54 protein-coding genes, 1 tRNA gene and 5 pseudogenes (1 of these 60 running past the window's edge) are annotated in these 57,671 nt (G+C 44.5%); 18 read left to right on the forward strand and 42 right to left on the reverse strand.

All coding sequences use genetic code 11. The annotated features are described in order from the left end of the window. Window positions 1-100: pseudogene (locus tag GCU85_RS10465) on the forward strand (IS481 family transposase); the annotation flags it as partial. Between the two features lie 73 nt (window positions 101-173). Then, window positions 174-482 (forward strand): methyl-accepting chemotaxis protein, encoded by a 309-nt coding sequence (locus tag GCU85_RS06505; protein WP_152810380.1) that lies wholly within the window; start codon window positions 174-176, stop codon window positions 480-482. 26 nt (window positions 483-508) lie between these two features. Here GCU85_RS06505 and GCU85_RS06510 read toward each other — a convergent pair whose 3' ends face one another. From GCU85_RS06510 to GCU85_RS06525, 4 genes and pseudogenes are all read right to left on the reverse strand, one after another. After that, entirely contained in the window at window positions 509-1,522 is a 1,014-nt protein-coding gene (locus GCU85_RS06510) for a FecCD family ABC transporter permease (RefSeq protein WP_152810381.1), read from the reverse strand. A 43-nt stretch (window positions 1,523-1,565) separates the two neighbouring features. Further along, entirely contained in the window at window positions 1,566-2,507 is a 942-nt protein-coding gene (locus GCU85_RS06515; RefSeq protein ID WP_152810382.1) for an ABC transporter substrate-binding protein, read from the reverse strand. Between the two features lie 27 nt (window positions 2,508-2,534). Next, window positions 2,535-3,317 (reverse strand): ABC transporter ATP-binding protein, encoded by a 783-nt coding sequence (locus tag GCU85_RS06520; RefSeq protein ID WP_152810383.1) that lies wholly within the window; start codon window positions 3,315-3,317, stop codon window positions 2,535-2,537. A gap of 60 nt (window positions 3,318-3,377) precedes the next feature. Continuing rightward, window positions 3,378-3,506, reverse strand: a pseudogene (locus GCU85_RS06525) (GTP-binding protein); the annotation flags it as partial. Between the two features lie 155 nt (window positions 3,507-3,661). On the opposite strand from GCU85_RS06525, the gene GCU85_RS06530 reads away from it, so the two are divergent. After that, window positions 3,662-3,862 (forward strand): DUF1289 domain-containing protein, encoded by a 201-nt coding sequence (locus tag GCU85_RS06530; protein WP_152810385.1) that lies wholly within the window; start codon window positions 3,662-3,664, stop codon window positions 3,860-3,862. A gap of 128 nt (window positions 3,863-3,990) precedes the next feature. Here GCU85_RS06530 and GCU85_RS06535 read toward each other — a convergent pair. Continuing rightward, window positions 3,991-4,371: pseudogene (locus GCU85_RS06535) on the reverse strand (biotin-dependent carboxyltransferase family protein); the annotation flags it as partial. 70 nt (window positions 4,372-4,441) lie between these two features. Here GCU85_RS06535 and GCU85_RS06540 point away from each other — a divergent pair. After that, a pseudogene (locus tag GCU85_RS06540) lies at window positions 4,442-4,876 on the forward strand (transposase); the annotation flags it as partial. 164 nt (window positions 4,877-5,040) lie between these two features. On the opposite strand, the gene GCU85_RS06545 reads toward GCU85_RS06540, so the two are convergent. The 9 genes from GCU85_RS06545 to rlmB form a co-directional block, all read right to left on the reverse strand. Beyond that, window positions 5,041-5,994 (reverse strand): nucleoside recognition domain-containing protein, encoded by a 954-nt coding sequence (locus GCU85_RS06545; RefSeq protein ID WP_152810387.1) that lies wholly within the window; start codon window positions 5,992-5,994, stop codon window positions 5,041-5,043. Between the two features lie 105 nt (window positions 5,995-6,099). Next, window positions 6,100-6,360 carry a helix-turn-helix domain-containing protein gene (locus GCU85_RS06550; RefSeq protein ID WP_152810388.1) on the reverse strand — a complete coding sequence of 87 codons (261 nt, stop codon included), beginning with the start codon at window positions 6,358-6,360 and terminating at the stop codon, window positions 6,100-6,102. A gap of 107 nt (window positions 6,361-6,467) precedes the next feature. Continuing rightward, window positions 6,468-7,487, reverse strand: a complete 1,020-nt coding sequence (gene dusB, locus GCU85_RS06555; RefSeq protein ID WP_152810389.1) for a tRNA dihydrouridine synthase DusB — start codon at window positions 7,485-7,487, stop codon at window positions 6,468-6,470. A 54-nt stretch (window positions 7,488-7,541) separates the two neighbouring features. Then, window positions 7,542-8,489 carry a 50S ribosomal protein L11 methyltransferase gene (prmA, locus tag GCU85_RS06560; RefSeq protein ID WP_152810390.1) on the reverse strand — a complete coding sequence of 316 codons (948 nt, stop codon included), beginning with the start codon at window positions 8,487-8,489 and terminating at the stop codon, window positions 7,542-7,544. Window positions 8,490-8,506: 17 nt separating this feature from the next. After that, the gene (gene accC, locus GCU85_RS06565) at window positions 8,507-9,850 is read right to left on the reverse strand and encodes an acetyl-CoA carboxylase biotin carboxylase subunit (protein ID WP_152810391.1); all 1,344 of its coding nucleotides are present in this window, start codon (window positions 9,848-9,850) and stop codon (window positions 8,507-8,509) included. 15 nt (window positions 9,851-9,865) lie between these two features. Then, entirely contained in the window at window positions 9,866-10,366 is a 501-nt protein-coding gene (accB, locus tag GCU85_RS06570) for an acetyl-CoA carboxylase biotin carboxyl carrier protein (protein ID WP_152810392.1), read from the reverse strand. A gap of 34 nt (window positions 10,367-10,400) precedes the next feature. Beyond that, on the reverse strand, window positions 10,401-10,847 hold the full coding sequence (aroQ, locus tag GCU85_RS06575; protein WP_152810393.1) for a type II 3-dehydroquinate dehydratase: 447 nt from the start codon (window positions 10,845-10,847) through the stop codon (window positions 10,401-10,403). Between the two features lie 467 nt (window positions 10,848-11,314). Beyond that, window positions 11,315-12,025 carry a flavin reductase family protein gene (locus tag GCU85_RS06580; RefSeq protein WP_152810394.1) on the reverse strand — a complete coding sequence of 237 codons (711 nt, stop codon included), beginning with the start codon at window positions 12,023-12,025 and terminating at the stop codon, window positions 11,315-11,317. Window positions 12,026-12,117: 92 nt separating this feature from the next. Next, on the reverse strand, window positions 12,118-12,876 hold the full coding sequence (gene rlmB, locus GCU85_RS06585) for a 23S rRNA (guanosine(2251)-2'-O)-methyltransferase RlmB (RefSeq protein ID WP_152810395.1): 759 nt from the start codon (window positions 12,874-12,876) through the stop codon (window positions 12,118-12,120). A 413-nt stretch (window positions 12,877-13,289) separates the two neighbouring features. Here rlmB and GCU85_RS06595 point away from each other — a divergent pair, with 413 nt between their 5' ends. The 4 genes from GCU85_RS06595 (at window position 13,290) to GCU85_RS06610 (ending at window position 16,774) form a co-directional block, all read left to right on the forward strand. Continuing rightward, the gene (locus GCU85_RS06595) at window positions 13,290-13,805 is read left to right on the forward strand and encodes a DUF2062 domain-containing protein (protein WP_152810396.1); all 516 of its coding nucleotides are present in this window, start codon (window positions 13,290-13,292) and stop codon (window positions 13,803-13,805) included. Window positions 13,806-14,070: 265 nt separating this feature from the next. Continuing rightward, on the forward strand, window positions 14,071-14,562 hold the full coding sequence (locus GCU85_RS06600) for a disulfide bond formation protein B (RefSeq protein ID WP_152810397.1): 492 nt from the start codon (window positions 14,071-14,073) through the stop codon (window positions 14,560-14,562). Further along, the gene (gene hemH, locus GCU85_RS06605; protein WP_218110583.1) at window positions 14,563-15,660 is read left to right on the forward strand and encodes a ferrochelatase; all 1,098 of its coding nucleotides are present in this window, start codon (window positions 14,563-14,565) and stop codon (window positions 15,658-15,660) included. Further along, complete coding sequence (locus GCU85_RS06610; RefSeq protein WP_218110584.1) at window positions 15,581-16,774, forward strand: SDR family NAD(P)-dependent oxidoreductase; 1,194 nt, start codon at window positions 15,581-15,583, stop codon at window positions 16,772-16,774. Before hemH ends, GCU85_RS06610 begins: the two co-directional genes overlap by 80 nt. Before the next feature lie 80 nt (window positions 16,775-16,854). Here the strand turns inward: GCU85_RS06610 and GCU85_RS06615 are convergent, their stop codons facing one another. The 5 genes from GCU85_RS06615 to GCU85_RS06635 form a co-directional block, all read right to left on the reverse strand. Then, window positions 16,855-18,825 carry a putative bifunctional diguanylate cyclase/phosphodiesterase gene (locus GCU85_RS06615; RefSeq protein WP_152810398.1) on the reverse strand — a complete coding sequence of 657 codons (1,971 nt, stop codon included), beginning with the start codon at window positions 18,823-18,825 and terminating at the stop codon, window positions 16,855-16,857. Window positions 18,826-18,912: 87 nt separating this feature from the next. Beyond that, window positions 18,913-19,530 (reverse strand): molybdopterin-dependent oxidoreductase, encoded by a 618-nt coding sequence (locus GCU85_RS06620; RefSeq protein WP_152810399.1) that lies wholly within the window; start codon window positions 19,528-19,530, stop codon window positions 18,913-18,915. Window positions 19,531-19,695: 165 nt separating this feature from the next. Further along, on the reverse strand, window positions 19,696-20,592 hold the full coding sequence (locus GCU85_RS06625) for a DMT family transporter (RefSeq protein WP_152810400.1): 897 nt from the start codon (window positions 20,590-20,592) through the stop codon (window positions 19,696-19,698). Between the two features lie 185 nt (window positions 20,593-20,777). Next, window positions 20,778-21,449, reverse strand: a complete 672-nt coding sequence (pdxH, locus tag GCU85_RS06630) for a pyridoxamine 5'-phosphate oxidase (RefSeq protein ID WP_152810401.1) — start codon at window positions 21,447-21,449, stop codon at window positions 20,778-20,780. An 11-nt stretch (window positions 21,450-21,460) separates the two neighbouring features. Further along, complete coding sequence (locus tag GCU85_RS06635) at window positions 21,461-22,297, reverse strand: autotransporter outer membrane beta-barrel domain-containing protein (protein WP_218110585.1); 837 nt, start codon at window positions 22,295-22,297, stop codon at window positions 21,461-21,463. A 493-nt stretch (window positions 22,298-22,790) separates the two neighbouring features. Between GCU85_RS06635 and tdh the strand changes: the two genes are divergently transcribed. The 3 genes from tdh (at window position 22,791) to GCU85_RS06650 (ending at window position 24,889) form a co-directional block, all read left to right on the forward strand. Next, complete coding sequence (gene tdh / locus GCU85_RS06640; RefSeq protein WP_152810403.1) at window positions 22,791-23,819, forward strand: L-threonine 3-dehydrogenase; 1,029 nt, start codon at window positions 22,791-22,793, stop codon at window positions 23,817-23,819. Between the two features lie 58 nt (window positions 23,820-23,877). Further along, window positions 23,878-24,366, forward strand: coding sequence for a 23S rRNA (pseudouridine(1915)-N(3))-methyltransferase RlmH (gene rlmH / locus GCU85_RS06645; RefSeq protein ID WP_152810404.1), 489 nt, complete (start codon window positions 23,878-23,880; stop codon window positions 24,364-24,366). 154 nt (window positions 24,367-24,520) lie between these two features. Continuing rightward, window positions 24,521-24,889: a YqcC family protein gene (locus GCU85_RS06650; RefSeq protein ID WP_152810405.1), complete on the forward strand. Its 369-nt coding sequence runs from the start codon at window positions 24,521-24,523 to the stop codon at window positions 24,887-24,889. A gap of 101 nt (window positions 24,890-24,990) precedes the next feature. Here GCU85_RS06650 and GCU85_RS10400 read toward each other — a convergent pair. Next, a pseudogene (locus GCU85_RS10400) lies at window positions 24,991-25,335 on the reverse strand (integrase core domain-containing protein); the annotation flags it as partial. Between GCU85_RS10400 and GCU85_RS10470 the strand changes: the two are divergent. Next, entirely contained in the window at window positions 25,219-27,186 is a 1,968-nt protein-coding gene (locus GCU85_RS10470) for a hypothetical protein (protein WP_328592805.1), read from the forward strand. The pseudogene GCU85_RS10400 and the gene GCU85_RS10470 sit on opposite strands and share 117 nt — an antisense overlap. 185 nt (window positions 27,187-27,371) lie before the next feature. On the opposite strand, the gene purB is transcribed toward GCU85_RS10470, so the two are convergent. Beyond that, window positions 27,372-28,775, reverse strand: coding sequence for an adenylosuccinate lyase (gene purB, locus GCU85_RS06665; RefSeq protein WP_235896246.1), 1,404 nt, complete (start codon window positions 28,773-28,775; stop codon window positions 27,372-27,374). A 318-nt stretch (window positions 28,776-29,093) separates the two neighbouring features. Here purB and GCU85_RS06670 point away from each other — a divergent pair. Beyond that, window positions 29,094-29,170 (forward strand) — tRNA-Val (locus GCU85_RS06670). 195 nt (window positions 29,171-29,365) lie between these two features. Here the strand turns inward: GCU85_RS06670 and GCU85_RS06675 are convergent. From GCU85_RS06675 to GCU85_RS06740, 15 genes are all read right to left on the reverse strand, one after another. After that, entirely contained in the window at window positions 29,366-30,592 is a 1,227-nt protein-coding gene (locus tag GCU85_RS06675; protein ID WP_152810407.1) for a hypothetical protein, read from the reverse strand. Window positions 30,593-31,264: 672 nt separating this feature from the next. Next, on the reverse strand, window positions 31,265-32,374 hold the full coding sequence (locus GCU85_RS06680; RefSeq protein ID WP_152810408.1) for a D-2-hydroxyacid dehydrogenase: 1,110 nt from the start codon (window positions 32,372-32,374) through the stop codon (window positions 31,265-31,267). 7 nt (window positions 32,375-32,381) lie between these two features. Beyond that, window positions 32,382-33,488 (reverse strand): hypothetical protein, encoded by a 1,107-nt coding sequence (locus GCU85_RS06685; RefSeq protein WP_152810409.1) that lies wholly within the window; start codon window positions 33,486-33,488, stop codon window positions 32,382-32,384. A 78-nt stretch (window positions 33,489-33,566) separates the two neighbouring features. Next, the gene (locus GCU85_RS06690; RefSeq protein ID WP_152810410.1) at window positions 33,567-34,643 is read right to left on the reverse strand and encodes an SPFH domain-containing protein; all 1,077 of its coding nucleotides are present in this window, start codon (window positions 34,641-34,643) and stop codon (window positions 33,567-33,569) included. A 96-nt stretch (window positions 34,644-34,739) separates the two neighbouring features. Continuing rightward, entirely contained in the window at window positions 34,740-35,966 is a 1,227-nt protein-coding gene (locus GCU85_RS06695; RefSeq protein ID WP_152810411.1) for a toxic anion resistance protein, read from the reverse strand. A gap of 79 nt (window positions 35,967-36,045) precedes the next feature. After that, entirely contained in the window at window positions 36,046-36,876 is an 831-nt protein-coding gene (locus tag GCU85_RS10190) for a 5-bromo-4-chloroindolyl phosphate hydrolysis family protein (protein WP_152810412.1), read from the reverse strand. A 1-nt stretch (window position 36,877) separates the two neighbouring features. Further along, window positions 36,878-37,003 (reverse strand): hypothetical protein, encoded by a 126-nt coding sequence (locus tag GCU85_RS10230; RefSeq protein ID WP_268965672.1) that lies wholly within the window; start codon window positions 37,001-37,003, stop codon window positions 36,878-36,880. A gap of 253 nt (window positions 37,004-37,256) precedes the next feature. Then, window positions 37,257-38,627 carry a glutathione-disulfide reductase gene (gorA, locus tag GCU85_RS06705; protein WP_152810413.1) on the reverse strand — a complete coding sequence of 457 codons (1,371 nt, stop codon included), beginning with the start codon at window positions 38,625-38,627 and terminating at the stop codon, window positions 37,257-37,259. Window positions 38,628-38,702: 75 nt separating this feature from the next. Further along, complete coding sequence (locus GCU85_RS06710) at window positions 38,703-39,332, reverse strand: septal ring lytic transglycosylase RlpA family protein (protein WP_152810414.1); 630 nt, start codon at window positions 39,330-39,332, stop codon at window positions 38,703-38,705. Window positions 39,333-39,355: 23 nt separating this feature from the next. Beyond that, a complete protein-coding gene (mltB, locus tag GCU85_RS06715; protein ID WP_152810415.1) occupies window positions 39,356-40,354 on the reverse strand; it encodes a lytic murein transglycosylase B in 999 nt (332 codons plus the stop codon). Then, a complete protein-coding gene (gene rodA, locus GCU85_RS06720) occupies window positions 40,351-41,538 on the reverse strand; it encodes a rod shape-determining protein RodA (RefSeq protein ID WP_152810416.1) in 1,188 nt (395 codons plus the stop codon). Before rodA ends, mltB begins: the two co-directional genes overlap by 4 nt. A 101-nt stretch (window positions 41,539-41,639) precedes the next feature. Continuing rightward, window positions 41,640-43,559: a penicillin-binding protein 2 gene (gene mrdA / locus GCU85_RS06725; protein WP_152810417.1), complete on the reverse strand. Its 1,920-nt coding sequence runs from the start codon at window positions 43,557-43,559 to the stop codon at window positions 41,640-41,642. After that, window positions 43,559-44,053 (reverse strand): rod shape-determining protein MreD, encoded by a 495-nt coding sequence (gene mreD, locus GCU85_RS06730; RefSeq protein ID WP_152810418.1) that lies wholly within the window; start codon window positions 44,051-44,053, stop codon window positions 43,559-43,561. Before mreD ends, mrdA begins: the two co-directional genes overlap by 1 nt. Beyond that, on the reverse strand, window positions 44,053-45,144 hold the full coding sequence (mreC, locus tag GCU85_RS06735) for a rod shape-determining protein MreC (RefSeq protein WP_152810419.1): 1,092 nt from the start codon (window positions 45,142-45,144) through the stop codon (window positions 44,053-44,055). The genes mreD and mreC overlap by 1 nt, the downstream gene beginning before the upstream one ends. Before the next feature lie 7 nt (window positions 45,145-45,151). After that, window positions 45,152-46,198 carry a rod shape-determining protein gene (locus GCU85_RS06740; RefSeq protein WP_152810420.1) on the reverse strand — a complete coding sequence of 349 codons (1,047 nt, stop codon included), beginning with the start codon at window positions 46,196-46,198 and terminating at the stop codon, window positions 45,152-45,154. A gap of 177 nt (window positions 46,199-46,375) precedes the next feature. Between GCU85_RS06740 and gatC the strand changes: the two genes are divergently transcribed. Beyond that, complete coding sequence (gene gatC / locus GCU85_RS06745; protein ID WP_152810421.1) at window positions 46,376-46,663, forward strand: Asp-tRNA(Asn)/Glu-tRNA(Gln) amidotransferase subunit GatC; 288 nt, start codon at window positions 46,376-46,378, stop codon at window positions 46,661-46,663. 95 nt (window positions 46,664-46,758) lie between these two features. Continuing rightward, window positions 46,759-48,198: an Asp-tRNA(Asn)/Glu-tRNA(Gln) amidotransferase subunit GatA gene (gene gatA, locus GCU85_RS06750; protein WP_152810422.1), complete on the forward strand. Its 1,440-nt coding sequence runs from the start codon at window positions 46,759-46,761 to the stop codon at window positions 48,196-48,198. A gap of 169 nt (window positions 48,199-48,367) precedes the next feature. On the opposite strand, the gene GCU85_RS06755 is transcribed toward gatA, so the two are convergent. After that, on the reverse strand, window positions 48,368-49,108 hold the full coding sequence (locus GCU85_RS06755) for an exonuclease domain-containing protein (protein WP_152810423.1): 741 nt from the start codon (window positions 49,106-49,108) through the stop codon (window positions 48,368-48,370). Window positions 49,109-49,146: 38 nt separating this feature from the next. Beyond that, window positions 49,147-51,012, reverse strand: a complete 1,866-nt coding sequence (locus GCU85_RS06760) for a DUF294 nucleotidyltransferase-like domain-containing protein (protein ID WP_152810424.1) — start codon at window positions 51,010-51,012, stop codon at window positions 49,147-49,149. A gap of 225 nt (window positions 51,013-51,237) precedes the next feature. On the opposite strand from GCU85_RS06760, the gene ftnA reads away from it, so the two are divergent. From ftnA to GCU85_RS06770, 3 genes are all read left to right on the forward strand, one after another. After that, complete coding sequence (ftnA, locus tag GCU85_RS06765; RefSeq protein WP_152810425.1) at window positions 51,238-51,738, forward strand: non-heme ferritin; 501 nt, start codon at window positions 51,238-51,240, stop codon at window positions 51,736-51,738. Between the two features lie 314 nt (window positions 51,739-52,052). Further along, window positions 52,053-52,178 (forward strand): hypothetical protein, encoded by a 126-nt coding sequence (locus GCU85_RS10235; protein WP_268965676.1) that lies wholly within the window; start codon window positions 52,053-52,055, stop codon window positions 52,176-52,178. 145 nt (window positions 52,179-52,323) lie between these two features. Then, entirely contained in the window at window positions 52,324-53,271 is a 948-nt protein-coding gene (locus GCU85_RS06770; protein WP_218110586.1) for a trypsin-like peptidase domain-containing protein, read from the forward strand. Between the two features lie 170 nt (window positions 53,272-53,441). Here the strand turns inward: GCU85_RS06770 and GCU85_RS06775 are convergent, their stop codons facing one another. The 4 genes from GCU85_RS06775 to GCU85_RS06790 all read right to left on the reverse strand — a co-directional run. Beyond that, complete coding sequence (locus tag GCU85_RS06775) at window positions 53,442-55,382, reverse strand: PhoX family protein (protein ID WP_152810427.1); 1,941 nt, start codon at window positions 55,380-55,382, stop codon at window positions 53,442-53,444. A gap of 183 nt (window positions 55,383-55,565) precedes the next feature. Then, window positions 55,566-56,120, reverse strand: coding sequence for a hypothetical protein (locus GCU85_RS06780; protein ID WP_152810428.1), 555 nt, complete (start codon window positions 56,118-56,120; stop codon window positions 55,566-55,568). Window positions 56,121-56,295: 175 nt separating this feature from the next. After that, complete coding sequence (locus GCU85_RS06785) at window positions 56,296-57,033, reverse strand: hypothetical protein (protein WP_152810429.1); 738 nt, start codon at window positions 57,031-57,033, stop codon at window positions 56,296-56,298. 118 nt (window positions 57,034-57,151) lie between these two features. Further along, window positions 57,152-57,671, reverse strand: partial view of a hypothetical protein gene (locus GCU85_RS06790; RefSeq protein WP_152810430.1) — the 3' portion only. It continues 389 nt past the right edge of the window; the window shows 520 of its 909 coding nt (coding positions 390-909); the start codon falls outside the window, past its right edge; it ends in the stop codon at window positions 57,152-57,154.

Genomic DNA, 57,671 nt, shown 5'->3' on the forward strand with positions numbered 1-57,671 from the left:
ACGATTGGAATTAAATCGATTCATCAATTTTTACAATACTGTCAAACCGCACAAAAGTTTGAACAACGCAACACCTTATGAGATACTTAGTCACTACTTTGAGTTAACCTAACTGTAAACAACGCGAGGATTTCTTACACTTTAATCATGAAACCCAGGCCGTGCTGAGTGCCATGAATCAATGCCAAGAGCTGGCACAAAACAGTGCCAGTAGCGCGACTCAAACCAATGAGATTTTTCATACTATTCATGACAAGTTGGGCCACATTAACGCTGATATCACGCAGATTGCAGCCGCTGCAGATCAGCAAACCCAAACCCTATACTCGCTTGAGGAGCAATCTAGTCAGATTAAGTCTATTGCCGATGAGGTTATGCAGGATACAGAAAGTGCAGAGTTACAAGCGAAGGAACTTAAATCACTTTCTGATCAGTCCAGTCATTTGATGCGGGCATTTAAACTTGAAGACAGTGGCCATTAATGCGGGTGGCCAGAGAAAAAGTGTGTCTAAGAGACGCGTTTGCACCTTAGCAAAAATATAAAAAACAAACCACCCATGAATCCAGTGATAATACCAACGGGAATTTCTTCTGGCTGCATCAGGGTTCTTGCAGCGATATCAGCCCAAATCAAAAAAAAGGCGCCCATTAACATGGAAGCTGGCAGTACTTTAGTATAGTTTCCGCCAACGAGTAAACGGGCAATATGAGGAATCATCAAGCCCACAAAACCAATAACGCCAGAAAAGGCAACCATAACGCCTGTCACTAACGCAGCCAGAATAAAGGTTTTAACTCTAAATGCGTTAACAGAAATGCCGAGCGTAGAGGCGGTTTCATCTCCGAGTGTCATGACGTTCAAACGATGAGCATGAGTCATAAACCAAGCAAAGGCGACGCATAAAATCAATGTAGGCCAAATGAGATGACTCCATTGGGCTAGACCAAGGCCGCCCAGCATCCAAAAAACCACTGTGTGAGTTGCGCGAGGATCACCCAAAAATATCAGCAAATTAGCCAGTGCCATAATCACAAAAGAGATCGCTACACCGGTTAAGATCAAACGGTCCGCACCTGTTGATCGGGTAAAGCTGGCGACACTTAACACTAATCCAGTGGCGAGAATAGCACCGAGGAATGCAAATAGAGGTACGGTAAGCAGCCCAAAAATTAAACCGGTGTGCAGCAGTGCGGTTATCGCCCCAAAAGCTGCACCGGATGATATGCCGAGCAAGTGTGGATCAGCTAAAGGATTTCGAGTGATTGATTGCAAAACACAGCCGATCAACCCTAGGCCAGCCCCCACCAAGCCTGCCAGCAAGACACGGGGCAATCTAATGTCCCAGACGATAGCCGCTCTACCCGTACTGGCTTGAGGATCTACTAGCTGTGTCTGGCTTAACAAAATGTTCCATACGCTGCGTAAGGGGATATGAACGGAACCTATGCTCACGGCAACACCGATTGATAAGATAAGTACTATGATGCTGATCAGCCAAAAGATCTTTGATTTTATAGACATAGCTTGTACGGAAATTTAAGTTTGCTGATGCCCACGTCGTCGATTACAGTGGATAAAATGTGTTAATTAAGGTTTGAATTGCTTGTATATTTCTAGGGCCTGGGGTGGCTTCAATATAATCTAGCACCACAAATCGATTATGTTTAACGGCATCGATTGTCGCCAGTGCGGGCTGAGATTTTAGAAATTCTATCTTTTGTGCAGCGGTCACTTCACCGTAATTCACAATCACGATCACTTCAGGATTGCGCTCAACCACAGCCTCCCAGGCAACACGTGTCCAACTGGCTTCAACATCATCCATGATGTTATGACCGCCGGCTAATTCTATTAAGGCTGTTGGAATCGCATAGCGTGCTGCTGTGAAAGGGGATTCTTCACCGCTGTCATACACAAAAACACGTAACCCTTTCGCATCAGGATCAATTTGCTGGCGCATGTGTATTATGTCTTGTTTCCAGCCTGCGACCAGTGCGTGCGCCTTGTCCTGTACATCGAAAATGTGTCCTAGATTAAGGATATCGTTATACATATCGTCTATTGAGGCTTTATTTTTTGAGGATACAAAAACACAGCTCTCGGTGAGCTCATAGACCTTGATTCCAAAGGGCGCCAGTGTTGCCGGAGTCACTTCACCACCCACTTTCATGCCATAGTTCCAACCGGCAAACCAAAAGTCTAGATCAGCGCCGATCAGGACTTCTCGTGTTGGATATTTAGGGGATAACTCGGGTAGTTCCCCAATACCTTCTCTGAGTGACTCGTCTAGTGTTTTCCAACCCGATATGCCGGTATAGCCGACCATTCGATCTGCTAATCCAAGTGTCAGCATCATTTCCGTTAAATTGACGTCGTTAGAGGCAGCTCTGGCGGGAGCGGCGTTAAATGTGACCTCTCGATCACAGCTTTGTATGGTTTTCGGATACGCAAAAGCCTGTACAGTTAGAAGAGAGGTGACTAATGCGGCGAATAGCTGTGTTTTCATATTTTCTCCGACTGAATCGTTCTAAAATTAAAAAGAAGGTAGGGCAAAATCAAAACGTGATATACCCCTCGGTATGGCTAAGACATCAAAGGCTTGTTGGATATGTGCAGGGTTAAGCACTGTTTCTACTTTGCCTTGGGCGATCATTTTGCCGCGCGACAAAAGTAGAATGTCGTCGGCAAAATCAGCGACTTGATTTAAATCGTGTAAGGAGGCAATGACTGTTATTCCCAGTTGCTTGATCAGGCTGATTAACTCGAGTTGATGACGAATATCCAGATGGTTTGTTGGCTCATCCAGAATGATTAAACTAGGGGCCTGACAAAAGGCACGGGCGAACATGACACGTTGCTTCTCACCGCCAGATAACGATGTAAAAGAGCGTTTTGCGAAAGAAACTAAATCAAACAGCTGTAGAGCATGGTCGATCATGGCGTGATCCTGTTCACGCAGGCCTGAAAATCGGCCTAAATAGGGCATGCGACCCAGGCTGATCATGTCTTTGACAGTCAACGCAAAATCACCGGCTTGTTCCTGCAGTACCACGGCGAGGCGCCGAGAAAGTTCTGTTTTCGAATAAACCTGTAGCGATTGATCATCTATTAATATTTGTCCGCGTTCTGGTGTGTAATAACCATAAATTAAGCGCAGTAACGAGGATTTTCCAGCCCCGTTAGCCCCCAGAACAGCGAGGGTTTTTCCAGGTTCAAGCGTTAAAGAAACGCTTTGCAGTATACCTTGTCCCCAAGAAACATTACGTAGTTCTACAGAGGCGGGCCTAATGTTGTGATCTAAATAAAGTGAGCTCATTCGTTTAGTCGTCCAGAGGTTTGTTTGATTAATCGTTACCTATCAAGTCAAACAGCACGCCTCCCCAAATTCATTTTCAATGACGGCTATCCGCAAGCTATGCTCTTTCGATAAGATGCGGTTGAATAACGTTGTTTTTCTACTTCCAAGGAAACTGGTTAGCAAACTAACGGGGATTTTGAGATTCATGGCAAACTCCTTCTGGATTTAATTTATGTTATGTTATAACATTATTTTAAGAGTGTCCATTATTCTTGTATTCTGGTAGTGGTTGCAGGATTGGGTTTGTTAGTCGGTTAGACAGTTATTTGTTATTGTTACTTGTGCTTTTAGGAGACTATTTAATGAAACGAAATCAGAGTCCTTGTATTGATCTATGTGTTTTTTCAGGGCCAAAGGGATGGTGTCTAGGCTGTGGTCGAACACGTGAAGAATGTCAAAAATGGCGAGGGATGAAGCCCTATGCTAAAAACAGCCTATTAAAAGAGTTGACGGCAAGAATGCGTAAGATTAAAGAGCAACAGCAAGATACCCCAAAGGGGTGAAGTCTCGCTGTTGCCTAATTTGCCTTGTCTTATGTTTTGTTCACTGATTTTTGTAAAGACAGTAGGCGTATGAACGTGTAACTTTTTCGATTTAAAAGCTTAGACCAACCTTTAAACTAAGCTCATGGTCAGCGAAACCTCTGCAAAAAACAGCGATACTCGCGTTGCGCTTGCAATAAACCTATAGCTTTAAAGCGCGCCGTATCACTCAGTTTGCATTGTGCTAGGCGAGAGCAAGCGAGGGGCGTTAAGGTTCCTAGCCGTGGGTAGCCACCGATGGTTTGTCGATCATTCATGAGCACGATGGGTTGTCCGTCTGCGGGCACCTGAACAGCGCCCAGACTAATACCTTCAGAAATCATGGATTGCAAGTGGCATTTGAGGAGATCTCCTTGCAGGCGGATCCCCATTCTGTCTGCTCGCGAGTCTAACCGCCAGGTAGAATTAAAAAATTGAAACAGGCTGCGGCCATAGAAGTGTTGGATTTGTGCACCAGGGATGACATTCAGTAGCGGTGAATTTGCCGCCACGCTGATATCTCAGGCGGTATCGAAGTGTTGTCTCTCTGGCGAAACGCCAGTATTACACAGCGACAATGGCAGCCCAATGAAGTCGTTTACGATGCGCGCCAAGCTTGAATCACTGGGCATTAAACCGTCTTATTCTCGCCCCCGAGTTAGCAATGATAACCCGTATATTGAATCGATGTTACGCACGCTTAAATATTGTCCGCAGTGGCCGTCACAGGGCTTTGAAAGCTTAGATGCGGCACGGCAGTGGGTGAGTTCATTCATACACTGGTACAACGAAGAACATTGCCATAGTGCATTGCGCTTCGTCACGCCTGGGCAACGCTACCGAGGAGAAGAAAAGGAAATATTACGACAACGAAAAGTCGTCTATCAAGATGCTAAAAAGCGCAACCCTAACCGATGGTCTGGCAAAATACGAAACTGGCAGCCAATAGAAAAGGTTGCACTTAACCCTGATAAAAGGGTATTATTAGCGGCATAGCAAATTACTGCAACTAGCCTGAAAGACGCCGACTGCGATAGTGTATCGCTAGTAATATCGTTAGTGGATAGCACGAAGAAAATACCGAGAAGAAAATGCCGTGAAGAAATAAATAAATAACACAAACGGAAATCATTTGATTTTTTAATCGTGTCTAACTACAATCACCACTTCCACCGAATTAAATACTTATCCCAAATGGAATCGGGTAGCCATCTGATTATTCTGACCAGTACCGCAATAGCAGCAATAGAAAAAATCAATCTAGCCCATATAACGGCACTCGCATCAGCGCCCATCACCAGCATGATTAATGTATCATCAATCATGCTGTGGCAAAGGTTTAGCAGGCTCAGTGAAGCAAAAATATCTTGCCTTGAAAGGTGGCCTTTGGCGGCTTCATTCATTAGTAATCCGCCACCGTATGATAAGCCTAAGGTGATGCCTACGATTGACAGGGTCGCTGCCTCTTTACGAATACCCAATAGCCTAAGAAAGGGAATTAACAGAATAATCATGATTTTTTCTACGCCAATCAGCTTGAGTACTTTTAGTAAAAATAACAGCAAGATAATAACCAGTTGAATCATTAATAAGGCAATCAACTGACTTTTAAGCCAGCCAATTAGGCTATCGTCATAGGTGTCTTGCTGCCATAGGACAACCAGTGGCTCTTGTAGCAGGCCATAGCGGGTGTAAATTATGTGAAGTATCCAGGCCAAAAGATAGCCGCCGCCAATGCGTAAAACAAGGGTTACTCTTAGACGTAGCCCCGCTTTTTGTGCAACACGAGCTTCGACAGGTAGGCTATGAGCAAAAAGCATTAATGTCGCAAGTAGCGTGACTTGTTCAACTGTAAACGTCTGTGTTCGCATCATTTCCATTAAAATTAAAAATCCAGCAGACAGATTGGTTAGCATGGTGGTTGCCCAAATTATCGAAAATTCGGGGGGCAGTCCAATCAACTCCATCGGGGGACCAAGAAACCGAGCAATCAAATCTATTCCGCCCATCTCAATGAAAATTTTCACTAAAATAATCACAGGAATCATCACCTTAAACAGCGACACGGAAACAAATATAATTTTTTGTAATAGTTCCTTAAAAAAAACGTTCATGCTCATTATCCTTGGCAGATTTAATATCGAAGGGCGGATTTAATATCGAAGTGCAACGCATCCAAATCTAGATTTCTGCATCATACCTCAAGCGGTATTGTTGACCTAGTGCTCTTCATCAATGACGGTATTAATCTGAATATTCAGTGCGTTGAGCTTTTTGTATAGGGTGGTACGGCTAATCCCAAGCACATGCGCGCATAGGCTATGGTTATTTTGCGTTTGTTCCAGCACACTATTAATCAGCGCTTTTTCGACTTGTTGTATCATTTCTTGATAGAGTAGGCCTTGGTGGCGGGTGGTATGTTTGAAATATTGCTTGACGGCTTTTTGGATTTCTTTGTCGATTTGGTGTGATTTTTTCATGACGGTTTTTGTCCGTTATTTATTTTTACTGGCTTTATTGCCTATTATTGTTAGTCGTTTTATTAACGGCATTCCTAGAGCGGTCTTAGGGCATTACTAAGGCAGCCCTAAGGCGTTTTTAACCCATCCGCATAATCCTCATTCGCATGGTTATCTAGCAATGCCGCGAATACGTCAAGTTGCGCCTCCGCATTATCAATACTAGCGATGTTTTTGAACAAATCTGGCGTACCAGTTAAGTGTTGCAAATATTTCTGAATGTGCTTGCGGGCATAGCGTACGCCAGTAATGCCACCGTAAAGTTGTTGGGTATGGGCGATGTGTTTACACGCGAGTTGAATCTTGTCTATCGCGCTGTCGTGTGCCGTAAAGTGGCAATCTAGTTCGCGGCGAATCGTGTGAAATAACCAAGGGTTACCAAGACTGGCACGTCCCACCATAATGCCATCGCATTGGGTTTGTTGGAGTACTTGTTGCGCTTTTTCGACGCTATCGATATCGCCATTGACAATCATCGGTAGAGGGGTTGCCGCTTTTGCTTGACCAATTAAATCATATTGCGCGTTGCCATTAAATCGGCAGGCGCGTGTGCGACCATGCACCGTAATCAACGAAATCCCGACTCGCTCGGCGATTTGCACGATATCTAACAAGGTATAATTATCATGATCCCAACCTAAACGGGTTTTTAGCGTGACAGGCACGGTGCTTACCGCCGTCACTGCACGTAAAATGGCCTCGACTTTATCCAGCGATTGTAACAAGGCCGAGCCAGCGCCAGTACCGTTGACTTTTTTGGCAGGGCAGCCTAGGTTAATATCAATTATTTCTGCGCCTTGTTTGATATAGTGTGTGGTTGCCATAGCCATTTCGTCAGGCTGATTACCCACAATTTGGATAATATTTGGTGTTGCATGCTCGGTAAAATGCAGACGAGATTGGCTTTTTGGCGTTTGCAGTAATTCGGGCTTGCTCGCGACCATCTCACAGACGCTGTAATCTGCGCCTAGCTGTTCACAAATCTGTCTAAACGCAATATCAGTGACGCCTGCCATCGGTGCTAAACCGATAACTGGACGATTGACTGGGTGTTGACCGGTGAGTCGCTCGAGAATAGGGTGGGGCATTATGCTGATATTGTTGCTAAGACCATACGGGGCAACAAGTGGTTTGCCTGTGCTTCATTGCGCATTCCTGCGGGTACTCTGGTGTGTATGGCGTTGTGCCGTCAACATGCACCAATCGCCTTGGTGTGTGATGGCAAAGTCGCAGAAATCTGTTTGGTAGTGTGATTGAATGGCCTCGGCTTGCGTCGATAACAATCCCGTTAATAAAATCGTGGTGTTGTCGTGACAAAGCGAGACAAAGGTGTCTTTGAGTGTCAGCAATGGTGTCAACAAAATATTGGCAATAATAAAATCGACAGGCGCGTTAGGAACGGTGTCTGGGAGATAGTTGCTGGTGGCATGAGAAACGGCGTTAATGCGCGCATTTGTCGCTGTTGTATCTAGTGCCTTATCATCAATATCGGTCATTATGCAATGCGCGGCACCCATTTTGATGGCGGCGATGCCCAAAATGCCAGAGCCACAGCCATAATCAATCACGCGCTGTCCATCAAAGCGACGACTGGCAATATACGTTAACGCCATGGCGGTGGTGGGGTGTGTGCCTGTCCCAAATGCAAGCCCTGGATCTAGCGTGATAACTTGTGTTTTATCAGTTAGCGCTGACGCTGGGATGCTTTGGTGCGAAGGGCATACCCACAGATGCTGGGCAAATTGCTGTGGCGAGAAATGTTTTGTCCACTCGGTTTCCCACACACGATCCGCGAGTCGATGAATGTTGACTACGGGCACAGGTTGCGGCGCGAGTATCCGTGATAATAAATCTAGGGTTGCGTCGGTTGTGGTGTCGTGTTCAAACAAGCCGGTGACTAATATCTCAGACTCCCATAGCGGTAAATCGCCAGGGTTGGGCTCGACCAAAATAACTTCGTCTTGTTTGCTAGTTAAGGTAACTGAGAGGGCACCCGCGGCAAATAAGGCTTCCTCTAGCGTTTCGTTATCCAGTGTACTGGTTGTTTCGAGGATAATTTCTAGCCAATCTGAATTTGCGGGTGCCGACATCGTTAGGTGATTTATCGCTATGAATTGAGTTGTTTTTCTAAATAGTGGATATTCATACCACCTGCTTGCACGACTTTATCGTTGAGCAAATCCATATGTAATGGAATATTCGTTTTAATGCCTTCTATCGCCATTTCACTCAGTGCGTTTCGCATTTTGGCAATCGCACTTTTGCGATCTTCCGCGTGGGTAATGAGTTTGGCAACCATTGAATCATAAAAAGGCGGTACGCTATAGCCGCTATATAAATGCGTATCAACGCGCACACCATTACCACCCGGTGTATGAAAATAGGATATTTTACCCGGGGATGGGATAAATGTCCGTGGGTCTTCGGCATTAATACGGCATTCGATGGCATGGCCTTTGATAATAATCTCGTCTTGTTTATATGTCAGCGGTAAACCTGCGGCGATACGTAATTGTTCTTTGACAATATCGACGCCCGTGATCATTTCGGTTACGGGGTGCTCGACTTGGACGCGCGTATTCATTTCAATGAAGTAAAATTCGCCGTCCTGGTAGAGAAATTCAAAAGTACCTGCACCACGGTAATTAATGTGTTGACAGGCTTTGGTACAAATTGCACCAATGCGATTACGTTCAGCCTCGGTAATGCCTGGCGCGGGGGCCTCTTCGATGACTTTTTGATGGCGGCGTTGCAGTGAGCAATCGCGTTCACCGAGGTGGATGGCATTGCCGTGCGTATCGGCTAGGACTTGAATTTCAATATGGCGTGGATTGCCCAAAAACTTTTCCATATAGACCATGCCGTTATTAAATGCCGCCTGTGCTTCAGCGGACGTGAGGCGAATCGCATCGGCTAATTCTGAGGCGTTATGAATAACGCGCATACCACGACCGCCACCGCCGCCTGCCGCCTTGACCATAACGGGGTAACCAATGCGTTCTGCATGGGCATGGTTGGCTTTGTCATCATTGGGGTCAAGTGGGCCATTCGAACCAGGTACACAAGGGATGCCTGCAGCTTTCATGGTTTTGATGGCGGCGACCTTGTCACCCATTACGCGAATATTTTCAGCGCTTGGTCCAATAAAAGTAAAACCTGATTCCTCAAGGCGTTGTGCAAATTCGGCATTTTCAGACAAAAAACCATAGCCTGGATGGATGGCATCAGCATCGGTTAATTCGGCCGCACTAATCACTGCATTGGTGTTTAAATAGCTAGCGGTAGAGGCAGGTGCGCCAATACAGACGGTTTCATCCGCTAACAAAACATGTTTGAGGTGCTTGTCGGCTGTGGAGTGAACGGCAACGGTACTAATCCCCATTTCATGGCAGGCACGCAAGATTCGCAGTGCGATTTCTCCGCGATTCGCAATTAACACTTTTTTTAGCATAGTGCCTCCTAGAAATTATTCAATTTCAAATAGTGGTTGGTCAAATTCTACGGGGTCTCCGTCTTTGACCAAAATGGCTTTTACGACACCTTCGGCATCGGCTTCAATTTTATTAAACATTTTCATCGCCTCAACAATACACACAGGGTCGCCGAGTTTGATCTTTTGTCCTACTTTGACAAAAGGTGCGGCATCGGGGTTAGCTGACGCATAAAACGTCCCAACCATAGGCGAGTGAATGCATCGACCTAAGCTAGGCGTAGTCGGTTCGACCGCCTCGACGGGCGTGTTGGCATTCGGTAGGCTGCCTTGATTAGCACCTTGATTAGCGCCTTGATAAGCGCCAGCTGGTTGTGGTGCCGGTGGCTGTGCCCAATATTGGGCTGCTGGGGCATCATGGCTACGGTGGTTAGGACGAGTAATGCGTACCGACTCCTCGCCTTCAAGGATTTCTATTTCGGTGACATCGGTATTTTCTAGTAGTTCGATTAATTTTTTGATTTTTCGAATATCCATTGGTTAACCCCTTTGATTAAACGTTTAAACGATCTTATTGATTAGTTTGTGAAAATTCATGGTGTGCCGCAATAAGCGCCATTTCATAACCATGTGCGCCAAACCCACAGATAACGCCTTGGGCAATATCACTAAAGTAAGAGTGCTGGCGAAAAGGTTCACGCTGAAAAATATTACTTAGATGCACTTCGATAAACGGGATGCCAACAGCCAATAGCGCATCCCGCATGGCGATGCTGGTATGGGTATAAGCGGCTGGGTTTATGATGATAAAGTCAATTTTATTTTCTTGCGCATGTTGAATTTGCTCGATTAAATCACCTTCGTGGTTGCTTTGGTAAAAAGTCAGGTCATTACCAAACTCTTCGGCAAGCGCGAGCATCCGCTCGTGAATTTGAGTGAGCGTGGTGTTGCCATACTGTGCGGGCTCACGTTGACCTAACAGGTTTAAGTTAGGTCCATTTAAAACTAGGATTCTCATTTGTTATCTGTCGTGTTGGCGATTAGTTATCATAACGTGGGGCTTGTTATCGCTTTTGGTCATGGGCTTTTGGTCATGGACTTTTAGTTATGGTTTTTTTGTTATCGTATCGTATCAGTATTGTGTTTTATTGCATTCAACAGTGATGTGCCGCGATGATTAACGCGGCCAATTAACACTAACGATTAGCACGACAAGTCGTGTCAGTTTGGCGTTAGTCACTGCCAATGGCCATCAATCGCTATCAATCGCAACTAGTGGTATTTCAGTTGTGTCTAAGTCACATCCTAAATCACATTCTAAACCACGTTTAAATCACGTTGCTAACTGAGCGGTAATTGTCGCTAATTTGCGGTAAAATGTCCATAAAAATTACGTAAAATTACGTAAAGTGGCTTAAAGTTGCTTAAAATTCATTTTTTGCGTTTTTTGTGCATTCTTAGCGTGGCTGAGGTTTTAGGTGGGTTTTAGGTGGGTTTCTGCGGCTTGGTTGGTTCGCCAACGGCGGCGTAATAGCCTGCGCCAAGGCGACATAACGCATTGATTGCGTCGGCATCAACCTGTATTCGGTTGTTGGCGATGGTCACATAATCATCTGCGACATACGTGTTAATAATTTCTCCAAAGACCAAGGTTTGCTGCTGATTGCCAATTATTTGGCTATCATAGAGACGACAAGCAAACGCAATGGGGGTATTTGTTAGTCGTTTTAAGGGGCTTGTTAAGGGGTTTGTTAAGGGGCGATCAAATAATGACTGACGAGTAGGCATTGATGGATCAGGCGTTGGTGAATCCCAAAAATCAGTGAGTGCGAGGTTCGCATGGGTGAGCTCTGAATCGCCGTATGCGAATGCTTTTGCCGTCGTTTCTACCGCCTGTAATTGGTGGTAATGTGCGATATGCACGACAAACGTTTGGGTGCGCAAGATATTATCCAGCGTGTCTTTAGGGCATGGTGTGTTGTTAGTGGTTGGATTTTGATTGGCTTTGGGTGCGATAGAAAACATCAAAATCGGCGGATCCGAACAAACGGCCGTAAAATAGGAAAAGGGAGCAAGGTTATAGCCATCTGGCTGGGTATTTTCGGTTAATACCCATGCAATCGGACGCGGTATTAAGCATTGCGTCATCAAATAGTAGCACTGTTGGCTAGAAAAGTTTGCTAAATCAAAAATCATCGGCGTTGCCCCCCTTGAAAATCTCAATTAATTAAATGAAAGATTGTCTATTGAACGTTGTCTATTACGTGTTGCCTATTAGGTGTTGTCTATTACGTGCTGTTAATTGCACGCTGTCTAAGGGCTTCAAACAGAACAATCCCTGTGGCAACCGACACATTTAAGCTTTCCATATCGCCTGGCATTGGGATAACAGCCTGAAAATCCACTTGATTTAGCAAGCCGTGCGAGACACCATCGCCTTCATTGCCCATGACAATGACCATGCCTTGACGAAAATCGGTTTGATAAATGGTTTGCTGGCTATGACCGCTCAGCGCCACCGACCATAGCCCATAAGATTTTAGCTCATTCAGTGTGCGGGTTAGGTTTGTTTCATAAAAAATGGGTAACATTTCAGCACCACCGCAAGCAACTTTGCTAACAACAGGCGTGACGCTGGCACTACGATTTTTGGGTAAAATAACGGCATCAACCTGTGCAGCAGCGGCACTACGTAAACAAGCACCCAAGTTATGCGGGTCTTGTATGCCATCAAGTATCAAAAATAGGGGGTCGTTAGTCTGGGCAATATCGGCAATGCTCACGGTACTATCCATGCGGTGTAGTTCGGCGATAACGCCTTGGTGCTTGATGCCAGGCAGCATTAAATCGAGCGTGAGTTTATCTACCCATTCAATGGTGATGTTTTGTTGTTTCGCTTGCTCGGCTAAGCGTTTGATGCGCGTCGTTTGTTTTCCCGCATCTATGAATATTCGGGCAAAAGACTGTGATTTTTCTAACGCCGTGTTAACAGCGTTGATACCGGCTATTTGCTGTTTGGATGAAATCCGTGGTTGGTTTTGGGGCATGGTTATTGACAGGTTGTTCGCTTGTGATTTTTTGATTTTATTGGTTTGTGGTTATTGGTTTGTGGTTATTGGTTTGTGGTTATTGGTTTGTGGTTATTGGTTTGTGGTTATTGGTTTGTGGTTATTGGTTTGTGGTTATTGGTTTGTGGTTATTGGTTTGTGGTTATTCGTATGAATGTTTCGGTAGAGTATCGAGTAGATACATCAACAACGAGTCGTTCAATTGGTACGCCAGCGATTGGTGTATCGGCTAGTGTAGCAGTTTTTTATCGAAAGTAGGGCGGTTTATTTGATAGATATCGTATATCTAGGGAATTATCTAGGCGTTTATTAGGTATTGGTGTGGTTTCTGTTGGTGTTTTCGGTATAATGAGGGTGCAAATTAAAAATTGACAACAAGGGTTTGATGGCATGTGAAAAATCGATTTAAACAGTGGATGACAGCACGTAAGCATATAGAAGGGTTGCGGTTTTTGAAGCCCATTTCGCACTGGCTAGTCGACCCCAATATTTGGCATTTAAATCGTCGAAATATTGCCAGTGGGTTTGCTATCGGTGTGATGATAGGTTGCTTGCCGATACCTTTTCAAATGTTGCTGGCTGCCATGCTAGCGATTGCTTCGCGGGTCAATTTGCCCATTGCATTAATGGCAACCTTTATTAGCAACCCAGTGACCATGCCGTTTTTATTCTCGGCAAATTACTTTTTAGGCACGACCCTGTTAGGTCGGAGCTACCGTGATTTACCCGCCTTTGAATGGGGTTTTAAGGCCGTACTCGATTTGGGCGCTGAGATTCTTATTCCGCTGTATTTAGGCTCGATTGTCATGGGGGTCATTGCGTTTGTGGTGAGCTTATTGTCGGTGCGCATTATTTGGCGCATCCATGTCATTCGGCAATATAACAGACGCCAGCGCAACTGGAAATAACCCGAATCGCTTATCTGAAGCGCTTATCTGAAGCGCGTAGCCTAAGCGCGTAGCCTAAGCCGATTGATGGTCAAATAGGCTAGATGGAGCAAGTGGGTTAAATCGCCAACGTGTGGCAGCCAATACGAGATAGCAAATGTGACAATTCAGTGATGTTTCGTTAAAAAAAGTGAAATACCATAGCCAATCTCAAAGAGACACTTTATAATTTGACGTTAAGCCATCAACCCGCCAATAGAGAATAATAGAGAGCAACAGAAAAAATATGTTATCACGAAAAAATTGTAATTTAATCGCTGCAATCGGCTGTTTTGCTTTGGTTGCTTATGCCTATTTCTACATGGAAAAAACGCTATATTTAATCCCGTGCCCCTTGTGCTATGCCCAACGCTTGGCGTTTGTTGTGCTCGGTGTTTTATTTGTATTGGCGGCATTTTTCCCAGGCGCCAAAAAGGGCAAGCTAATACACACGACACTATTACTACTGGCGGCGATTGGTGGGGCGGCGCTTTCGATACGCCATTTGTATTTGCAAAACCTCCCCAAAGATCAACTCGCCAGCTGCGGTGTGGATTTTTATGGCATGTGGGATGTAATGCCGTTTGGTCAAGCCGTGATTTCAATGCTAAGCGGCGCCAGTGACTGTGGTAGCGTTCAATGGCAGTGGTTGGGGCTTAGCATCCCTGGTTGGACACTGCTTGCTTTTATTGGGTTTGCGTTGTGGGCGCTATGGCATAATGCGTTTCGAGGTGCTTAAATGGCCCACATGACGCCTGACGCTAGCCACCAAACCGCGCATTCAGCCACGGCCACGCATTCAGCCACGGCCACGCATTCAGCCACGGCAAGGCATTCAGCAGCGCATACGTCATTGCGTACGGGTGTCTTGCTGGTCAATTTGGGCTCGCCTGACGACACATCTGTACCAGCGGTTAGGCGTTATTTGACCGAGTTTTTGTCTGATAAACGCGTCATTGATTTGCCCCGCTGGAAATGGTGGCCGATTCTTTACGGTATTGTGCTACGCTTTCGCCCCAAAAAAACCGCCGAAGCCTACGAAAGTGTGTGGACAGCCGCTGGGTCGCCATTAATTAATACTACCCGTTTGCAATGCCAAAAACTGCAGTCACGTTTTGCGGATGATTCGGTGGTATTTGAGTACGCCATGCGCTATGGTAATCCCAGCATCGAGGATAAGATGCAAAAACTGGCGGAACAAGGGATTGCACGCCTTATCGTGTTGCCACTTTACCCGCAGTATTCTAAAACAACCGTTGAAAGCGTGTACGATAAAGTCGATGAAGTGGCTGAAAAAATGGCGTTATCAATCTCTTTGCACAAAATCACACATTACTATGACCACCCGTTGTACATCGATGCCATGGTCAATGCTATCCAGCGCTTTTGGCAACAAAACGAAGTCCCGCAACAACTGGTGTTTTCCTATCATGGCGTACCTGTGCGCTATATCGATCAAGGGGATGCTTATTACGAGCACTGCAAGGCGACAACGGCAAAAATTATCGCCAAACTGTCACCCGTTGATACCGATTGTCTGATGACTTTTCAGTCGCGTTTCGGTCGTGAAGAATGGACCAAGCCCTATACTGACTATACGCTCAAAGAATTAGCACAAAATGGTACCGAAACGTTACACATTATATCGCCAGCCTTTGCTGCCGATTGTTTAGAGACACTTGAAGAATTAGAAGAGGAAAACCGTGAGTACTTCGAAGAAAACGGTGGAAAAATCTACCGCTACATTCCCGCGCTCAATGATGACGACGAGCACATTGACTTGTTCGAGGTCATTATCCGAGAAAGCCTTACCGCCGCAAACACTGAATCGACTTAGGATTCTCATCACGGGCTGTTCGTCTGGCATTGGTTACCACTGTGCTAAGCGTTTGCACGAACAAGGGCATATCGTGGTGGCCGCTTGTCGCCAGTATACGGATGTTAAGCGGCTACAAGACGAAGGATTGCTTGCTGTTCAGCTTGATTTAGACGACAGCGGTTCAATCGTTGAAGGCATTCGTGATTGTCTAGCAATTACACACAACATCCTAGACGTATTGATTAATAATGGGGCGTATGGGCAGCCAGGCGCGGTTGAGGACTTAACACGCGCAACGCTAGAAAAACAATTCAGCACCAATGTTTTTGGCACGCATGAATTAACCAGCAAATTATTAAAAACGCTACTGGCGTCTGATTGCCCGCGCATCATTCAGATCAGTTCGGTGTTGGGTTTGGTTTCGTTGAAATATCGTGGTGCTTATGTGGCATCAAAATATGCGCTCGAAGGGCTTACCGACACGATGCGCCTTGAGCTCGCCGATACGGCGGTTAAAATCGTCTTGGTTGAACCTGGTCCTATTACCTCTCGGTTTCGCGAAAATGCCCAAAAAGCCTTTGTTGAAAACGTTGATACCACGCGTTCGCGCCATGTTGATGCCTATAAACGGGCAATGCGCCGATTTGATAGCACGACAAAACAGCCGTTTACCTTAAGCGAAGAGGCGGTTTATCAAGTCGTTATCCGTGCTATACAGCACCCCAATCCTAAACCGCGTTATTACGTGACCAAAGCCACGTATTTGCTCGGCTATGCAAAACGCATACTATCGACGCGATTATTGGATTGTTTATTGTGTAAAATTTCAGACGATGAAAATAAGCACAGTCGGCAAACGGATGCCAAGGGCGATGAAAAATCTGAAATACATGAAACAACTCACCAGGCGACACACGAGGCGGACGGCAATAATCAAGCGAGTAATCAGGCAAATAATCAGCGTGACCCAGATGATTTGAACGATTTAAACGATTCAAATGATTTAAACGAGTTAAATGGCGCTAATAACTCAGATGGTTTAGATGGTTCAGATGATTATGAGAATACAGATAACCATCGTTCTGCCGATAATGCCAAAACGACCAAAACGGGCAAAACGGATAAAAAGTAGGGTAGTGCCATTTCGTCTATCATTTCGTCTGTTTTATGGTGTTGCCTCTAGGCATTAATTTTTGGCATTAATTTTCAGTACTAATTTTTAGTATTAATCAGGGATAATTTGGGTTTTCTCGCGTGGTTTTTTTCCAAGTGCGCTTGGTAGATATTTTCGCCCATGACTTGTCGGGAAATCAGGTTTTGCATTTCCTGTGCAGTCACCGCTTTATCGAATAGATAACCTTGTCCATAAGCGCATCCGATGTCGCGTATTTTATCCAGCATGGCTTTTGTTTCTATGCCTTCTGCGACCAATTGCATGTCAAATTTTGTCGCCAACGCATTAATGCATTCGACAAAATAGGCGTCTTTTTCATCTTGGTCGATTTCTTTGACAAATGATCGGTCTAATTTGAGTTTATCTATCGGCAACTCGCGCAAATGCGAAAGCGATGATAACCCAGTACCAAAATCATCTAACGCAATCTGAACGCCCAGTGCTTTGAGTGTCTGCATAATGCCAGGTGTTGCTTCTAAATCCTGCATGGCGGTATTTTCTGTGATTTCTAGCACCAGATTCTCTGGTTGGAAATTCGTGTGATGAAAGACATCGGATAACAAGTTGGCCAATTGATTTTGACGATACATCACGGGTGAAATATTGATACTCAGGCAAATATTCGATTCACTGTCCTGATGCCAGCCGCGATAGGCTTTACACGCTGTGTAAATCACCCAATGATTGAGCATTTCGGAGAGTCCGTATTGATCGGCGATTTGAAAAGCCTCCAGCGGATTAATATAGCCATATTTTTTAGAGTACCAACGTAGCAACGCTTCGATAGCATAGATTTTGCCTGTTTTTAAATCGACAATTGGCTGATAATGCACGGTTAAATTATTATCAATAATATCGTTTCGCAGTGCTCTAGAGACACGTTTTCGCCACCGCATATCGGGCGTGAATAGTCGATAATGCGTGCCACTGCGCAAGCGCTTGGCGTGATACATGGCAATATCCGCGTTAGCGACAATATCCTCGGCGTTTTGCCCGTCTTCGGGGTAAAAGCTGACGCCAACGCTGACGTCTTGTTGCATATTGATGTCTTTGATTCGTGAAATCATTTTTATTTGCTGACAAGCAATTTCGGCGATGTTTTCGCATTCGCTGATAGAGTTAACCCCTTCACGAATAATCGAAAATTCATCACCGCCCATGCGAAAGATTAAATTTTGATCGCCCAAAACCTCCTGTAATGATTGACTAACATGCACCAGCATTGCATCACCATAAGCATGTCCAAAATTATCGTTAATTTCTTTGAAATTATTCAAGTCAACAACCAACACGGCATAGCCTGTATTTTTGTCGGCTGCTTTTTTGTGAATTCGCATCAGCCTTTCGTTAAAGAGTTTGCGGTTGGGCAGCCGTGTCAAACTATCATGCGTTGCATGCCAATAGTTACGGTTGCTTTCTTGGAGTAAGAGAATAATCAAAAAAGCACCACTAATGAGGACGATAATAATCGAGCGGTTGACATTTTGCTGAATGGAATTGGCACGATTTAAGCGGCTGGTCACCTCATCGCCTAAATAGCTTTCAAACGAAAATTGCCGCAACGGCGTGAGAAAAGGCGTAAACGATTCTAGCAGTTGATCGGCATTGGCTTTGTCACCTGATTGCAGATTTTCGATAATAGCGGTATTACTATCTAGCCAATCATACAGGTCATCATAGGTTTGCTGGGCACCTGGTAATTCGCGTAATCCCGCCGCCTCAGAACCATTTCTAACTGTCTTTAGACGCGCCCAAAGCAAATCAAATTTGAGCAATAAATAGTCAGATTCCCTGAGGCCTTCACCAACAAGCTCTAACCCTTGTGCAAGCCCTAATGCCGTGCGATCAACCTCTGAGGCAGCGTATGCGCCTGCTTTTTGTGTAAAAGTCAGGTACTCAACGGTTTGGGTTTGTTGTCGAAAGGCCAAACCAGAAAAGACAATAAAAATGGCGATGACAAGCATCGCAAACACACTTTTGATGGTCGTTCGTTGATTAAAGTTTGGCATGCTAGTTGGTTAATCAGTGGTTAATTAAGTTGTCATTAGTTGTTAATCAACTGTGAGTCGGCAGTAAAAAAACGGTTTAGTTCGCCTTTACTCAACGGTCAGATTAAGCAGCTGCCACACTGATCTTGCGTGATATTTTAGCTGGTCTGTTTCTGGTTGTTGGGAGTAGGGGTAAATAATTCGTAAAGGGCCTAAATCCCGTCGGCTAATCGTCTCTCCGTTATGTTTGTAGGCGATTATTACGTCGTACTTGAGTAAATCTTCCCACGGGATAACAGCGTAATAGTCATCTAATGCGGTTACGGTAATACCACCGTTACGGTTAGTAAGCGCTTTTTCGAGTCCAGCTTTGTCAAGTTTGGCGCTTGCCAGCGCATAGGCCATGACATCCGCGAGCAACACGCCTTCGAAGTGCTGCTTTTCATCACTCCAGGGGGTATTGGTTTCGAAGGCGATTGCAGGAAAAGCCTGTAGCATGGGTAAGTCTAATACCAGTGTGTTTTTTTCAGTATTCGTGACACGAATATTGCCATCAATGGTAAGTAGTGGTTTTTCAGTCAGTTCGGGCAGTTGTAATGATTGGCTTTGGGTATCGCCCTGAGAATTGGGTTCGCTTTGTGCTTGTGCCAGCGAAGTCATGCCCAATGACGTGATAGCCAACGAAACAATACTCAAGGTGGCGAATAATAGGGGGGGGATACGCATCTTAGTTCTCCTTTTTTTATAATTGATTGATGGGTTCACTAAGGTAATAATACCGTTATTACCTGTTAGCTATTATTGTATGTCTAAATGTGAATAAATACCAGCAGCTAAGTGATGATGAGCAGACAATACGCAGACAATAGGCAATAGCTGGGTGGTTGATAGTTATTGGTTTTTTTCTGTCCAACGACTAATGCCCTCTGAAAAGGCAATACCGCATAATACGAGCAGCAAACCAATCCCATGATACCAACGAAAGGCTTCGCCAAGGATGATAACGGATAACATGGCACCAAAAATGGGGATTAAGTTGATCGCAAAACCTGCTCGGCTTGCGCCGATTAGCTCAACCCCTTTGGCGTAGCATAGCTGCGCGACAATAGAGGGGAAAATGGCGATATAGACTAATATTAGCACAGAACGCCCATTGATATGTAAAAAACCGCCGTGTTGCGATTCGTATAGCGCAAATGGAATCGCCACCATTAACGCACAAACAGCCAGCACAAAAATAAAACTCATCCAACTGATATGTGGTTTAAATCGCAATATAATAGAGTATGCAGCGTACAATACACAAGCAATCAGCATCAGCGTATCACCCTGATTAATGCCTTGGCTGATGGTGTTGATAATATCGCCTTTTGTGGCCGTAATCGCAACACCCAAAAAGGCCAACACAACGCCCAGCAACTGGAGTATGAAAATCCGCTGTCGGAAAAAAACCAGATTTAATAATAAAATAATCATCGGGATTGCGGCTTGAACAATCGAGACATTAATGGCGCTGGTGTGGTTGAGCGCCGCGTATAGCAATAAATTAAATGCGGTAAAGCCCATGGCGCCATAAACAAAAAGCAAGGGTAAATGCACGCGAATCGTTCGCCATTCTCTTTTGATGCTAGGGATGGCAAATGGCAGTAAAACACTACACGCAATCGCCCAGCGCATCAACGTGAGTATCATGGGCGAGACCTCTGGTGCTGCCAGTTTTCCAGCAATGGTATTGCCTGCCCAAATAAGTGGTGCCAACGTCAGTAATAAATAAGGGCGATTCAACATAATAGATTCAACATAATCGATTTAGCATAGCAGATTCGGCATAACGAACATAGCAAAGTAGGGGTAAGATAACTAAAAGTGTCAATTCAGATAACCGCTGAATTGCACTGGTGAATTGCACTGGCGTGTACCGATTAAGTCGTTTGTTTGGCGCGTTATTTGGCGCGTTATTTGCTGTTATTTGGTTAAGGTGACAGTCGTTGTTTTTCCCATATCGTACTATCATCTAATACCTTATCATCTAATTCTGTGGTTGTGTACTGGATACGATCGTGTAAACGCCCAGGCTGACCTTGCCAAAATTCAAAGCGCGTGGGTCGGATACGATACCCACCCCAAAAATCAGGTAACGGGACGGATTTTCCTGCAAACCGCTGTGCCAATTGTTTGGCCTTGTCAATTAACAATTGCCGAGAATCAATGACTTGGCTTTGCTGCGATACCCAAGCGCCAATTTGGCTCTCTTTGGGGCGAGAGGCAAAATATTTGAGTGATTCCGCTTGGCTGATTTTTTCAGCACGGCCTTCGATAAGTAGTTGTCGCTGCAACGGATACCAAGGGAAACAAACGCTTACTTGCGGGTTTTCGCTAATGTCGTGAGCTTTTTGGCTGTGGTAATTGGTGAAAAACACAAACCCATGATGGTCAAAATATTTTAATAAAACGGTTCGCGTGCGCAACCGCCCAGCGTGATTAGCCGTTGATAAGACGAATGCATTGGGCTCGGCTAAATGTTCGGTGTGCCGCGCCAGCTCAAACCATTGCTCAAATAGTTTCACAGGGCTATCTGGCATTGTTTTTATATCTAACGGCTCGTGTTTGTCAAACACCGTCCGCATCTGGCTGATATCGTTCATTTTGGCTGTTTTTATCGTGGCCGTTGTCGTTGCCGTTGCTGTTGTGTGCGACGGCTCACCAGTATCATCAGCCCTATCAGCAATAATAAGCTTAAGAAATGATTCGCAGGAATCGGAGCCGGTGGACCGATACGCGGTACGAGTGTCCATGTGTCAGCAATCAATCGCAGCTGATAAGTAACGCCCGCAGCGATGTAGGTTGTTGTGCCGTCTGATAACGAAGCACTATTTGCATCACCTGTGACGCGAATGAGGGGAATATTCATTATGTCAGAATTCGCGGGATCTAGGTTATTTAAATAAATCACCAAAGGCGCTGTTACATTGCCGTCAATCGTTAACAAGTCAGATTCGTGCGTGCCAGTATTAATATCCAATCGCACCGTGCCATTGTTCTCAAAGTCACCGATAATCGTCGGTGTGTCGTCGGTGGCATCATCGCTTAAGGTGAGCAAGCTGTTGTTAATCACAGGCGTTGGCGGTACGCCGACAATCGCCAGCGTCGAGGTATCAAATAGTCCAGTAGTTCCATCGTTAATAAAGGTAGAAGCAGAAACCGTCGTCGTGCCAAAGACGCCAAAAAGCGTCCCTGGAGTAACCACGACAGTCAATTGCGCTTTGGAAAAGCCCATAAAACAAAGCGTGACGAGAATCGTGACTAATTTAGCAATCCAATGTCTGTCGTAGCGGCTGTTGCTTTGTCTACTCCTTTGGCTACTTCCCTGGCTATTGTCTGAGCAGACTGGCGCTGCGGGCTGTGTCTTTGGGTTTGCCCGCTGGTTGCTTGCCTTTTCTCGTAGCGCCTTTTCTCGCAGCGTCATTTGTTGTCGTGCTATTTGTTGTCGCATGTTCTGCACTCTCATCCATTATATCCTTTTGAACTTATCATCTGTGGCCTAATTTTAACACACGTTCAAGGGGGTTAACTCACTAACAAAATGTAAATTTACCGAAATAGCGATTGAAATTGCTAATCAGGTTACCTATACTGCTAATAAATACTGCTAATAAGGTAATGTTTAACATGTCATTGTGTTATCGAAATGCTGATTTAAATGTTTATTTAAACGTTTATTTAAACGTTTTGAAACGAACCCAGCGTTATCAACCTAACTCACGCTCATGCGGTTCAATTCGATTCACCTAATACATCAATAATACATCGATAATACATCAACCTTGATTACATTTACCTTGATAACAATCACCATATTACATACTATACTATATAAATTGCTTACAACAAAATCTGACACAAAAAAGAAACCGCTCAGTATTGAAATAACGCTCGTAACCATTTCAAAAACTGCTAAAAAACTAAAAAATAACTAAGGTAACCACATGAAAGCACTCGTTAAAGCAAAATCAGAAAAGGGCATTTGGATGCAAAATGTGCCAGAGCCCAGTTGCGGACATAATGATGTCAAAATAAAAATTAAAAAATCCGCAATTTGTGGCACTGATATGCATATTTATCAATGGGATAAATGGGCGCAGTCGACAATCCCTGTGCCGATGGTGGTCGGGCATGAATATATGGGTGAAATCGTTGAAATTGGCAGCGAAGTCAATAATTTGGCTATTGGTGATCGTGTCTCTGGCGAGGGGCATATTGTCTGTGGGCATTGCCGCAACTGCCTCGGCGGAAAAAAACATTTGTGCCTTAATACCGTTGGCGTTGGGGTTAATCGCCCGGGTTCTTTTGCTGAGTACCTTGTTATCCCCGCTGAAAATGTATTCAAACTGCCTGCGCATGTTAGCGACGACGTGGCGTCGATTTTTGATCCGTTTGGTAACGCGGTTCATACCGCATTGTCGTTTGATATGGTGGGTGAGGATGTGTTGATTACTGGCGCTGGACCAATTGGCATTATGGCGGCGGCAATTTGCCGTCACGCAGGGGCGCGTTTTGTCGTCGTAACCGATGTAAACGATTATCGACTCGAGTTAGCCAAAAATATCGCAACCAACATCACCACGGTCAATGTTGCCAATAGTGAATTAAAAACCGCCATGCAATCACTCGGTATGGTCGAAGGATTTGATGTCGGGCTTGAAATGTCTGGCGTAGGCGTTGCATTAGAGCAAATGATGAGCAATATGATTAATGGCGGTAAAATTGCGATTTTGGGTATTCCACCCGATAAAATTCAGCTAGACCTTGCACATGTTATTTTCAAAGGGCTGACGATTAAAGGGATTTACGGCAGAGAAATGTTTGAAACTTGGTATAAAATGGGTATGCTCGTGCAATCAGGCGTTGCGATTGAACGTGTGATTACGCACCATTTTAGCATTGATGATTATCAACTGGCTTTTGAAACCATGGCATCAGGGCAAAGCGGTAAAGTCATTATGGACTGGAATTGAGGCGCAAATTAAGCCTCAAATTGAGGTCGCGGTTGAGATAGATTGAATTGACAACACTGTGAAAATCGACATTATTACCATCGGGGATAAATTGCCCAATTGGGCGAATGAAGCGGTTTTTGATTATCAAAAACGGTTTCATAGCATGGCAGACTTTTCTCTGTCGATTAAAGCCATTGCGCCCAAAAAACGCACAAAAACTGCCAACATTAGCAACATTGTGGCGGCTGAGAGTGCGGCGCTAATTGCCGCGATTCCCAATCATTACCATGCGATTGCATTAGATGTCGCAGGGCAACAGATGAGTAGCGAAGCCCTTGCAACACAGCTTGATAATTACCATAGCCAAGGCGATAACTTGGCCATTTTAATTGGCGGTCCCGATGGGTTTGATGACACTGTGAGGCAGCGTGTCGATGGCCGTTGGTCCGTATCGCGTCTGACACTGCCGCATCCGCTGGTTCGCGTACTAATCGTCGAAACCTTATACCGCAGCGTCAGTATCTTGCATCAGCATCCTTATCATCGTGCCAGCACGATGCGCTAAGATAATCTAACGCTGTATATTAACCCGTATATCAATGCCATGTAAATACCATTTTAAATAATATCTACGTCGCTACATAACTACATAACAGACAATACATAACAGACAAACCAAAAGCAACCAAAAGCAATCAATATAACCAAAAAGTAACCCAATGCCACCATCAAATACCACAACCCTGTGCCAGCTACTGGTACAATTAAGCGATGAATTAACGCACCAAAATCTATGGTCTAGCGAACCACCTAGTCCCGAGCAAATGGCAAGCCAAGCTCCGTTTTGCGTTGACACCATGCCACTTGAGCAGTGGCTTCAATGGGTTTTTATTCCGCGCTTACAGGCCTTGTTAGCAGCAGGCGACTTGCGCCAGTTACCCCAACAGTCGGATGTCTTTAGCATGGCGGATTATGTTTTTTCGCCGTATGCAGCCGACACTACCGCGATTTGTGCCACAGTTTCTGCTATTGATGCACTGATTAACGAACTAAGCAACGAAGCACCAGTAATAACTAGCAATAACTAGCAATAACGAATCAAATAACGCAACAAAGTAGGCCGAATAAGCCAAATAAGCCAACACAAACCAACGTAAACCAACACAAACCAGCGCGGGTTATGCCTAGCTTATCTAGCGCTTAATAATCTACCCAATACTAATGTTTGTCGCAAAATAGGAATTAATTGTAAGAAATCCTCGCGTTGTTTACAGTTAGGTTAACTCAAAGTAGTGACTAAGTATCTCATAAGGTGTTGCGTTGTTCAAACTTTTGTGCGGTTTGACAGTATTGTAAAAATTGATGAATCGATTTAATTCCAATCGTCTNGTGCACTATCTTTAAATGATTGTTTTTCGTGCCACATTTCCATCATAGTGCGGATAACACGTTCTGCTTTGCCATTGGTCTGTGGTCTAGCAATACGTGTAAACTTTTGCCCGATGCCATTGTCACGACACGCTTTGACAAACGCCTGATTGGTTACAGGGCCTTGTTTGTCGGCGGCCTTGTACTGGCGGGTGCTACAGGTACTCAGAGCTTTGCTGGCACCTGTGTTGAGACTGGCGGTGGCGGGTCGGGTGTTTGGACTTGCTCAGGCACTTTTGTGCCCGCTGAATTCCCCAATACATTCAATGTGCCAGCGGCTAATACGCTGATTTTGGATGCCAGTGTTGATGCCAGCATGCTGGATTCGAACGGATTCATTTTGCGAAACACCTCCGGCGCTGCCGCAGACATGAGCCTAGAATTGCAAGCGGGTGCTATTATCCGCCATAATGATGGTACTCGCTTACGGGACCCACTGTTGGTTTTTAATGGAGAAGACGGTACATTGTCTGCACTAATCTCCGGTCAAGTTATTTCCGATGAACGCGGTCTGGGCGTGCGCTCAACCAACAATACCTCCGTGGCTGCCGATAATTTCATTCGGATTGCCGAGACTGGAAGTATCAGGTCAAACCAAACCGCCATTTGGCAGGTCGTACGAGGCATTGGTAACATGCGGATAGATGTCGAAGGTACGCTGTTCACCACGCAGGTACGGGGCATCCATACAACTCAGGGGAATGTCGATAATCCCCATGATATTGTCATTAACGTAGCCGAGACGGGAACGGTGGAATCGCACCAGCAGGCAATCTATATCGGCACCAATGGTACTGGCGTTGCTAGGGTTGATGTGGCTGGTGACGTTATCGGTGGTTGGAACATGGCGGACATCGGCGGTGCCAACAGTAATTTCGGGCCGACCGCGGGCATCATTATTCAGGCGGAAGCGGCGGGCAGCGAGATTAGCATTCGGGACACCGGCACGCTCTCCAGTCTAAACGACATGGCCATCATGGATGACGACGACAATCGAAATACGTCAGTCCAAGCGCCGATGCAAATCATCAATGACGGCACCATCACTGGCTACATGCTACTCGGTGGTGGTGATGATCAATTCACCAACAACTCAACGAATGCTTGGAATATCCGCAGTTTTGCAGACACTGACGGTGATTTAGTACGCGATACAGAAAGTGTTGCGGTATCGGACTTTGGTGCGGGTACCGATACCTTCACCAACGCCGCCACTGGCACGGTTCGTCTGTTAACCGTTTCTGATCAGACAAGTTTCACTTCGGGCACCGATGACGACACGGCACCAGCGACGGTGGATGCGACAGGTGAATACACAGTGGCTTTCGGTATGGCAAAATCGATTGCAGACGAAGGTGTCGAACAGGGTCACCTACTAAATCTGGAGACCTTTGAACACGCAGGCGTGATTACGCTTGCGGACGCCGAAACTGGTGGCGTAGCCCCTGTGACTGGTGATGTACTGGTCATAACAGGATCAGACACTGCGGGTACAGACGGTGGCGGCCAGTTCACGGCTAACGGTGGCGAGTTGAGGTTAGATACGGTACTTAACGCTGGCGGCACGGATAGTGATTCAGATGTGTTGGTGCTGGATAATACAGCACTGGGTTCTGGTCCAGTGACGCTATCAATTACCAATGCGCTACTAGGTGCTGGAGCGTCTACCGACACTAATAACAACGGTCTGCTGGATGATGGCGAAGGCATTTTGGTCATCGAGGTATTAGGCGACTCTGCGACAGATGCTTTTACTATGGCGTCGATTCGTGATGGGGATTTTGAGTATACGCTAGAACAAAATTTGAACGATGGTAACTGGTATCTTGTCAGTCGATTTTCGCCCCCAGCAGCAATACCTACATCAGGCGCGTCCAGTCAAACATTACTGGTAATTTTGCTTGCCGCACTAGGCAGCTTGGCGGTTGCTAGACGCAAGTGGCTAACGCGTTCATAAAAAATAAAAAATATTTTTCTAAAATTTAAAGCAATGGCAGGTAGGCAATTAAGCGAACGCCATTGCTTAAACACTTAAATGTCTTAAGCACTTAAATTTCAGTTAGCCTTCCTGAGTTTTCTATCGCTTTCCGTGTTTTTTCTGATTACGTTGGCGTTTTTTAACTAGCTATCGATATTGCTCTATCACTCTTTGATATCCGCTAAGCTGGCCGCAATGCCGGTATAAGTTGCTGGCGTGAGCGCCGCAAGGGCTGCTTTTTCTTCGTCAGGAATTGACAGCGACTGGATAAAGGCTTGAATATTTTCGCCATTCATTGCTTTGCCTCGCGTGAAATCCTTGAGCAATTCATACGCGTTTTCAACCTGATAGCGCCGCATGACGGTTTGAATTGGCTCGGCTAGCACTTCCCACGCCGCGTCTAAATCGGCGGCAATACGCGTGTCATTGACTTCTAGCTTTTTAATCCCTTTGTCCAGTGATGCATAAGCAATGACGCCGTGACCAAACGCAGTACCCATCGTTCGCAGCACGGTGGAGTCGGTTAAATCACGTTGCCAACGAGAAATCGGAAGCTTTTGCGCCAGATGCTCGAGTAGGGCGTTGGCAACCCCGAGGTTACCCTCTGCATTTTCAAAATCAATGGGGTTGACTTTGTGCGGCATCGTCGATGACCCGACTTCGCCTGCGACCACTTTTTGTTTGAAATAGCCTAATGAAATATAACCCCAAATATCGCGCGAAAAATCAATCATAATGGTTTGAGCGCGTAATAGGGCATGACAATATTCGGCGATATAATCGTGCGGCTCAATCTGCGTAGTCAAGGGGTTCGGCGTTAAACCGAGTTGATTTTTAATCACGTTATCGGTTAGCTGTGGCCAATTCACGGCTGGATAGGCAGAGATATGTGCGTTAAAGTTACCCACTGCACCGTTTAGCTTACCCAAAATCGTCACGTCAGCAAATTGCGCGCGCTGACGCTGTAGCCTAGCGACGACATTGGCGATTTCTTTGCCTAACGTGGTGGGGCTTGCCGTTTGGCCGTGTGTACGCGATAACATGGGTAGCGTGGCGTAAGTGCTGGCCATTGCCCGTAATTGTGCGATTAGCTGGTCGATAGCGGGTAAAATGACGTGGTGTCTGGCCGCTTTTAGCATTAACGCATACGCGGTATTATTAATGTCCTCAGAGGTGCAGGCAAAGTGCAAAAACTCACCGTAGGGTGCAAGCTCTGCTTGCTGTGCAAAGTCGGTTTTGAGCTGGTACTCAACCGCTTTGACATCGTGGTTGGTGGTTTTTTCAATCGTTTTGATAGCATTGGCTTTATCGGCATCAAATGTTGTTTGTAACTGCTTTAAATAGGCGTACGCGGCATCAGAAAATGTCGGTAATTCGGTGATTTCTGGCGCTTTGGATAGCGCTATAAACCACTCTATTTCAACAAAATAGCGGTAATAAATTAACGCATATTCAGAAAAGTAGGGGGACAAAAGACGGGTTTTTTCCGCATAGCGACCATCAACCGAAGAGATATTTAATAACGCAGACATAGAGGCAGAGATAGGGGCAGACATAGAGGCAGACATAGAGTATTTTATTGAGTAGTGAAAAGATAAACTATTGTAAGCGCTATTGGCGCACCCGTAAAGTTTAAAAAACACAAAACCAATACGATAACCAAATTTATGTTGATTAAACAAGGTATTGGGTTATTAACAGGTCAGCAATAAAAATACTCAAAAACGAATAAGCAATAGGGAGATAACCCATAAAAGCAGGGCAGCGGTTATTTATTTATTCAACCAATCAATAACCCAATCGACAAACTAATCACGAACGCGTGGTAATTTGCGAAAAAGCGCTTGCGTCTATGCCCAATATTGGGTAATATAGCGCCTCAATTTAGGCGCGTAGCTCAGTTGGTTAGAGCACTACCTTGACATGGTAGGGGTCGGTGGTTCGAGTCCACTCGTGCCTACCAAATTAAAGTGAAATTTTGGCGGATAAAGGATTTATCAGCGAATAGCCAATTGCTTTTATTTGGTATTTCAGCAACGTATACAGCAAATATCTCAGTAGGTTATCCTCCCAAAAAGATAGTCATATTATTTGAATTTTGCCAGTATATTTTCTATGAAACTCATTGACTGGTTGCTAGCCTCTGATTGCTTCCCAGTCATCCTAATTGCGGGGTTATCATGGATTGTTCTCGAGAGATCTTCGAGAAGGGTCTTTTGCAGCGCATCTCTTGCTGTTGTGGAGTTTCGTTAATCATCGTATTAGATTGTTCCTTTAAGAGAATAAAAGTGCTTGCGGCCACCTTTTTATGCTCGTATTCATCCGCAGTTTTTTTAGCGTTTGATGCTAATTTACTCGCATAACCTATCAGTAAGCCATAGGGTATGGCCAATAACGCGCCTTTGAAAATCAATAGCCACATCTCGCTAATGTCTTCGATGTTAATGGTCTTCATAAAAACGACTAGCCCGGAAACAATAATCATTAAAATCGCGACCCATGTCCACCATCGTTCTAATCCTCTTTCTTTTTTAACCACATCATCATACTCTTTTGCCAGTCCTGCGGCTAAGCCGCTAGGCAAAATACTATCAATCTCTTTAATCAACAAGCTCAACCTTTCACGATTAGCCTCCAACTCTTGACTTAAAGGGCGATTTGAATCATTGTCATCAGACTCTTCCCCAGTGGAATCCTCGAACCATTTTTGATAAAAACTATCTAATGTGTCTAGTTTTTCATTTGTCGATTCTACTTTTTCGTGCGTTTTGAAAATATCTTCTGCTTTTTCATTTATTTCTGAATAAGTATCCGACACTTTAGTCGTTAGACTTTTGTTTTCTTCTGTGTCGGTTACCCATTCGTCATACAGATTATCTAACTCCAAATGCTTGTTTTTGGCGTCTTTACTTTTTTCGGCAATGCTGTCAAGGAGTTGTTTAATTTCTTCATGCTCACCTTTGAGGGCTTCGGTGTCTAATGTACTTCTTGCTCTTTCAATTAGTTCATCATAAGGTTTGAGCATTTGAACAATTGATTTCTTTGTTGTGACAGGCGTAATAAACGGTATTTCATTCAGATAACCTATGGCATCTTGCAAATTCATCAGAAAGTTTGCGTGGAATGGGCCATACGAAGACAAAACGTTTCCGCTTGATTCTATTTTTTGCTTTGCGCTTTTGAGTGCATTGGTTATTTTTTGGTGGGTGATTAACTCCGGATCACAGCATTTTATTTGAAATTCAATGTGAGCAATCACTTTTCCGATATTTGCTAATATGGCATCGTCATTGCTACTTTCTGTATTAATGTTACCTAAAGCTTCCTTGATGCCTTCTAAGGCCGCATGAATCGGATGGTCTCTAAATATTTCCTTGTTAGACATTTATTATAAACTCCTGTGTGATTTCAAATATAATCTATATATGGGGTATTTTTATTTTTTCAAGTGCGATATGTAGTTTTATTTGGCTTTTTTGACGATCAAACAACCATCTACCTGACATTCACCAATTCCTTAAAATTTGTTGTGTATCTTGGATACAGCTCCGGGCAAGAAATTAATAGGCGAGATATAAAAAAGCATAGAAAAGCGAGATTACGTTGCTTGCGCCAATGATTTTCTGTTGAAGCTGATTGCGTTCACAATAATTTACAAAAATTTTTCTTTGCAAATAAATAAATAGTAAAATGGGCAATGCAGTTATAAGCAATGCGATAATAAAAATAAATAACAAGTCCATAGGTTTACGCTCGAAGTTAGGTCACCAGAGTAACTGGGCTAATGTAATACAGCAATACGTACAATTTTATCATTAAATGCTATCAAGTGTTGGGGTAACGCAAATCGAATCAAACATGGTCAAAATAAAATATTCCATTCTTACTTCGTATAATTTATATTATGTTAAATGGCATTGGGGGTTCATTCATTGCTAGATACCACGATGGCTGCCTCAGTGCATCCCCTGTATATTTTTTCGTGACCTTTTTTGTAATCTATTTTCGTAATCAACTTACTGCAAAGTCATTTCTGCGTTCGAATGGCAATAATCAATCAAACAATTCGATTATCGATTTGACCCTGACAAAATAATTCGATATTACGGATGACCTGCGACCAAAGGGCTTTCATGGTATCCTGGCTGGCCCAGGCATTGTGTGGCGTAATCATGACGTTGGGCTGTCCCAGTAGTGGTTGAAAAGGATGTGTGGTGGTCATCGGCTCTTGTGTGAGTGTATCAAATCCAATGGCGCTAATTTGTTGATTAGCCAGTGCTTGCACCGTGTCGGCTTCATTGGCTATACCACCTCTGGCGGTGTTGATAATCATGGGTTTTTTGTGCATTTGCTGGTAAGCTTTCCGATCAATTAAGTTAGCGGTGTCTTTCGTTAGCGGACAATGCAGCGAGATAATATCACTGGTTGCCAAAAACGTTTCCCACGAGACACAGGCGTATGGGTGTGTTTTGGCTTGATTGTTGCTGTCACTCGTTTTATGATGCAAATTGCCCGTATTCTCTGTATTCCCAGTATCGTTTGTATTGTTCATATTGCCACTATTGCGATACTCACTGGGTGCTAAAAATTGTACGTGCATTTTAAAGGCACTCGCGAGTTCAGCAACCGCCAAACCAATTGCGCCCTGCCCGATTAGCCCAATCGTCTTGCCGCATAAATCATTCATTGGATGGTGGTGTAGGCAAAAAATGGGCGACTGATGCCAGTGCTGTTGCAAGACATCGTTGTGGTATGCCAATAAATGACGGCTGAGTGTCAATATCATGGCAATGGTATGCTCTGCAACGGTTTGTTTGGCGTAAGCCGTCACGTTACAAACGGCAATGCCATGCGCTTTGCAATAATCAATATCGACATTATTATAGCCCGTTGCCGAAACAACAATGAGTTTAAGCTGCGGCAATTGCGCGAGAACGTCAGCGTTAAGCACCACTTTATTCGTAATGGCAATATCGGCATCTTGTAGCCGTGGCACAATCAATTCAGGTGCTGTCTCATCATACGCAATCCATTCATGGGCGATGCTTGGTCGCGCCAACACGATATCACGCGGAAAGGTCTGTCTATCGAGAAAAACAATGGTTTTAGGCGTATTAGGCTGCTGATGGTGATGATTATTGTGATTATGATTATGGTTGCGCGTCATGCTGACCTCAAGCTTGGTATTGTGAAATGAAGTAAACCGCCAAAGACAAACCGATAGCGCCTAACCCCACCGCCGCGATGATTTTAGGGAGGCTTTTGGGGTAAGTACCAGAAACTTTACCTGTTTGCCCATTAATAACTACAACATAGTTTTTTCCAGCATATTCAAACCCACTGTACCAAACAGGCAATAGCAGGATTTTATAGGTTGATTGTTGATAGTGGATTTGTTTGGACTGGATGCGTTGTCGGTCACCGCCAATGTCGCGATAAATTTGTTGCACAATTTGTTGTTCAATGGCGACTTTCGCCTCGCTGAGTGCCGTGCCGATATCTAACTGGTAGTGTTCGGCTTGATGGCCTGCCAAGTAGGCTGCCGTATAAGGCTTTACCTGTGCTAAATGCCACGGGCGAAGTTTGCGAATAATGAGTTTGGGAAAGGTTTTTGAGGCATAAACTAACACATCATCAAAAAAACATCGTAGTTTGCCTGTTACGGGTCGCCAAATCGTGCGGGTATAAACTTCTGTTTGGCTATTGGCTTTTTTTCGCGTTTCACGGATGATTTTGCCACGTTCGCCATGATATTGGACGTTCGCCAGTGTGTCAAATGTCCAATACGGCAAATAAACCCCATTGAATTGTTTGGCGTGTCCAGTCAGCCCTTTTAATGCGGCGGGCGCAAACCAACGTTTTTTAAGCCACTGAGCAAATAGTCGGTCTGTGTCGTGCTGACCAACAACAAACGGAATTAACCCATCAATGTGTAAGGTTTGTTGGGTGATGTCCATTTTGGCAATGGGGCTTTTGCAATACGGGCAACGCCCTGCGATTTCATTTTGTTGCCAGATAAAACTTGCACCGCACCGCGTGCAATCAATGGCTGTTTTGGCGTTAGGTGCTGTGAGTGGCTGACGCTGGATATTCGCTATGGCGGCATCTAACGATTGTTCGCGAAGCGCCAAAGGCGCGTTTGTCGTATGATCAGCATGGGTAATCGGGGTGTGCCACCCACATGATTGGCAATGTAGCGCGTGTTTGCCAGCTTGGTAGTGGACACTGGCGCCGCATTGATCACAGCGAAATTCGTAGATTTTAGCCTGTTTCGGATGCATGCTTGCTACGCTGGGATACTAGGGATACTAGGGATACTATAACTGACCACGGAAATTATATCACCTAACGTATCCGTGCTAGCGTTGGCTTGACGGTGAAAATGGCGGCGGAATCGCGTTTGTTTCAAATTCAGACATCATTTCTAGCGCCATCCATTCTTTCATGCCTTTTTTCCAGCACATGGTCTCTGAATTAATGTCATGATTAAGCAGCATATCTTGCACCGTATTTAGTGCCAGTGGCCCTACGCGCTGACCATTGACCATCAAATAATACGTCTTGGGTAATTGCGGAATGACGGGGTCGTTTTCTTGGGTCATTTCTCGTGCCATTTGCATCCCGAGTGCCATACCAACGCCGGCAGAAGCCATATCGCTACCCGAACCGCCTGATTCCATCCCTTTTGCGGCTTGCATCTGCGTATAAGCCCCCAAATCATCACCCAGAATAGTCAAGCCGGTCTTATCATCTAGCACTTGTTGGACTTTTTCAGGTAATGAAATGTTTTCAATATACAATTGACCAATTTCTAAGCCATAAGCCGCAAATTCTGTTGCGGTCGCCTTGGTGACAGAGCTGGCTAACTCGCTGTATTTGCTCGCCAAAGTCGAGATGCTAAATGCTTCGCTGGCCAATTGCTCAGAAAATCGTGCAACCAGTGCTTGAGAGAGGTGTTCGCTGACTTCATCGATTTCAAAATTGCCATCGGTTCCGACCAGTTTTCGAAAAAATACCGCCGCATCGGCGATGCGAATGGTGTAAGACCCAAAAGCACGCAGGCGAATGAGTCCCACCGTCTGGTCTGTTAATGTAATGGCTTGTTTTGTCCCCCATTTTAGGGATAAAAAATCGGTCGTGTTAAAAAAATAAACCTCTGCCTTAAACGGACTTTCAAATCCATGTTGCCAGTGCTGTAGTGACGATAAAACAGGTAGGTTTTCCGTTTTTAATTCATAAATGCCTGGGGTGAATACATCGGCTAGCTGCCCTAAATTAACCAAAATGGCGACCTGCCCTTCTCTGACAGTCAGTTTAGCGCCAAATTTAATTTCATTTCGGTAGCGCGGAAAGCGATACGCCATCGTGCTATCATCGGTTTGTGTCCATTCGATGATATCAACTAACTCACCACCTAGCCAATTCATTAACCCCATGGGTTTTCTCCTGCTATTTTTTTATATTGTGCCAATTACGTCCATTACGCTCATTACGCTCATCACAACAATGTAAGCGATTAAACGAGTAGGCAATTAGGCTTTTTCTGTTGTGCTTGCTGCGGTATTCTCTGTCGCTGCTTCAGGAGCAGCTTGCGATGCTTTGAGCGACGCCGCACGCAGTGCCTGTTTTAGATCACTCTCTGCCTGTGCTAACGTAACAACCGCTTCACTACGCGCTTTTTTGCCCGCTTCGGTTATTTTTAAACTTTCTTCTATGGTTTGAATCAAGGTATCGTTGGCTTTTTTCACCGATTCGATATCAAAAATGCCGCGTTCGATTTGTTCACGTGCCAGCGTATTCGCCTGTTTTAAATTCTCAGCGTTGGCTTCGAGTAAATCGTTGGTTAAATCGCTAGCAGCTTTTAACGTACCTGCCGCCTCATTCGAGCGAAAAATCGTAATCGCTTGCGCCAATTGTTGACGCCACAACGGAATGGTATTGACCAATGTTGAGTTAATTTTGGTGACCAAGCCTTTGTCATTATTTTGTACCATGCGGATACTCGGTAATGACTGCATCACGACCTGGCGCGTTAGCCGCAAATCATGTACGCGACGCGCTAAATCATCGCGTAACGCGCGTAAATCTTTGAGCTTTTGCGCATCCAGCATTTCATCGGAGGTCTCTGCTTGTGTCGCTAAAGCAGGAATATCCACGTCGTCTAATTGTGCCAGTTTGCGTTCCCCTGCATCAATATAAAACTCAAGATTATGAAAATACGCCAAATTAGCATCGTAGAGTTTATCTAGCGATTTGATATCATGCAGTAAAGTTTCTTTGTGTTTCTCAAGGCTGTTGGCAATGGTCTCGACTTGTTCGCCTACCGCGTCATAGCGCTGTTGAAACTTAACAATTGGCTTGGCGCGAAATAGTATCTTGTCCCAAAGTGATTGTTTTTTATTGGGGTTGAGTTTATCCATATCAAAGCCACGCAACACAGAAACCATTTCTGAGAGCATAGCACCTGCAGGCCCTGCGTCTTTACTTTTTACGCCGTTTAACATTTGATCCGAAATTTGTGTGACTTCTTCTTGGGCTTTTGCGCCAAAGTAGATGATATTATTGATAGAAAAATCATCCAAGTCAGCGATTGCCTTGTCTAATTCGGCTTCGTATTCTGCGGCGGGTAGCGCTTCTTTGGCGGGCACCAATGCTTTTGTCGTCACAACAGTGCCTGTTGTATCATTTTCTACAATGGCTTCAACTTCTGCTTGTAGGTTATCTACGGCTATTTTGGTCGTGTCTAGGGTTTCATTCATGGCTAATTTCTCGTCGGTTGTTTTTAAGTGGTGGTATGTATTTATGCAGGCTTTATTTATGCCGGCTACTTATCGTTGGTTATTTTTCGCTTTTTATTTGTTCGTCAAGGACTTCTAATTGTACATCTAGTGTGAGTTTGTCGTCATTTAGCAGCTGAGATTGCTTGCTGGTAAAGGCTTCTTTGGCTTCTGATAGCACGGCAATCAGGCGTTCTCTGAACTCGGTTTCTTTACCATATTTGGCTAGCGCGAGGTACTGTGTCAAAATTTCTTTGATGCGATTGATATAGACATTTAAAAACCGCCTCGCCCTGCCCGCATCACTCGGTGATTTAACCAATAACTGCATAATCTCATGAGACTTATCCAACACGGTTTCGACTTTTTCGATAATGGCAGCGTCTACTGTCGCATCCAATTGGTGCGTCAGCCCTTCGATCGCGCGTAAATCGGCGTAAGCCCCCTCGATTGCTTGTCGAGTGGCTTTGGGCATATCGCCATAATCTGGGGCTTCTTCGATGAATTTTTCGCTAAATCCGTAAGTGAAATAATATCCCACAATCGCACATAAACTCATCAGGAGTATGATAGGCAATCTGGATTTGAGTAGTACCATCAAAAAAAGCAGACCAATAACAAGATAAAGCGCGGCCCAATTACGGTTGTCTTTGATTTTTTTTGGGCGTGCGCGTTTTAAGTTTTCTGCGCGGCGCAGTAGTGTCTTTCTCGTCAAATGTGCAGCGCTGTAAAAGAAAAACAACGCACCTGCGGTCAATGCGACTTTTGGAATATTAAAGGTAATGATAGAAATCAGCAGTTTCAGTACCAGCGGGGCTGGCAAAATATAAAGCAATAACCCGCTAGCGCTAAAGTTAGCGGTATTGGTTTTGGGTTGGTAGGGTTTGGGCACTTTAAGCAAATACTCCCCATAGCGACATAAAGCCGATGGAAATAATTAACAAACTAACCCCCATAAAACGTTTAAAGCCCTCGGGCAACATTCCTTCATCGTGCATTGCTAGTGCCTCTTTTTTCATTGTTCATTGTTCATTGTTTATTACAAACGCGCTAATTAGTTTATGCGTTTGATGCTCAAATTAAAACGGTTAAACGCTAGATTATTATTATACGAAAATAACCGCAAATTCCCAACGATAAAATCTGTGCCATGAAATCATCGCCATGAAATCATCGCCATAAAATCACACCGATAAGGCTTATACCGCTAACCCCCTGCAATCACCTGTAATAGTTGGCGACGCATTCTGACAGGGGGTGTCTTGATTGTCATTAGCGCATCGTTACCAGCTCTTCACCAGTTGTTGGATGGATTGCCAAGGTTTTATCGAAATCTGCTTTTGTCGCGCCCATTTGCACCGCGACGGCAAAACCTTGGATAATCTCATCAACAAAATCACCAATCAAATGCAATCCGATGACGGTTTGCTCGGGGCCTTTGCACACCATTTTGAGGCGTGTTGGGATTTTATTTGTTGCTAACGCGCGTAACAACGGGCTAAAGGTTGCCTGATAAACGGTGACAGCGGACTCGCCAAATTGTGTGTTGGCTTCGGACTCTGTCAGCCCAACGGTGGCAATGGCGGGGTGTGAAAAGATAACCGTAGGTACATAAGTAAAGTCTGCCTTTGCGGTTTTTTGGTCATTGAATAAGCGTTCTGCAAGCTGACGCCCTGCTTCGATAGCAGCAGGTGTCAACGCAGGTTGGTTGGTAATATCACCGATGGCATAAACACCAGGCTGTGTCGTATTTTGATAGGCATCGATAACCACAACACCGTGTTTTCTGAGCTCAACGCCCGTGTTTTCCAAGCCAATATTGCCTGTTAGCGGGCGGCGTCCAGTTGCCCAGAGCAATTGGGTGCAATGCAGTACATTTGCCGGCAAAGACGACTGCGACAAAGTCATCGCTAGTGTGTCATTCGATGTTGATTCAACCTGAGTAATCTCGCACTCGCGATGAATGATGATGCCGTGTTTTTCCATCATATCCATCAATAAATCCGTCACATCAGTGTCCATTTCTTTGAGTACGCGTTCGCGGCGAATGATTAGGTGTGTTTCTACACCAAGTGCATTTAGCGCGCCTGCAATTTCAACGGCAATGTAGCCGCCACCCACCACAGCGATAGATTTAGGTAAGGTTTGTAAGGCAAAGAAGCCATCACTATCCATCCCCAATGTCGCACCAGGAATATTGTCAGGAATAACAGGGTGACCGCCTGTGGCGATGATAATATGGTTGGCGTGATAGCGCGTGCCATCAACATCAATTGTCTGATTATCGATAAACGAGGCGTGGCCTGAAATCCACTCGACATTTGACTTATCTAAGCCTTTGGCATAAATGCCATTGAGTTTTTCGATAAAGGCGTCGCGTTTTTTTACAAAAGTAGACCAATCAAGCTGGACTGGCATGTCGGTAAATCCGTATTCGCTCGCCAAGTGTGCAAAATCAGCAATTTGCGCAGCATGCCAGATGATTTTTTTAGGGACGCAGCCGACGTTGACGCAGGTGCCACCGAGTTTTTTTTCTTCGATGACGAGGACCTTGGCGCCATACTCGGCTGCACGTTTTGCCGCTGCCAAGCCACCGCTGCCGCCACCAATACAAATTAAGTCATAGTGTGTGTTATCTGCCATCGTTGCCTCCTTTAGTCATTGCGTTTTTATCGTTTTTTAATTAGTTTTTTGATTGGTTTTATTTTAATCGTGTTGTTAGTCGATGACACGGATATGAACCTTTGCCTGCCCTGCTTCGAGCATACTCAGTTCCTGAGCCGCTTTTTTGGATAAGTCAATAATTCGACCGCCATGAAATGGACCGCGATCGTTGATACGCACGGTAATCTTCTTTTTACGTTTCACGTCGGTAACCTCAACCAGTGTACCCAAAGGTAAGGTTTTGTGCGCTGCAGTCATATCATACATGTTATAAATTTCTCCGCTAGCGGTTTTTTTACCATGAAACCCTGGGCCGTACCAAGACGCCATGCCAATTTCTTGGAAGTTTTTTTCTGAGGCAAAAATCTCGTATTGTTTACCTTTGATGGTGTAGCGGCCTTTGCGGCGTAAATCAATCGGATTGTCTGCCGTATCATCGACTATCGTATCTATTGCCGTATCTATTGTTGCGCGCGCGTCCTTATCACCAATCGCTGATTGTTCGCCTAGCGTAAAATCGATGTCTGGTTGGTTTGGCGATGAATTTACGTGACTGCTATCGTTGTTATCTAATTGATTGATGTTATTTTTGCTTATATTATCATTTGTGTGGCTTTCGTTGCTGACACAGCCTGCTAAAAATCCGCCAATAAAAAGGTTAATCAGTATAATAAAAACTTTCATTGTCACTTAGCTCCCTTAGCGTCTTAATTTGAAATAGTACCAGATACCGAATTAGGTATCGAATTAGCAATCGCATTAGCCAATTCGGTGACCACCATCGCATACATCGGGCTGGTATTGTAACGCGTGATGACGCCAAAATTGGTAAACGTGACAAATGTCAATGGGCCTGACGCACCGTCTAATTGCAACATGCCAACGGGCGTGTCGTCAGTTGCGACGCTAGATTGCAACAAAACGCCTTGTGCTTTTAATTCACCCAGCGTAGTAAATGGCCTGTGCTGATACTCGCCTGCGTAAGGGCTTAATAGGTTGGCGTTATCAAAAATCAATTGATCTCGCTGCCAGCCATGTTCTGCCAAATAATTGGCAATACTAAAGATGGCATCGTTTGGGTTGTTCCACAAGTCGCGTTTGCCGTCGCCTTCGTAGTCAACCGCATAATGTAGATAGCTGCTGGGCATAAATTGTGCCATACCCATGGCGCCAGCGTATGAGCCTTTGGGGACCAGTGGGTCAAATTGCTCTTGTGCCGCCATCTCTAAAAAAGCGCGTAATTCCTTGGTAAAAAATGGCTCGCGTGCGGGATAATCAAAGGCAATCGTCGCCAGCGCGCGAATAACGGAATCATTACCCATGACTTTGCCATAGCGTGTCTCAACGCCAAGAATCGCCACGATAATTTCAGGTGAGACGCCAAACTTTTCGTAGGCCTCATGTAGCACCGATTGATTGGCTTGATAAAAAGCAACGCCATTATCGATACGCGGCTGATCCATGAAAATTTCACGGTAGCGGTACCACGGCGTGGTTTTCTCAGCGGGTCGAGAGATTTTTTCTAGTATGACGTCATCGCGTTCGACTTGTTCAAAAAGCGCGACCAGTGTATCGCGTTGATAGCCGTATTGCCCTGCAAGCTCGGCAATAAACGCTTGGCCTTTTTCATGGTCAACGTAGTCATTCCCCCAAGTAAGTAGTGGAACAAATAGTAATAATGCCAGTGGCTTTGTTGTAGATTTCATCGCTGATACCCCTTGTGTTGTTTTCTATGTCGTGACCCGTAAAAATTCATCATTAAGCCAAATCCTAGCATGGTTGTGATAATCGATGTGCCCCCGAAACTCATCAAAGGTAACGGTAAACCAACGACAGGCAAAATACCAGAAACCATGCCCACGTTAATAAAAACAGAGAGAAAAAAAATCGTCATCAGCGTACCAGAAAGTAGGCGTGAAAAGTTATCGGTCATATTAATCGACAGCCACAAGCCGCGTAAAAAAATCAAAAAATAAAGCCCCAATAACAAAATAATGCCCAGAAAACCAAATTCCTCAGAAAAGACAGCGAAAATAAAATCGGTAGTGCGCTCTGGGAGAAATTCAAATTGCGATTGTGTGCCTTGTCCATAGCCTTTGCCATGAAAACCACCCGAGCCAATGGCAATTTTAGACTGAATAATATTATAGCCTGCACCAAACGGGTCAGATTCAGGGTTTAAAAAGGAAATAATTCGTTCTTTTTGATAGGCTTTGATATAGCCCTTCATCCATAAAAAAGGGACTAAAACGACGCTAAGCAGTGCTGCAGTGCCAATGATTTTCCATGAAATCCCTGATAAAAATAACAAGATAGCACCAGAAAGTACCAAGATAATGGCTGTCCCCAAATCAGGCTGTTTATAGACAAGGTAAGCGGGCAACGCAATAATCAATACCGCCCAGCAAATATCAGGCAATCGTGGCGGCAACCGCCGATAATAAAATAGCCAAGCTAACATCATCGGAATGGCTAACTTGGCAAATTCAGACGGCTGAATGCGTCCAATACCAATGTTTAGCCAACGCTGTGCGTTGTTGACTTCGGTGCCAAAAAAATGAACACCAATCAATAAACAAACCGTAGCACCATAAAATGCGGGGGTGAAAAATATCAAAAACGTTCGCGGAATAAATAATACAAAGAGCATCACGAGAATACCAAGACCAAACCGAAATGCCTGCGCATTAACGCGCTCAACGCCAGCCGTGCTGTAAAGCACCGCCAGACTGACACCCATCATTGCCGCGATTAGCACGAGCAACCATACGTCTAGATAAAAACGGTGTGCGTAAGGACGCTGTGCATTAGTGTGATATCCATCCGTGTATACCGCCGTGCGATAGGCATCAGGGGAATACGCAGCGGAACTTGGCGTTTCTCTGTTCATTTATCGGGCCTGCTAACGCGGTGATGCATCAGTTGATGCATCAGTTTATTTGTCTGTTTGTCTATCTGTTTATCTATCTGCTTATGCATCAATATCATTCGTTACTCGCTGGATTTAAGCGCAAAATATCGTTCTAGCATACGAATGGCTTTGGGCGCCGCCCTTTCACTGCCACCGCCTGCATTTTCTAAAACCAGTGCCAACGCAATTTCTGGTTTTTCAGCGGGCGCGTAGGCGATAAACAGCGAGTTATCTCGCAGCCGTTTCTCTAGGTCGTCTTTGGCGATTCTTTCGCCTTCTTCAAATGAAAAAACCTGTGCGGTGCCTGTCTTTCCTGCAATGTCAAATGGCAAGTTGACCTCAATTTTATTTGCTGTCCCCATTTTGTCCGTCATTACACCGATTAATGCCTCGCTCACTGATTGCCAAGCATTGGGGTTATTCTGCTCGACCGTGGTTGGCTCAGGGTATGCTTTTTTAACTTTATCTGATCGGCTAGCGGGTCGATAATGCGTCACCAAGTGGGGTTGATAGGCTTTGCCTTTTGTCGCCAAAACCGCGGTAAATTGTGCCAGTTGCAATGGCGTAGTCACCATATAACCTTGCCCGATACTGGCATTGATGGTATCACCGATAAACCAGTTGGTATTATACTTTTCATTTTTAAATTCTCGGGTTGGCAAAATACCAGGCGACTCGCTGGGTAAATCTATGCCTGTTTTTTTACCCAAACCAAACTGCGATAAATACGAGTGAATTCGTGCAATGCCTAAGGCTTTGCCAATGGTATAGTAATACACATCACAGGATTCGACTAACGCACGGTAATTGTCGACGGCACCGTGACCGCCTTGGCGCTTCCAGCAAAAAAATCGGCGTGTTTCTTCGTGCTCTGGGATGCGGTAACTACCGCTGCAATCAATGGTGATATCTGGTGTGGTCACATAATGATGCAGTGCAGCCAAAGACAACATTGGCTTGATGGTAGAGGCTGGTGCATAATTACCATTTAAAGCCCGATTAAATAGGTTTTTACGCGGGGATTCGCTCAATCGCTGATAATCAGCGTGACTGATGCCATTGACAAAAAGATTCGCATCAAAGCTTGGGTTTGAAAACATGCCCATAATTTCGCCATTATTGGGGTTTATGGCAACGGCAGCCCCATCGTATTGATTAACGGCTAACTCTTCTGCGAAAATCGCCTGTAAATCAATATCAAGCGATAAATATAAGTCATCCCCAGGTACGGGATCGACTTTGTTTAATACACGAACGGTGCGTCCAGTACGGCTGATTTCAGCTTCGCTGTAACCTGATTGTCCGTGTAGTTCAGATTCATACTGACGTTCAAGCCCTGTACGCCCTATTTTGGTCGTTGATAAGTAGTTTTTGGCTTTTCCTGCTGCTTCTAGTGCATCCAAATCTTTTTGGTTGGTATTATTGATGTAACCGATGATATGCGCCGTTAAATGACCGTAAGGGTAATGACGTTTATACGATGGCATGACTTCAAACCCTGGAAATTGATATAAATCAACCAAAAATCGGCTCATTTCGGTTTCACTTAAATCTGCTCTAACTACGACGGCTTCGGTATGGCGTTTTTTCTTTTTGCTCGATTCAAAGCGCTCCCGATCATTTTGATCAAACCGCATATAACGCGCAACGTGTTCAATCAGTGTGTCCAAGTTTTCTGTTTTGGAGCGGTTTACCACCAAATCGTAACTCAAAATATTTTCTGTTAACGCCCGCCCTTTTTTGTCAAAAATATTACCGCGAAGCGGTGGTGAGACCTGTAATCGCACCCGATTTTGGTTTGATTTGGTGCGATAAAAATCATGTTTGGTCATTTGTAAATAATAGGCGCGAGACAAGAGCACAAACACGCCAGTCAACACGCCGAGCAGTGTGATTATCGCCCGCCGAGTAAACAGTACAGAATCGGTTAGTTTATGTTTTTTATGCGACGCTGGCGTCGGGTTAGTGACGGGTCGCTTTTTTTTCTTATTGACACGCATTAGCTGGTGTGTTCATCAAAAAATGACAGAAAAAAGGTAACCGCTAACTGCACCAACGGCCAAGCAATCAGGCTAAAAGGCACACTCAGCAACGTCCAAAAATGGGTAGGCCCAGAGAATAAAATAGCGTAATACAAACTTACGACGAATACTTTAATGAGAACGACAATCGCCACGAAAACCGCTTGGATAAGTACCGAGAGATTCGTAAAGTAGTTTCTGGCAGATACCATAATAAAGCCTATCAAGGTGTAAATTGCCGCGTGCAATCCCAGTGTCGGTACGCCCAAAAATACATCCTGAAACAAGCCGACGACAAAGGCAAATGCAATAGCAAGGCGATAGCGACTGCTTGCCGATAGTGCAATAACGAGTAGCAGCGGCCATTCGGGCAAAACGCCTTGAACCAAATTGCTGCTCGGTATTTCTTGCAAATAAAGCGCGATCAGTAGCAGTAACGCAATGACTATGATTTGTTGGATTTTGTTCATCATCAGTTGCGACTATTTTCGGGTGAAATATTCGATGATTGCGATGAGGATGCATTGTCGGTATTATCTGTATTGCCTGTATTGCCTGTATTGCCTATATTGCCTGCGTCTTGGGTTGGGGGCGTTTGATTTGCATTGTTTTCATCGAGCGGCCCTGTTTCAAGTGAGTTTTCTTCGAGTGAGTTTTCTTCAAACGGGCTTTCTTCGAGTGAGTTTTCTTCGAGTGAGTTTTCTTCGAGCTGGCTTTCATCGAGTAGGCTTTCTTCGGCTTTCGGCGCAATTAACAACACTTCGAGGACGCGGTCTAAGGCGGCCAGTGGTTTGGCGCGCACATCGGTGAATTCACTAATTGGATTGGTTGATACTTGGGTGACGGTGGCGATACCATAGCCACGCGGATAGCGTCCGCCAAGCCCTGACGTCACTAATTTATCGCCAACACGAATATCGGCATCTTTAGAGACAAAAGCGAGTTCAATCTCATTCAAATCGCCGCTACCCCTTGCAATCATGCGTAATCGGTTACGCTCAACAAAGACCGGGATACGCTGCCGAACATCAGACAGTAGTGTCACAATCGCGGTTTGCTTATTCACCTCAGTGACCTGACCGACCAGTCCATTTTCATCAATCACGACTTGTCCTTTTGAGGTGCCTGACTCGGTACCTTTGTTAATCTCAAGCTGGTGTTTGTTGGCATCGATAAAGCTATCAATCACCTCAGCAATTTGTACGGGGTGGTTGTAATTGGCGCTTGAGTCTAGTAGTTGCTTTAGGCGTCGATTCTCGGCCTCTAAAACCGATTGATTGGCAAGCCCTGCCTTTAGCCAAGCGACTTCTTTTTGTAATTCGGCATTTTGTTGGGATAACGCTGATTTGTTCACGAAGTATTGTCGAGTGCTAGTGACAAGGGTTGCAGGCCATGCTGACGCAATTTTAACTGGCGTTGCCAAACTTATTTGGATGCTGTCGCGTAAAAAACTGATACGTTTTTGGCCATCAAGTACCATTAATGTAATACTCAAAGCCAATAGTACAATCGTCAGTGCCGTTAGTTCCGTTTGCGTGATTTTACGTGGTTTCTTTTTAACCATTAAATCACTAGCCCTCTGATATAAAAGGCAGTGCCTCTGGTGTATCGATTAAGTCGATAATCTTACCTGCGCCATTGACCACACAAGTCAACGGATCTTCAGCGACGATGACATTTAGCCCCGTCTCTTCCATCAGTAATTTATCAATATCACGAAGCAGTGCGCCACCGCCTGCCAGTACGATGCCGCGCTCTGCAACATCGCCAGCCAACTCTGGTGGGGTTTGTTCTAGGGCGTATTTGACTGCCTTGACAATACCACCCAGTGGTTCTTGTAATGCTTCTAGGACTTCATTGGAGTTCATGGTAAAGCTTCTCGGTGCGCCCTCTTGTTGGCTAAGCCCTTTGAGCTCTAGTTCGAGCACTTCACTGGTTGGATACGCACAGCCGATTTCTTTTTTGATGCGCTCTGCCGTTGGATAACCGATATAAACGCCAAAATTTCGACGCACATAATCAATAATGGCTTCGTCAAATTTATCGCCGCCAATGCGAATCGAGTTGGAATAGACAATGCCGCTAAGCGATAGTACCGCGACCTCAGATGTACCACCGCCGATATCAATAATCATTGAACCACGTGCTTCTTCAACGGGCATGTTAGCACCAATGGCAGCAGCCATGGGCTCTTCCATCCAGTAAACAGGATGCCCACCCGCGCGACGAGCCGCATCCAACAAGGCTCGTCTTTCGACTTGGGTTGCGCCCGATGGGACACAAACCAATATGGTCGGGCTAGGAGAAATCGATAGGGTCCGTTTGTGGATTTTTTTGATGAAATAGTTAAGCATGTGTTCAGTGGCTTGCAAATCAGCAATCATGCCATCGCGCAATGGCCGTACCGTTTCAAGCCCAGCTGGTGTGCGTCCTAGCATTTGCTTGGCTTCGTTACCAAACGCGGCGGGTTCTTTGCCGCCCTCGGGTAGCGTCCGAATCGCCACAATTGAGGGCTCATCCAGCACGATACCTTCGCCATTGACATAGATTAGTGTGTTTGCTGTACCCAAATCAATGGCCAAATCACTAGAGAATAATTTACGAAAGCCTTTAAACATAAGTTTTGTCCTTTTATTTTAGCCTAATTTTACCAACTAAATCACCCTAGCGATGTGTTTACGGTTTATTTTTTCGCTATAGTAGGTGATAATATTAACGCCACATTATACCGCTTTGGTATAAAAACACATATTAAAAAGATACAATAAACCAATAATTGACAACCCATTGACTTCATGAAAATAGACAACGACACGCTAGCACAGCTAGAACAACTCGCCAAAATTCAAATTACACCGAGCGAACACGATAAAACCATTGCCAAAATCACCGGCGTTTTGACGATGTTAGACTGTATTGATTTTGAATCGGTTTCCTCTGTTGAGCCGCTGTATCACCCGCTAGAAATTAGCCAGCCGCTCAGACCCGATAGCGCGGATGCAGACATTGACCGCGAGACACTACAGGCACAAGCACCTCAAACTGAAGCTGGTTTGTTCCTGGTGCCCAAAGTCATTGAGTAATCCCTTAATTAGCGCTTAATTGGCGCTCAATTAGCCCTCGATGAGAACTTAAATCCAATCAATCCACCCCAACTAGACGATTACTAGGCGATCTTATGCTAAGACACAAAACCATCACCGAATTACACACCCTGCTACGCGACAACAAACTAAGCGTCGCCGAACTCACCCAAGAAACGCTAAAACACATCAAAACCGACCCACACAATGCGATTTTATCGACTTGTGAAGGCATTATGCCGATGACGACTGACGCGACTAACGCCGCCCAGCAGCAGTTTTCAGCGGGCGATGCCAGCCCATTGACGGGCATCCCCATTATTTACAAAGATAATTTTAATATCACCGGCACGCTGACGACCTGTGCGTCTAACATGCTAGCAAATTACCGCTCTGTATATACTGCAACCGTTGTTGAAAGAATGCAGGCTACAGGCAGTATCAGCATCGCCAAAGCCAACATGGATGAATTTGCGATGGGTTCAACCAATGAAAACTCAGCCTTCGGTGCAGTCAATAATCCATTTAATCCCGCACATTGCGCGGGTGGCTCATCGGGTGGCTCCGCTGCCGCTGTTGCTAGCGGATTAGCGCCTGTTGCGTTTGGTAGTGACACAGGTGGCTCGGTACGCCAGCCCGCGGCATTTTGCGGCGTTACCGGGTTAAAGCCCACGTATGGTCGCTTGTCTCGGTTTGGTGTCATTGCCTTTGCTTCGAGTTTTGATCAGCCTGGTATTTTTAGCAAAACCGCCGCCGACTGTGCAACCGTTTTGGCCGCGACCGCTGCTCATGATGACAAAGACTCTACCTCGGTTAAACGTGAGACGGATGATTATGTCGGGCAGCTGGGCAATGCCGTGCAAGGCAAAACCATTGGGTTAGTTCGTGATTTGTTTGATCGCGTACAATCAGCTGAGGCACAAGCACGCTACGAAGACGCCATTCGCCAATACGAAAAGCTGGGGGTGACGTTTATCGATGTCGAATTACCTAACCCCGAACTCTGTGTCGCTGCGTATTATATTTTATCCTCCAGCGAGTGCTCCTCTAATTTGTCGCGTTATGATGGCGTTCGTTACGGACACCGTAGCGTGCATAGTGATGATTTAAATGCACTTTATACGGCTTCTCGTACAGAAGGGTTTGGCCCAGAAGTCAAACGCCGTATTTTGCTTGGCACGTTTGCACTGTCTGCTGGCTATTATGATGCGTACTACCTCAAGGCACAAAAAATGCGCCGCGTTATTCTTAACCGTTTCAACGAATTGTTTGAAAATATTGATAGCATTTTATTGCCGACCAGCTTAATCACTGCGCCTAAGCTGGGTCAGGATTTTGACTATAATGATGACATGTGTACCATTTCGGCAAACTTGGCGGGGCTGCCTGCCATTTCTCATCCGATTGGACTGGCAAATGGCTTGCCTGTGGGGATACAGCTTATTGGCAAACATTTCGCTGAGGCAAACTTACTGAACCTCGTCCATCAGTTTCAGCAACAAAGTGATTTTCACCTGCTGATACCGCCCGCTTAATTTCGTTGCCAATAATTTCGTTGCCAATAATACCGCTAGGCTAATGTCACGCTAATGTCACGCTAATGTTGCGTTAATATCAGCTAATTTTCTGAATTTAAAATAATTTAAACGAATTTAAACGAATTTAAACGAATTCATCCATCGTTAGTGTTGCCAGTGTTAGCCGTTACCAGTACTTGGCAATGGGTTCATTTTCAAGCGAGGCATGTGCAATTTGTGCTTGCAATAACTCCGCACTGGCAATGGCATCGGTTAAGGCATGATGCCCCTGATAAATCGGCAAATGATAGCGTTCACGCGCTTGATGCAGGCGCAACGATTGGTCGCGCTGTGTTTCTTGCCGTGAATTTCCTTGCTGTGGAATTCCTTGCCAACGTTGTTGGCACAGACGCCGCTCTATGTCGAACGTATCCACGATAGGAAACCGCCAAGGATTTTGGTAGCAACGCTGGCTGGCGACTTGCAAAAAATCCCGTTCGATGCGCCGAAAATGGGCGACCATGACATGCCCTGCCATCAACGGCACAAAGCGCGACAAGACCGTTGATAATTTAGGTGCATCCACTAAATCCGTATGCGTAATATGATGAATTGTGCTGCCTGAGGCTTGTGTGAAACGTTTGGGTTTAACTAAGCTATACGCTGCCGTGTTGAGATATATCGACTGCCAATCAAATGCCACGCAGCCAATACTAATGATTTCATCGGTTTGCTTATTCAGCCCTGTGGTTTCTAAATCAATGGCCATAAAGCGCACGGCCGATATTGGCGCTTGCGGGTCAGGCAGTGCCGCTAAGTAAAAGTCACGCAACAAAGGGACATTGGCAGCTTGGGCAGTTTGGGCTGATTGGGCATAAAACCGAGGCCAGTTTGGGCGGCGATGATACGGGATTAATCTGCTAAACATGATAAGTCATTTCTATAGCGTTAGTTTATCGTGTTAGTTTATAGCGTTAGCTTGTATCGATGGCTTAGATAATCTTGCATTTGCGAAATAATACTAAAGGCATCTTTTAGATGGCGGCGGTCAAATTTTGATAATTGTTCTGGCGAGATAAAGTTGGTCACGGTTTCACCGCGTTCGATTTGTTCTGCTTGGTGGGCAACCCGCACCGCCGCGATAAATTCTAGCGCGTCACGCAAGTTATTTGCAGACGATTGATTGAGCATTTCGCCTTTACAAGCCGCCTGAATACGATCAAATGTATTGAGTTTTTTGCTACCAACAGCCAACGCATGTACCCGAGCAATGTCAGAGGCAATCGCGATGCCCTGCCCTTTGAGGCTAAGTTGGTTTTTATGTTCGCCACTGGATTCGACCACCAGCTGGCGAAAAAAGCCGATGGGCGGTCTACGGCAGAGCACGTTGCGCGAAAGACTGGCTAAAAAGCGGCGATGGTTTTTAATATCGGTCAAAATTTGCTGTTGTAATTCATTCACAAATTGGCTACGCCCATAAGTCGATTTAATATCAAAAAAAATCGACGCGTGCAGCAACGCTTCGGGTTCAGGCTGGACAATCCATTGATTAAAGTATTGATACCAGATGTTTAGTGGCTGTCGCCATTGACTATTTGTTGCCATGATATTGCCCTTGCAATAATCATACCCACAGGCATCTAACCCATCGCAGACAAAGTGGGCAAGCGCTTTGAAATACTCCCCATGTAAATCCGCGTCATAAGTGTCGGCTAGAATGATGGCGTTGTCTTGGTCGGTCAATATGGTTTGTTCTTCACGCGCTAGCGAACCAAATGCCACAAAAGCATAAGGAATCGGTGGCGCGCCCAGCTTGGTTTCAGCCAATTGACATAGCTTTTGCGTGATGACTTCGGCAAGCGTTGACATCACTTTACCAACGGTTTGCGCATTGACCGCAGACTGAGTCAAAAATAAAAACATTTTGGGGATGTTTTTGGCAATATCGATGACGCCTGTTACATCGTCTTGTTTTAGAATATCACCGACCATATAAACGCTCGCATGGCTTTCGTAGCGTACGATATCGCTGACCGTAACCAACCCCATCAACGCATCATTATCGTCGCTATTTAAGACGGGCAAGTGATGAATATGGTGCTTCATCATTTCTAGCATGGCTTCAAACACCTGATCGGCGGTATCAATGGCAAGTGGGTCGGCACTCATAATCGTAGAAATCGGTTGCATGACATTCATTTTTTCCGCCACCACGCGGCTTCTAAAGTCTTTGTCGGTTACAATCCCAACCAAGCGATTATCATCCATAATTGGCAAGCACGAAACGTTATTTTCAGACATGTGTTGCGCCGCCTCGGCAATCGATGTGTCGCGATGAACAAAAACCGCACTGCGTTGAATCAAATCACCAACACGGCTACTCATCATGGGGGCAATCAATGGCGTGCTATCCATTTCAAGGGCATGCCGCAAACGGTGCTCAATCGTCATTTCAAAATAACGCGAAAAAGCAGGTGTCGCGTCACATTGTTGCAAAAACCAATCACCAGGGATGACATACAATAACGTATCTTCGATTGCCATCGAGCGATGCTGCGCCGTGCCGTCTTCCAGCAATGAGCCATTGCCAAAGCAATCGCCTTCATTAAGCTTAGCATACAGTCGCCCTGACTTGAGCTGTAATTCTACTGCGCCGCTGCGGATAAAATAGAGCGAATGATTTGGCTGCCCTATTTCAAGCACCGTGCGTTTGCGCCGCACATAGCGAATTTCAATTTGCTGCGCCAGCGCGGTCAATACCTCGCGGTCTAGCTGGGCAAACGGATCGGTACTCGCCAGCCTTTCAATAATCTCAATGAGCTCAATATCCATAATTAATAGTGTAACGGTTGTTCAGGGTTTGTTTAAGTTTACTTTGTTTAGGTTTATTCAGAGTGTCTCAGTGTAACATAGGCGTTGATAATGGATAAAAAATACGCGCTAAGAATAGCGCAAATTTGTGATAATATTTGTTATAATAGACAATAAAGCGATAAAAATGATAGACGATAAAAATAACTGAAACAACCGAAACAACCGAAACAACTGGAGTCCCCTATGCTAAACCAAGAAATGATTGAAAAACTCAACACACAAATTAATTTGGAGTTTTTTTCTTCGAACCTGTATCTACAAATGAGCGCTTGGGCAACGGGGCAAGGATTAGATGGCTGCGCGGCCTTTTTCAAAGCCCATGCTAACGAAGAAATGCAACACATGCAGCGTATTTTTGACTATGTCCTAGAGTCAGGGAAAACCCCTGTTCTCGGTCGTATCGAAGCGCCTACGACAGACTTTTCTGATATCAGAACCGTGTTTGCACAGACGCTTGAGCACGAAAAAGCCGTGACCCAAGCCATTAATGAATTAGTAGAACTCGCATTTAACCAAAAAGATTTCGCTAGTTTTCAGTTTTTACAATGGTTTGTCAGCGAACAACACGAAGAAGAAGCCCTATTCCAAGGCATTATCGATAAAATCGATTTGATTGGCGATGACCGCAAAAATCTATTTTTTATCGACCGTGAAGTGGCAAAAATTGCCGCAAGCCACCCCTAAAAGGGTCGCTAGGATCACGAAACGTTTCCTCACTGTTTTTTAGTCATTTAGCTCTCGTTATTTAGCTCGTTATTGATTGCTCGTTGCTGCTTGTTTTTTGCAGGTAGCGGACTAAATATCTAACTTAATCCATGCGCTAACGATGCGCTAACGACAAAGCATGCTAAAATGATGGATTCAAATTAACGATAGGATGCAATGAAAAAGTGCAGTCGCCTGCGCGCAACCTGCTTTACAAAAAGCTTTATTAACAAACAATTACATAGCTCGCATCTCGCCAAAAATCGCATAGCATTTATTTAGGAGTACCACAAATGAGAACTTCATCAAGCAAAACTTCATCAATCAAAATACTAACCCTCGTCTTTGGGCTAACGGCTAACTACACCATCGCGAATGATATAGCAACGATCGAAAAAGATTTAGACAACGCACTATGATTTATGCGAGGAAATACTGAACAACCAACTTTAACACGTTGTGGCTAAAAAATTATCTAAGGTAATATTTCTATCAATAAAGGCGCTAATAATGATAAATTCATATGGATTCAATTTGAGTAAACGAAGACGACACCTAATACTTATGGCTGCAATGATAATCAGCCTTGGCATATTTCCTGTTACAGGGTTTGCTATTGACTGCGGTCGCGCTAAGACGGCTCCAGAACAGGCCATCTGCTCTAATCCCGAATTGAAAGCATTTGATACCTACCTTGCAAAGGCATATTCAGATATTCGTGGCATTGTACCGGTGGATCTTTTTAATGATGTTAAAAAAAGTCAAATTGAATGGATAAAAAAACGTGACGTTAAGTGTGGTGGGAACGTCACTTGTCTAATGCAGGAAACACAGCAAAGAACCGCTGTCCTTAGTGACTTCGTCCAAAGTTATATCGAACGTCTGAGGATAGAATTGCTCGGCAATCAACCAGTTGATGATGTGCAAATTGTAACCGATTCACCTCCAGATAGACCGCTTGACCCGAAAGCTATCTACCAAAAGGCTGCTCAATCGGTGGTTGTAGTCGTTGCATTCAATGATAAGTCAGGAGACCTTAGCCAAGGAAGTGGCGTTGTTATTGCAGAAAACAAAATAGCAACAAACTGCCATATATTAGAAAAGAGCAATTCAACAGTTGTTTTCTTCAAGGGCAAACCATATCAAACTGAATCTGTAGTGGGTAATAAAGCATTGGATTATTGTATTCTATACACCGTAGACTTGCCTGCACGTATTGCTGACCTAGCCGAACTGTCTACAGTTACTCCTGGGCAACGTGTTTATAGCGTTGGTAGCCCGCGCGGCCTAGACCTCACTATAGCAGAAGGTCTCATATCGGGTTTAAGGGATCAAGATGATATTGCTTTTCCACTGATTCAAACATCAGCCGCAATCTCACCAGGGTCTAGTGGTGGTGGACTGTTTGACGAATATGGTCGCGTCATTGGTATCACAACTTTCTTGCTCAAGGACTCTCAAAATATCAATTTTGCATTGCCTGTCGAACTTTCAAGAATAATTATAAATTAAAAATCAATTACAATAAAAAAAGCGTTTAGTGAATGGTATTTTTGTACAAATACCCTATTAAATACCCTGTCCTGACATTCACTAAACGCGTGATAGCGCAGTCATTGGCTAACATGTTTTAGCTAGGTTATTACCTAGTCATTTTTATTTCACTAGATTAACCGATCAAACTAGCCGATTAGCTTGTTATCATTACGTTTCACCGTAATAATTGACGAGCGTGGCAATGCGCCATTGCCATCTGGCCAATCGCCACCAGGGTGCTGGATACCAACAAACATGGTGCGTCTATCAACCGACCAGGCTAAGCCTGTCACTTCACTGCCTTTCGGACCTGTCATAAAACGGACGATTTCACCGGTCACTGGATCGCCAACTAACATCTGGTTGTTACCCATACCGGCAAAGTCGGCTTCATTATTGTCCTTGCCGTCTGTCTGAATCCAAATTAAGCCATTCGAATCAAAAGCCATCCCGTCTGGCGAGTTAAACATATTGCCAGCGTTAATATTTTTTGAACCACCGTATTCATTGCTATAGACATCTGGATTGCCTGCCATGACATATAAATCCCAGTCGAAAGTATCAGACGCATAGTCATCGTTGTGTGGACGCCAGCGAACAATCTGACCGTAATGGTTGCTTTCTCGTGGATTCGGACCATTGGTTGGGGTGTCGTCACCGCCCGCATTCGGTTTTACGCCACGATTTTTGTTGTTCGTCAAGCAGCAATAGCCTTCAACCGCATGTGGGTTGACCCTAATCCATTCAGGGCGATCCATCGTTGTTGCGCCAACGGCAGAGCCTGCCTCTCTGGCAAAGATAAGGACTTCGGCGAGCGATGCCATGCCTGTTGTTTCAGGGGTTAATGCTAACCACTTACCCGTTCCGTCGTCGTTAAACTTAGCAACATATAGCGTACCATTATCGAGCAAGCCTTCTGTAGAACCACCAGGGACATAAACGTCTTTAGAAACAAATCGATACAAAAACTCACCACGCTCATCATCGCCCATATAGACGACAACACGTCCGTCTGGCGCTAATGCTACTTCGGCGTTTTCGTGTTTAAATCGACCAAGCCCCGTATGTTTCACTGGCGTGCTATCGGGTTTGGATGGATCAATTTCTACCACCCAGCCAACGCGATGCGGTTCGTTTGGGTTTTTCGCGGTATCGAAACGCGCATCCCATTTATGGTAATCATAACCCCAGCCGTCAGCGCCGATTCCGTAGCGATCGTATCCGCGGGGCGATTGATTAGGCTTTTGATCTTGTATCGCTTCGCTAGACCCGAAGTAGCCGTTAAAGTTTTCTTCGCAAGTTAAGTAGGTACCCCAAGGCGTTCTGCCTGAACCACAGTTATTCATCGTACCCAGTGATTTTGTACCTGTTGAATCAGCCGCCGTTTTCATTAAATCATGACCCGCCGCTGGCCCCGCAATTTTCATGGGTGAATTGTGAGTGATGCGTCGATTAAATGGGCTATCTTTGACGACTTGCCAGCCGTTTTCACTTTCTTTGATTTCCATTATCGACACGCCTTGGAGGTTTTGTAATTTTAGTACATCCGCTGCATTTGCTGGCACGCCTTCTTGCTGTGCTGGTAGATTAATGTCACGGTTAGTGTATTCGTTATTAATAGCGAGAATTTCATGACCACGATAAGAGAAAATCTCCATTCCATCGGTGTTTTCACCAAAAACGCGATCCGATTTTTCAACGGCACCACCGCCTTTAGTCACATCATAGCCATCCGCGTCAGAAAATAACGGCTGCCCCCAGCTCACTAGGGTATTCCAGCTATACCCTGCTGGTACATGGACAGTCCCATCGGTTTGAATAGGGATAGGGGTAAAGGGAAAGCGGTTTGTGCTGACAGTGCTGGCAGTGCCTGTCGCTGCCGTACTATTGGTTGGGAATAGCCCCATACCCATCGCCGCCGCTCCAGAACCAAAAGCCAACACACCGCCCAAAAATCCACGGCGGGATATCGCGCGTTCCACAATACGGTCAAAATCATTGTCGTTAGGTCGTGGGAAATTTGCCTCATCCCAATCATCGGCTGAGAGTTTGGTAGATACTTTATTACTAGGTTTATCAATTGCCATTTTTAGTACTCCGAGTAAATTAAATCAATTGGTTTGCGAGTACTTAGGATAAACCCTCAATATGAAACTATTGTGACAACATCGAATATGTCGTGAATTTTTTTGCTAACACCGCTTGCGTGCTTGCTGTAGATTCTCTATAGATTTTCTGTGGATTTTCTATAGATTTGCTGTAGGCCTTTGTTAGTGCCAATATGTCATGCCAATTCCAGTCAGCTTATTGATGTCTTTTTCTGTGATGTCTGTCAACCCTACTTTTCTAATTGAAATTTTCCCTGTATGTTTTGTCGTTTCCATCGTCTCTTTGGCGTGGTTATATTCTTTTAATATCACTTCCCAGCGATTGGTTATCGTATTTATGCTGGTTGAAATACTGCCTGAAACCCATTTATTGAAATCGTCATAGCCGATGAGTTCTATTTTTTTAGTTGATTGATTATTTCTGAATTTATAGGTCCAGCTATAAAGACCAGTTCCACCGTTATACCCAGATATCGTCAGGATATTATTTGCAAAACTTAATTCAGATAGAAATTCAAAACCTAAAAGGTCATACGAAATGGTATGGTTTTTATTATCAATGTTCAGATGCAGCTCATTTGCACTTGGCGTGATGATATCGATTTGTCCATTCGAATTGATGTCAGCTTTTAATGTGTTAATACCTAAGCCCGTTTGTTGCGCTTGACTGATAAAAATAGTAAAGCAGCAAATGACTAATAACGTTGATTTTTTCATGTTGTTTTTTTAATTGTTTTTTTGGTTGTTTGGAATGTTTGTCAACGGTCGTGGCTATGAGCAGTAGCGGATTTCAAGCCACTAATCTTTCGATAGCAACGACCTTTGTTTTATTTACTATAGTTTCATTTTATCATCTAAATCCCAATTGCTTATAGCCTTTTTAAGCTGGCTTTTATAAATATATTCCATTAAATGCTAATTCAAACGGTTTTTTAATCGATTTTATCGTCAGTAGTTTTTCAAGATGAAATTCTTTCCATTCTACAGATTCAGCTTCGTCATTTGAAAAATTTCCTTTCGATATTTTCATTTTTTTTGTTAAGAAATTAATGCTGTAATCTGTTATTTCCCCAGTTGCTCTATGTGCTTCATTTGAATCATAACCGATTAATGCAAACTCATTGTTTTGAAAGCGGAATCTATATTTGTGATTAGACATACTCCAACTTCCAGCACTATACCAAAATCTAAAATTAATATCCAAAATTCCATTCTTGTTAATACTAAAGCCTTCAAATGGTTCATCCATTGAAGGTGAGTCTCGAAGAATTATAAAATCTTCAGAAACTAATTGTTTATTAAAACCTTCTGTTTTAGTCCCAAAGTAAATAGCAAGTATTCTGGGATTTAGGTCAATAGTATCTGCCCCAACCCCATCATTTAATTTAATATTTTTTCGATCAGTTTTTTGGATTGCAAAAACTAAATCAGAAATACCATCTTGATTTAGGTCTCCAGAAGTGGCATCTAATAGTTTCCAATTATCAGGAATTAGATCTTCAAGTGTTTCACCAGTATTGGGTAAAATTAATTCACTTTGCCTAAAACCAGTTAGACAGATTAATATTGTAAATATGGTTATTGATTTCTTCATTTTTTTAGTTTGCAGGTAACGTTTTGCATATGGCATATGGCTTGTGGCGGTTTCGAAGCACTTTCCTGTCCACCGAAACCAAAGCTTGCAACGGAGCGAAAACCTTGCTGGCAGCCGTTCACCCGCCATAAGCTATATGCTGTGTTGTGCAGCGTTATTTTTTTATTATTCGTCTAACATCAAATTTCTTAATCTCATTTTCTTCAATAAAATCAATATTTAATCTATTGAGATTTGGGATGTCTTGTGATTCGTCAATTATTCTATTCTGAAATTTCAAAATATCATCTGCTGTTGTAGTTTCTTTACTGTAAACTATCAAAAGCACTGGAACCACGCGTCTGTTAGATGCTTGGTTGTAATATGAAATTTGAGTGTTTATGCGGGAAATTGTATCTCGAATTATTTTAAGGCTCAATCGATTTCTGAAATACTTTATCTCTACAATTCTGTCTAAGAATCGTTTTGTTTTGGCTTGTAGTAAAATGTCAATTTCGTATCGATTTCCTATTCTTTGTTGAGAAAGTACATCAAAATTTGGACTCTTGTAGTTTTCAAATACTTCTGTTATTCCTTTTTCAATCTGCATATAGGCTTTAACATAATCTGAATGAGTTGAAGGCTTAACAACTGGGGAAGATGTTACTTGTTGCTCGACACTTTCTATTTCTTCA

This window comes from Ostreibacterium oceani (genome assembly GCF_009362845.1).
In the GTDB taxonomy this organism is placed as follows: Bacteria; Pseudomonadota; Gammaproteobacteria; order Cardiobacteriales; family Ostreibacteriaceae; genus Ostreibacterium; species Ostreibacterium oceani.

Coding starts and splice junctions, on each gene's coding strand:
- gorA (WP_152810413.1), bottom strand. CDS start 38,627: ATGGCAGATAACACACACTATGACTTAATTTGTATTGGTGGCGGCAGC.
- GCU85_RS06510 (WP_152810381.1), bottom strand. CDS start 1,522: ATGTCTATAAAATCAAAGATCTTTTGGCTGATCAGCATCATAGTACTT.
- tdh (WP_152810403.1), top strand. CDS start 22,791: ATGAAAGCACTCGTTAAAGCAAAATCAGAAAAGGGCATTTGGATGCAA.
- gatA (WP_152810422.1), top strand. CDS start 46,759: ATGCTAAGACACAAAACCATCACCGAATTACACACCCTGCTACGCGAC.
- accB (WP_152810392.1), bottom strand. CDS start 10,366: ATGGATATTCGAAAAATCAAAAAATTAATCGAACTACTAGAAAATACC.
- GCU85_RS06530 (WP_152810385.1), top strand. CDS start 3,662: ATGAAACGAAATCAGAGTCCTTGTATTGATCTATGTGTTTTTTCAGGG.
- GCU85_RS06775 (WP_152810427.1), bottom strand. CDS start 55,382: ATGGCAATTGATAAACCTAGTAATAAAGTATCTACCAAACTCTCAGCC.
- GCU85_RS06770 (WP_218110586.1), top strand. CDS start 52,324: ATGGCTGCAATGATAATCAGCCTTGGCATATTTCCTGTTACAGGGTTT.
- purB (WP_235896246.1), bottom strand. CDS start 28,775: ATGTCTGCCTCTATGTCTGCCCCTATCTCTGCCTCTATGTCTGCGTTA.
- ftnA (WP_152810425.1), top strand. CDS start 51,238: ATGCTAAACCAAGAAATGATTGAAAAACTCAACACACAAATTAATTTG.
- mreD (WP_152810418.1), bottom strand. CDS start 44,053: ATGATGAACAAAATCCAACAAATCATAGTCATTGCGTTACTGCTACTG.
- pdxH (WP_152810401.1), bottom strand. CDS start 21,449: ATGAACGATATCAGCCAGATGCGGACGGTGTTTGACAAACACGAGCCG.
- GCU85_RS06620 (WP_152810399.1), bottom strand. CDS start 19,530: ATGCGTATCCCCCCCCTATTATTCGCCACCTTGAGTATTGTTTCGTTG.
- hemH (WP_218110583.1), top strand. CDS start 14,563: ATGGCCCACATGACGCCTGACGCTAGCCACCAAACCGCGCATTCAGCC.
- gatC (WP_152810421.1), top strand. CDS start 46,376: ATGAAAATAGACAACGACACGCTAGCACAGCTAGAACAACTCGCCAAA.
- aroQ (WP_152810393.1), bottom strand. CDS start 10,847: ATGAGAATCCTAGTTTTAAATGGACCTAACTTAAACCTGTTAGGTCAA.
- GCU85_RS06695 (WP_152810411.1), bottom strand. CDS start 35,966: ATGAATGAAACCCTAGACACGACCAAAATAGCCGTAGATAACCTACAA.
- GCU85_RS06690 (WP_152810410.1), bottom strand. CDS start 34,643: ATGGGGTTAATGAATTGGCTAGGTGGTGAGTTAGTTGATATCATCGAA.
- prmA (WP_152810390.1), bottom strand. CDS start 8,489: ATGTCGGCACCCGCAAATTCAGATTGGCTAGAAATTATCCTCGAAACA.
- GCU85_RS06515 (WP_152810382.1), bottom strand. CDS start 2,507: ATGAAAACACAGCTATTCGCCGCATTAGTCACCTCTCTTCTAACTGTA.
- GCU85_RS06685 (WP_152810409.1), bottom strand. CDS start 33,488: ATGCATCCGAAACAGGCTAAAATCTACGAATTTCGCTGTGATCAATGC.
- GCU85_RS06550 (WP_152810388.1), bottom strand. CDS start 6,360: ATGAAAAAATCACACCAAATCGACAAAGAAATCCAAAAAGCCGTCAAG.
- GCU85_RS06760 (WP_152810424.1), bottom strand. CDS start 51,012: ATGGATATTGAGCTCATTGAGATTATTGAAAGGCTGGCGAGTACCGAT.
- GCU85_RS06780 (WP_152810428.1), bottom strand. CDS start 56,120: ATGAAAAAATCAACGTTATTAGTCATTTGCTGCTTTACTATTTTTATC.
- GCU85_RS06710 (WP_152810414.1), bottom strand. CDS start 39,332: ATGAAAGTTTTTATTATACTGATTAACCTTTTTATTGGCGGATTTTTA.
- GCU85_RS06615 (WP_152810398.1), bottom strand. CDS start 18,825: ATGCCAAACTTTAATCAACGAACGACCATCAAAAGTGTGTTTGCGATG.
- GCU85_RS06740 (WP_152810420.1), bottom strand. CDS start 46,198: ATGTTTAAAGGCTTTCGTAAATTATTCTCTAGTGATTTGGCCATTGAT.
- GCU85_RS06635 (WP_218110585.1), bottom strand. CDS start 22,297: ATGCGACAACAAATAGCACGACAACAAATGACGCTGCGAGAAAAGGCG.
- GCU85_RS06675 (WP_152810407.1), bottom strand. CDS start 30,592: ATGTCTAACAAGGAAATATTTAGAGACCATCCGATTCATGCGGCCTTA.
- mltB (WP_152810415.1), bottom strand. CDS start 40,354: ATGAAATCTACAACAAAGCCACTGGCATTATTACTATTTGTTCCACTA.
- rodA (WP_152810416.1), bottom strand. CDS start 41,538: ATGAACAGAGAAACGCCAAGTTCCGCTGCGTATTCCCCTGATGCCTAT.
- GCU85_RS06600 (WP_152810397.1), top strand. CDS start 14,071: ATGTTATCACGAAAAAATTGTAATTTAATCGCTGCAATCGGCTGTTTT.
- GCU85_RS06625 (WP_152810400.1), bottom strand. CDS start 20,592: ATGTTGAATCGCCCTTATTTATTACTGACGTTGGCACCACTTATTTGG.
- accC (WP_152810391.1), bottom strand. CDS start 9,850: ATGCTAAAAAAAGTGTTAATTGCGAATCGCGGAGAAATCGCACTGCGA.
- GCU85_RS06680 (WP_152810408.1), bottom strand. CDS start 32,374: ATGACGCGCAACCATAATCATAATCACAATAATCATCACCATCAGCAG.
- GCU85_RS06505 (WP_152810380.1), top strand. CDS start 174: ATGAATCAATGCCAAGAGCTGGCACAAAACAGTGCCAGTAGCGCGACT.
- dusB (WP_152810389.1), bottom strand. CDS start 7,487: ATGCCCCACCCTATTCTCGAGCGACTCACCGGTCAACACCCAGTCAAT.
- GCU85_RS06580 (WP_152810394.1), bottom strand. CDS start 12,025: ATGATTTTTGATTTAGCAAACTTTTCTAGCCAACAGTGCTACTATTTG.
- GCU85_RS10235 (WP_268965676.1), top strand. CDS start 52,053: ATGAGAACTTCATCAAGCAAAACTTCATCAATCAAAATACTAACCCTC.
- mreC (WP_152810419.1), bottom strand. CDS start 45,144: ATGGTTAAAAAGAAACCACGTAAAATCACGCAAACGGAACTAACGGCA.
- mrdA (WP_152810417.1), bottom strand. CDS start 43,559: ATGCGTGTCAATAAGAAAAAAAAGCGACCCGTCACTAACCCGACGCCA.
- GCU85_RS06610 (WP_218110584.1), top strand. CDS start 15,581: ATGATGACGACGAGCACATTGACTTGTTCGAGGTCATTATCCGAGAAA.
- GCU85_RS06785 (WP_152810429.1), bottom strand. CDS start 57,033: ATGCCATATGCAAAACGTTACCTGCAAACTAAAAAAATGAAGAAATCA.
- GCU85_RS06650 (WP_152810405.1), top strand. CDS start 24,521: ATGCCACCATCAAATACCACAACCCTGTGCCAGCTACTGGTACAATTA.
- GCU85_RS06755 (WP_152810423.1), bottom strand. CDS start 49,108: ATGTTTAGCAGATTAATCCCGTATCATCGCCGCCCAAACTGGCCTCGG.
- GCU85_RS06545 (WP_152810387.1), bottom strand. CDS start 5,994: ATGAACGTTTTTTTTAAGGAACTATTACAAAAAATTATATTTGTTTCC.
- GCU85_RS06520 (WP_152810383.1), bottom strand. CDS start 3,317: ATGAGCTCACTTTATTTAGATCACAACATTAGGCCCGCCTCTGTAGAA.
- GCU85_RS10230 (WP_268965672.1), bottom strand. CDS start 37,003: ATGAAAAAAGAGGCACTAGCAATGCACGATGAAGGAATGTTGCCCGAG.
- rlmB (WP_152810395.1), bottom strand. CDS start 12,876: ATGCCCCAAAACCAACCACGGATTTCATCCAAACAGCAAATAGCCGGT.